Origin of the sequence: Brevibacillus sp. AY1 (genome assembly GCF_029870785.1) — a bacterium.
Lineage (GTDB): Bacteria > Bacillota > Bacilli > Brevibacillales > Brevibacillaceae > Brevibacillus > Brevibacillus invocatus.
Genome location: NZ_JAFLPN010000023.1, coordinates 1 through 57,414 on the forward strand (window position 1 = coordinate 1; position 57,414 = coordinate 57,414).

Here is a 57,414-nt window from a genome sequence, read left to right on the forward strand (position 1 = left end):
GTTCAAAGCTGGCAAATCATTTCATGATAGACTCATCAACGCTTTCGCTGTTCAGTTTTCAAAGAGCATTTTTTATTCACAATCGCTCGTGGGCGACCTTTTTATCTTAACACCATTCACCAGTCGATTGCAAGTGTTTTTTAAACCGCGCCTGACAACTCAGCGGCGACAACAACTAATATATCAATCGACAAGGCAGAAGTCAAGATTGTTTTAACTTTTTTTGCTCGTTTTTTTCAATGAAACTATCTGCAAAGTGCAGAAGTTAAATATACATGAACGTTTAATGGAAGTCAACACGCATACGCATACCATTTCATGCTTTACTTCAAACTATCCAGAACGGCTTCTCCATATCTCAGCAAAAGGCGGTGTACCTGTGACTCCAAAACCAACCTATGAGGAATATGAAAACGGGCAATACAATGAACTTTCTACAGTAGAATCACAAAGAAATGAAATCCTCCAGGAAGAATTCCCGGAAGGACCCTATGGCTCGGCAACGAACGAAGCGAAATTAGGGAAAGCAACAGGCTGGGAACCAGGACAGCATTCCACCACCACCCGCTTTACTTACGAGACGAGACAAATGCACGAAGATTTGCCTCGTCAGTACCCAGGTGCACATCCGACACATGATGAGCCAGATGAAATAGAATAGAAAAGACAGTAAAAAGCCCCTATAACAGGGGCTTTTCTACTTTGACACTTTGACATGTCATATTAGATTATTCTTCTGTTTGAACTCGCGTAGACAACGTACCGATTCCTTCGATGAATACGGAGATTTCATCTCCAACCTGCAGTGGTCCGACACCGGGAGGAGTACCGGTCAAAATCACATCGCCAGGCAGAAGCGTCATTACAGCCGATACAGCTTCCACTAATTGTGGGACCGTAAAGACCATTTGATTCGTGTTGGAATCCTGGCGCACCTCTCCATTTACGCGTGTCACGATCCGCAGATTTTGATAGTCTAACTTGGCAGCAATTGCAGGGCCGAGCGGGCAGAACGTATCAAAGCTTTTCCCACGTGTCCATTGCCCATCCTTCATCTGCAGATCCCTAGCCGTCACATCGATCGCGCAAGTGAAGCCGAGGATGTAATCGTCAGCATCCTTTGCCTTGACCTGCTTGGCCTCCTTCTTGATGATGACAGCCAGTTCACCTTCAAAATGAAGATTTTCCGTCAGCCTCGGATAAACAATAGGCTCTCCTGGTCCTACAACCGTAGTCGATGGCTTCAGGAACATCAATGGTTCGGCCGGCAGCTCAAGTCCCATCTCTTCAGCGTGATCCCGGTAATTGACCCCGATACAGACCACTTTACTGGGGGCAGTCGGCGCTTTCAGTGTCACTTCCTCAAGCGGCAGCTCCAGACCTGTCATAATCGGTTTAGCTGAATGGATCTTGTAAATATCGCCTTCGATGACACGAACCTTGTTCTCTTCTTCGACCATCCAGCCATGCTTGATCTTGCCATTGCGCTCATATCGAATAATCATGCCCTAATCCTCCCCCGGTACCCCTTCTATCTTTAGAATAAATCGTTCACTGCTTCACTCGGTTTCGATGTAATTTCTTCAATGACCGTTCCTTCCACCGCTGCGTTTACAAGAGCTTCTACATCCAGTGCCTCCTCAAAACGCGCTGCCAAATAGGCTTTGGGTCTCGTCACCGGATTTTTAGGCGTAAACACCGTGCAGCAGTCCTCGTAAGGCAGGATGGACAGCTCATAGGTATCAATTTTTCTTGAAATGTCCGTGATTTCGATTTTATCCATCGCAACCAGCGGACGCAGCATCGGGATCGAGATTACTTTATTGATCGTATCCATGCTCTCCAGCGTTTGTGAGGCTACTTGTCCCAAGCTTTCCCCTGAAGCCAAAGCCTTCGCTCCCGTATTTGCAGCTACTCGCTCAGACACGCGCATCATAAAGCGGCGCATGATCGTAATCAGATAATCCTCTGGACACTTTTCCCGAATTTGAGTCTGAATCTCGGTAAAAGGCACCACATGAAGCTTTACCGTACCGCCCCACTTGGTTAATTTGTGGGCGAGATCGCGTACTTTTTGCAACGCGCGTTCACTTGTAAACGGATAGCTGTGAAAATGAATCGCCTCGAGCGTAACTCCGCGCTTCAGCATCATCCAGCCCGCAACCGGACTGTCGATCCCACCGGAAAGCAGGAGCAGTACCTTACCGCTCACCCCTACAGGCAGCCCTCCTGGACCAGCAATGGTTTCGCAGCTGATGTACGTTCCTTCTGTGCGAATCTCGATGTTGACAATTGTTTCAGGCTCATGCACGTCTACCTTGATTTTGGGCAATGCCCGCAGAATATGCGTTCCCACGATACGATTTACTTCCATCGAAGGAATCGGATAGCGCTTGTCTGCACGACGTGTCACTACGCGAAACGTCCGCGGTTCCGGGTCCAGCTGACGGATCAACTCCAGTGCTCTTTCCTTGATGGATTCGATGTCCGCATCTACCTGAATGGTAGGGCTGAACGAGGAGATTCCGAATACGCGCTTGAGTCGGTCCATTACCTCGTAGGCGTCTTCACCGTGCAATTCTACATACATTCTTCCGTAATTCCGTCTTACCTTTACTTTAAAAAAGGAACGCAGCACACTTTTCACGCTTCGTGCGAGTGCTTCCTCGAACTGATCACGGTTGCGTCCTTTCAAAGCCAATTCACCATAACGAATTAAAATGACATCGTAGTTCATGCTTGTCTCCTTATCTAGTTACGCTTTTTGTTTCCGTCTTCATGTAAGCACGCAGGCTTTTCACACACTCTCGCAAGGCTGCAACAAACTGGTTAACCTCGTCTGCCGTATTTTCACGGCCCAGACTAATCCGCAGCGACGACAGCGCACACTCTGCTTCAATGCCGATCGCCATCAGTACTCGACTCGGCTCATTTGCCTTCGACGAGCATGCAGATTTCGTGGAAACGTAAAATCCCCGCTCCTCTAACGCATGCAGCAAGACCTCTGCCTTCACGCCAGGCACCGACAGATTCATGATGTGTGGCGCTACGCCTGACTTTGGCGTGTTCACCTTACAGCCTTCAATTTGGGAAATCCCTTCTCGCAGCTGCTCCAGCAAACGCTGCAATCGTACCGTTTCTACCGAGCCCATTTCCTCCAGGATGCGGATGGCCTTGGCCAATCCTGCGATTGCCGGCAGATTCTCAGTCCCGGAACGAACCCCAGCTTCCTGGCCGCCACCCATCAGAAGAGGCTGGATGATCAATCCTTCTCTTTTAAAGAGAATGCCTACGCCTCGCGGGCCATAAAATTTGTGGGCGGACACACTCAGCAGATCAATCCCAGAATCCTTGAGCTTCAACGGTACTTTTCCAATTCCTTGAACGGCATCGACATGGAAAAGAACCTTTGGAAACTGCTTCAGCCACTTGCCGATCTCCGCAACTGGTTGAATCGTGCCCAGCTCGTTGTTCACATGCATCACCGATACCAAAATCGTATCAGGACGCATCGCCTGCTGAACATCCTCCAGTCTGACCCGACCTTCATGATCGACAGGCACATAGGTCACTGTGAAGCCCATCGATTCGAGCTGCTTGCAAACATCAAAAACAGCCGGATGTTCCACCTGCGTAGTAATGATATGTTTTCCTCTACCTTGATATTGGAAGGCAACGCCTTTTATTGCCGCATTGTTGCTCTCCGTGCCGCCTGAAGTAAAAATGACTTCTCCTGGCTTGCATCCAAGATACTTGGCGGCAACTTCTCTGGCCTGCTTGAGCACGCTTTCTGCTTCCAAGCCTTTGCGGTGCAGGGAAGAGGGATTGCCATAATAGCTTGCCATCGCCCGGCTCATCGTCTCAATGACTTGCGGATGAGGACGGGTAGTCGCACTGTTGTCCAAATAAATCACTAGTCCACACCTTCCTGAGGGCATGTGCCCTAGTCTTCGCTTCATCATAACACGACTTTTCCCCGATCACATATAGCGAAAAAGCAGTCTGTATACTTATTTTCCCCACCTTTCTCCGCACCAATAGCCAATTTTATCCATCGATTGAGCGGTTGTTCACATTTCTTTCACGAAGTAACCGCTTACATCCATAAATAGGCTCTTTACTTCATTGATCGCTTTCTTTAGAATAGTCAATAAATTTAGATAAAAACAACTTAGGAGAGAACAACCATGACAACTCAAGCCATGCAAGAAAAAATCACCAAAATGGAAGCAGAGATAAAAAAACTGCAAGCCGAACTAGCCAAGATGAACAAAAAAAATACGCCCTTATACCATCGATCAGAAGTTGCCTATCTTAACGAAATGTACAACGGGTAATGTTTAAGCGTACACAAATATCAACAGCGTGAAACTCAGCTCAAATTCAGGAGCTGGCATCACGCTGTTTTTGTTTCTCTGTATGCTTGTACATGTCAAGATTTTCGAGGCATCGCGTCCAGATAGACACCGGAAAACACTTCCGTCGCTGGTCCTGTCATGATGACGCGATTGTCGGACTCCCGCCACTCAATAAACAGATCTCCACCAGCAAGATGGACGGTCACTTTTCGATCCGTCTTTCCGCTTAGACAGGCTGCCACTACTGCAGCACATGCACCTGTTCCACACGCAAGGGTTACACCTGTCCCGCGTTCCCAAACCCGAAAATGGATTTCCTGGCGATTTTCGATTTGAATAAACTCGACGTTCGTCCTCTCGGGAAACCATTCGTGAAACTCAATTTTCGGACCATAGAGACGGACTTCCTCTTCATTTACTTCATCCATGAAAATGACTGCATGTGGATTCCCCATCGAAACCGCTGTCATCGTGAACGTCACATCTTCGACCTCAATGACTTCCTCCACAGCCTGTTCTTCCGGAATGCCCGTCATCGGAATCGCAGAACGCTCAAAACGTGGCTCGCCCATGTCAATGCTGATCTGCTCCACTTTTCCATCTTCGCCAGGATACACGATCGGTGTCACGATCCCGCCCAGTGTTTCTACGGTAAATGTCTGTTTGGAGGTCAATCCGTGGTCGTAGACATATTTGCTTACGCAGCGCAGGCCGTTACCGCAGTTTTTCGCTTCACTGCCGTCATTGTTGAACACGCGCATGCGAAAATCCGCCCGCTCCGAGGGAAGAATCAAAATAAGCCCATCGCCGCCAATCCCGAAATGACGATCGCTTACCCGCCGTGCCAGTTCGGGAAGATCTACACTGCATAAATCTTCCTCAAAACAGTTGACGTATACATAGTCGTTGCCCAATCCATGCATTTTCGTAAACTTCATTCCTCTACTCCTCTTTTTTCCCTGTTTAGGTCGCTTATGTTTGTAAGAATTATCTTAACACATTGGTCAACCTTCGTGGGAAATTCGATGTAATGGTATACTACTCCCTAACAAGCAAATAAAGGAGCAAGTTGATATGGATATTTCCCAGTTCCGCTATGCCTTGGGAACGACCAACGCGGCCAAAAAATTAGCTGTCGTACAAGCTACCGGTACAGAGCCTGCCTGTCTATCCGTTCCTTCAGGAGTATCCGATCAGCCTCTTTCCGAGGAAGAGACTGTACAAGGAGCGATCAATCGTGCGAAAGCGGTACTCGCTCAAATGCCTGGCAACGACATCGGGCTCGGTCTGGAAGGCGGACTGATGTACGATGATCGCTTTACACAGCAGTGGTATTTAATCTCCATATGTGCTGCCTGGAATGGCGAGTCGCTGTATGTCGGAAAAGGTCTCAGCTTTCCGATTCCCAGACAGGCTGCAGAACGTATCGTGCGCGAAGGAATTGAACTGCGTACCGTAATCGATGAGTGGGGGAATACGACCGGCAGCAATCAGCAGGGAGGCGCTTATGCCTTGTTGACAGACGGGCGGATCAAGCGTGCTGATGTATTCGAGCAAGCCGTGACGGCTGCGATTACGCCTTTTGTTTCTGCTTTCTATCAATGAAAAAAACCCCTCCAGCTAAGTGGAGAGGCTTTTCCCGGAAACGTGGCTAATGATTATCGCGTCGTAAAGTACGGGTAAATGACCAAGGCACCCAAGATCCCGATAACGCCAATGGCTATTGCCCATCCACCCAACGTTCTCGCATCGCGGCGATACGCAATAATACCAAGCACGATTCCCACGATTCCCAGCAGGTACGGCCACATGAAGAGTGAGAGGATAGACAGCACCAGTCCCGTAACGCCGACACCGCTGGCTCCACTTTGTGGGCTGCCATCGATGTCTTCATCATCCGACTGGCGCGTCCGTCCACGAATCGGTTCAGCGATTTCGGCCGCCGTCTCGACGTCGGCGTCGTGTACCCCACGAGCGGTAAAGTGCTTCGTAGGCCGACTCTCCTCTTCCGTCTGCTCGGAATACGCTACTTCTTCACCATCCAGTTCACCTGTGTAGCGTTCTGTCTGTGTATACGGATCGTACTCGATTTTCCGCTTGGGAGCAGAAGTATCATCCGACAATGCGGCGCGAGTCCACGTATCGGCAGCAATCTCCGTATCGTGCAGATCCACCGTCTCAGAAAAACCGGTATCTTCCTTACGCTTCGCAGTCATACGTTCTTCCTGGTCCGTCATGGCATGCTCAGCCCCTTTAATGGAAAAGGATTTGTTGGTGAAGGAAGTAGCCTTATTCTCTGCTGAGGGTGTACAATTTAAACGGGAGGCGAGAGGATGAAATCAGAGAAAGTCCTAACGATTGGCATTGATATTGACGGTACAGTAACCTCACCAAGCAGTATTGTACCTCTCATGAATGAAAGCTTTGGCAGAAATTTACGATATGAAGACTGTTTCGAGTACAACTTGGCCAATGTTTACAATATTACGGATGAAGAGTTTGCCATCTGGCTCGATCAGTACGGCGAGCGGCTTTACGACGAGGCACCTGTACACGGGACAGCAGATCAGATATTAAGGCTTTGGCATCAGAAGCACAAGCTTGTTTACATCAGTGCACGGGAATACCGGCATCTCGATGTGACATTGAACTGGTTTTCCAGGTACGAAATCCCCTACCATGAAGTGGATTTGATCGGTTCCCACGACAAGCTTTCTTCAGCACGCAAGTGGGATGTAGACCTTTTTCTGGAGGATCGTCTGGAAAATGCCCTGCAATTGTCAGATGCATTGGAGATCCCCGTGTTTCTGTTTGATACGCCCTATAACCAGGGAACCCTGCCCGAGCGAATTCATCGGGTCCATACCTGGGAAGAAGTGAATAGCATGATGCAAAGCCTGTTTCCCAAAGCGTCCTACAGCCTAAGAGGGTAGATACATGGACGTTTTTCACAGTAAAAGACGTATCTCACCCAAATAGGCGGATACGTCTTTTCTTACTACTTCTCCTGAGACTTCGGCTTGAACGTCAGGCAACAGGTTTCGGAGGAATGTTTGGCTGTATCCTGGTGGTTAGTATCAGTGCTGCTGCCTTGACCATACTCACCAGCAAATTCTACTCTGAGGTTTTGTTGTGCATGTGCGTTGATCTCAACCAAAATCTCGTCGGCGCTGCACTTGTTTCCCTGTGCCCAGTATTCACAGTTGGCCACGCTACAGTTTACTTGCGGCATACGATTCACCCCCTAGGGGCTATCCTTCACCTCAATGTGCGAGCTTATACTTGCCAAACCCGTGCCGGCATGAAAGCCAACTGCATAGACGAACGAAGCGATGACGTGTTTAACTATTCCCATCGACCAAAAAAAGGAGACCCTACCACCTATGACTTCTCCCCGAATTGTCGTGATTACAGGAGCCACCGGAGGATTGGGGCGTGCCCTCACCCGTCTTCATCTGGAAAAAGGCGATCTGGTCATTGCCACCGGCCGCCGTCCAGAAGCCTTAGATGCATTGACTCAGCAATTTTCGTCCCACGAGCGGTTGCATGTCCACCCCTTGGACGTAAGCAGCAATGATGCCGTACGCCATTTTGCTGCATGGGTGCAGGTACGCTTTGGGCGATGCGAGGTTTTATACAATAACGCAGGCACTGCTGTCTTCACCCCGCTAACCGACATGCGTCTGGAGGAATTGGAAGAAACTCTCCATACGAATATCGCGGGGGTGATGTATCTGACACGTGCCTTCTTACCCATGATGCTGCAAACCAGATCCGGGCATATCGTCAACGTCGCATCGCTGGCCGGACAGGTGGCCACTGCGAAAGCTGCCGTTTATGCCGCAAGCAAAGCAGCTGTCATTCGCTTTAGTGAAGGCCTCCGCCATGAACTCGCTGACACAGGCGTACACGTCACCTGTGCCATGCCAGGGCCCATTGATACTCCTTTTTTGGATAGAGCTGATCACACGGGTGTTTATCGCAGCAAGATCAGTCGCTACCTGCTGACACCCGAGCAAACAGCAGAGCGCATCCTGCAAGCCGTAGATAAAAGACAGCCTGAGGTAGCGATGCCCCTACGGCTTTCGCTCCTCTCCAAGCTCTATGCCCTTCTGCCCAACTGGATGAAGCGCATCGCTGCTCCCCTGATCAATCGCAAGTGATGCGCGATCCAACCCCCGCAACAACCCAAGAGCAACAATTCCAATCACGACACAGGCGGCCGCTCCTGCACCAAGAAGTCCTTGGACTCCCATTAATGGGATCAGCACACCACAGACGGCCGCTCCTGCCGGCATTCCCGTACCCGTGATCGTGCGAATACTGGTCATGACCCGACCCAACAGCTCGTCAGGCACTTCCCTTTGCAGGTAACTGCGGTAGATGATGTTGTAGGGTGAAAAGCTCATGCCCGCTATCCCCATCGCAAGCATAGCGATCTCCAGCCGAGTAAAAAAAGCTAACGGCAATGTCGCCAAGCCCCAGATCACAATGATTCCGCCTAGCGTCACCCCAGTTGAAACCTTCCAGCGAATTGAGGTAAACAGCAGGGAGCCGAGCAGCGCACCAACAGCCAAAGCAGACCAGAGCATGCCGAGCCCGACAGCTCCTGCCTCCAAATTCTGATTGGCATACAAGGGCAGCGCTACCTCGACAGGGCCGTATCCCATATTGAACAAGAACGTGAAGATGACCAGCATCAGCATCTGCTTGCGTCCAAACAAATAGCGATACCCCGTGCGCATATCCGTCCAGAGGGAGCGTAAAAAGGGCCCCACTTGACCCGCCTTCGTCTCGCCTGTCTCAGATTGCTCCTGTCTGCCAACAAGCTGCCTGGGCAGACGAGAGAAGCAAAAAGCGCAAATGAGGAGGCCGATTGCGTCCAGAATCAGGACATTAGCTGGTCCGATCCAGCCGATCAGGACACCAGCGACAGCCGGGCCAAGCATGTAGACTATCTGCCATTGACTCTCCATCACACCATTCGCTTTAACCAGCAGTTCCTTTTTGGGCACCAATCTGGGCAGCAAGGTCTGGGCACCCGCTGAACTAAGTGGAGATAACATACCCGCTAAGACAACGAGTATGTAGACGAAGTACAACGGAATCTCTTCCATGGCAAGCAGAAGTACAAGCCCTAGAAAAATCAGACTACGTCCGATGTTATCGACGACAATCAGCTTTCTGCGATCATAGCGATCTAGCAAAACACCCGCAACCAAACCGGCGAACACAGCTGGCAGCATATACGCCATGATGATCCCGCCCATCGCTACAGAGGATTGGGTTACCAGCTGTCTCCATCATTATAGAATCATTATCATACTTATTCAACTATTATATATATTAATAGCTTTTGCACAATCTTCTTTAGAAGCCCTCTCCATAAAAAACCCCTTTCTGCATCACCGTAGAAAGGGGTTTTGACGATCAGGATACCTGTGTCTCTTTTCTCTTTTGCAAACGACTGTGACTCCAAAGCCAGACTGCTCCCGCTACGATCCCAAATACCGCCAACCATCCCGAGGTGACAGCACTCCCCGCTTTTTCGGCACCGAAGCCTAGAATCAGACAGCTTACGGAGAAGCTGCCCATCGTCGCCATCTCGCGAATCGAGAAAACACGTGCCAAAAAATCTGGGTCGGTCAATCGTTGAAGCTTCGTAACTGAGAGGATTGAGGAGATAAACGACGCGAATGCACAAAACAGGATGACGACAGCTATCCCGAGCAGTGGTTGGATATGGAAAACGCCATAAATACAGATCCCCATCGCTACCAGAGCCCAGCCCTGGACGATAGAAAGCTTGCTATCCGGATAACGGTCCGCCAGCTTGGCTGCAATGATTCCAGCCAAAACGCCGCCCAGTCCGAGTGGAATATCCAGCAAGCCGAAGACGTACAGCCCTTGTCCTCTCTCCTGCAAGATGTAAAACATCAGCATGATGTAATACGCCGCACAAATCCGCTCTGCCATCTGATACAGAATGACTCTCGTGATTTCTCCCTGCTGGCCGATGTATTGGAATCCTTCTTTTAAACGAACCAGGAAGCTGGTGGATGCTCGTTGAAGCGATTCGTTTAGCATTGACGGCAAACGAAGCAAAATGAGTAACGATATAAAATAGCACGCTGCATCCAACAAAAAATTGTACCGGTAAGAAAAGAGAAAGACGAGTACAGCTGCGATCCCCTGGCAAACAATAATCAGGAAGGAGGTCGTACCTTGCAGTAAGGAATTTACCGATAATCGATCCTTTTCTTCCACCGAATTGACGATAGCCACTTGCATCGCTGGCTGGAAAAATGCACTGCAGATGTTGACCAAAATCAAGAGCAAAAAGGCCACCCACAAATAAGAAGCCGAAGTGATGAAGAAAAAGAGGCTGACAAGAATCCCCCTCAACAGATTAACCACTAGCATGACGCGTTTTTTGTTCCAGTTTTCCAGCAATGGCCCGGAAACAATGCTGGTCAGGACGTAGGGCACCTGCCGAAAAACAGTACCCGCCGCAAAAGAAAGTCCGGAGCCGCTCAGGTCATGAAGAAGTCCGACCACTGCGATAAACGTAAACTCGTTTCCAATGATATGAACGATGTGTGCGAGATATAGACGGAGAAAGACGGGATGCTTTAACAGATGCATAGAAGAACAACCAACCTCTCACCGCATTTTTCCGTATTGTAACACTTGTCGTGAAAAAATCTACATGGAAAACAGAAAAGTGGCTCTTGCTAAACTGCCAATTCAATTGATACAATACGTTCAAATAAATCTGAACGTTTAAAATTTAAAATATCGTTCAGTTCATCCGAAATGAGGTAGGTTCCTTTGAAACGATTTCTTGTTCTCGAGACATTGGATCAATTAAAAGCGATCAGCGATTCCCTCCGTATGGAGATGATCACTCATCTGGTCAAGGAAGAGTATACAGGCAAGCAGTTGGCTACGCTGCTGTCTCTGTCTCCCTCCAAAGTGCATTATCACCTCAAAGAACTGGAGCATTACGGATTCGTCGAAGTGGTGCGGACGGAAGAAAAGAATGGTATCGTGCAAAAGTTTTTCCGTGCCAAAGCCTATGATTTCAAAGTCAGCGACGCTCTGCTCCCCTCCATACAGGAGGATACGATGCTCCTGCAGGAAGTGATGCTGAACCATTTGCGAAGCAGTATCACCCGTTTGTACAATGCACCCGAGGAATCCTTCTTGCAGTTTGCAGATCAGGATAAGCGCCCTCCTGCTATGGCGTGCAGCTCGGAAATCAAGGCTCCACGCCATGAGATCAAGCAATGGCTGAAAAAATTTCAGGCGCTCATGGATGAACTGGGGCAGCTGGAAAGAACGCACCTCGCCCGAATCGAGGCTGGAGAAGTTGAGGATACAGAGGAAAATTTTTACTTGGTTACGGTCGGCTTCATGACGAACGAACGATTCTTTGAAGCCGAAGACGAATCCTTGCCCGAAGAATATGAGCATGCTCCATCCGAATTCAAGTACCTGACGGATAAGGTCGTCATTCACCGCAAGAAGAAAGGGGATCAAGGTAATGACTAGTAGTCAGGGAGACAAACAAGCCCTTTGGAAAAACAGCTCCTTTGTCCGGCTCTGGTGCGGTGCGGTCCTGTCTGCCCTAGCGGATGGCGCTTTTTTCATTCTCCTATCCTGGTTTATCGTCGATGTCACCGGATCGGAAGCGATGCTCGGCACCACCCTGATCTGTATGTCCATCCCACGTCTGCTCTTTATGCTGGCAGGAGGGGTGGCAGCTGACAGGTGGAACCGAAAGTGGATCATGACCATCTCCATGGTGTTACGCGGCCTGCTTTTGGTGGGATTCAGCCTGTTGCTTCTCGGTGAAGGAAGCAGCTGGCTGCCCTACTCCGCTTACGTACTTGCCGCTTTGTTCGGTACCGTGGACGCCTTTTTCTGGCCAGCTCGAAGCTCCATTCTGCCTTTTCTGGTAAAGCGTGAACAATTAGCTCCGGCCAATAGCCTGATGGAAATATCGCAGCAGATCAGCATGGTATGTGGTCCTCTGGCTGCAGCGTTTCTCATCCGATCGCAAAACTATCCGCTGATGTTCACGATTCTCGCTGTTTCTTTTTTTGCCGGCGCTGTATTTCTGCTCACTTTGCGTCTGAACACGTCCAAAGCAGAAACCAACAATCTGGCTGAAACGGAAAAGGCAGCTTCTGGTTCTTATTTGAAGGATATTTGGACCGGGATTCGCTATTCGTTCTCCGTTCCGGTCCTCGCGATCATTCTGGGCACCTCACTCATCATGAACATGATGTTCTCCGGTCCAATCAATATGGGCCTGCCGCTTCTAGTCAAAGATTTGGGCTGGGACGGCAGCGCATACAGTACACTCGGAATGACGATGGGAATCGGAACCATTCTTGGAGGGATCATTACCGGTTTATGCAATGGCTTTCGCGGAAAATTCATGATCCTCCCCGTCTTCCTTGGAGTGATGGGAGCCGCGACCAGCTCCATTTTTTTCATGCAGCAGCTCTCGATGGGAATTGCTTCTATGATCATTGTGGGAATGACCCTCAGCTTGACCAATATTCCGTTGATTACCTATATTCAGAGCATCGTTCCTTCCGATAAGCTGGGGCGAGTGATGTCCTTGCTCTCCCTGATGTCGATTGGATTGGGGCCGGTCAGCTACGCGATCTGCTCGTTTGTACTGGAAAACAAACTCGCTACATCGGGTACGTTGTTGCTTGCAGGCGGAATAGCATTGGCCTTGGTCGGAATGAGCTTGTATCTATTCCGTGCGTTTCGCCAGGCTGAGCAGCATCCTAATTGGGCGACTCCTGTGACGACAATCTCCCAAGAATCTACCCCTCTGTCTTCTTGAGCACATAAAAACGCACAGGCTACCAAGCAAACGGATCGCTTGCAGCCTGTGCGTTTTTCCTTTTCACGATTATGGACGGAAATTGGCGGAGCGTAGTACGTACTTTCCTACAGCCTGTTGATTCAGCTTGTAGCCAATCCCCGGACCATCTGGCACAGCCAATTGTCCAGGCGCGATCAGCTCAATACCCGGCTCGACGATGTCCTCGTCCCAATATCGGCTGGCAGCCGCAGTGTCACCAGGAATCGTAAAGTTCTGCAAGGAGGTAATGGCTACGTTATGGGCACGGCCCACTCCTGACTCGACCATTCCTCCACACCAGACAGGGATGTTTTGTGCCTGGCAAAGATCATGGATTCGCTTGGCTTCTGTCAAGCCACCGACACGGCCAATCTTGATGTTGATGATGCCGCAGCTTTTCAGCTCGATGGCCTTTCTTGCATCCTCTACAGTATGAATGCTTTCGTCCAGACAGATTGGGGTGGAGAGCACCGCTTGAAGCTGGGCATGATCGATAATATCGTCATGGGCGAGAGGTTGTTCGATCATGATCAGGCCGTACTGGTCCAGCTCTTTCATAATATCGATCTGATCCAGTGTATAAGCGGAGTTGGCATCGGCCATCAGCGGAACCTGGTCTCCAAAGCGCTCCCGAATGCCTCGAATCAACTGAACGTCAAAGCCAGGCTTGATCTTCACCTTGATCTTCTTGTACCCCTCGTCCAGATACTGTCCTACTTTTTCCAGCACTTCTTCCACTGTAGGCTCAATCCCGATACTGATGCCCACATCGATCACGGATCGGCTTCCACCCAAGGCTTTGGCGAGAGAAATTCCTTTTTGTTTGCAAGAGAGATCCCAAACCGCTCCTTCAAGCGCGGATTTCGCCATGTTGTTGCGGCGAATTGGAGCAAATAGACGTGCCACCTCTTCAGGAGTTTCCACCGGATTCGCCAAAAGACGCGGAATTAAAAACTTCTCCAGCATGTACCATACCGTCTCCGTTGTTTCCTCGTTATAGAAAGGATCTGGCATGGCTACACTTTCGCCATAGCCTACCTCACCATCACCATATACGCTTACCAGCAAGAAATCCTTCAGGGTCGTACTTCCAAAGCTCGTCTCAAAACGGAACTTCAGCGGCATTTGCAGATGCTGCAGCTCAACGCGCTCGATATTCATCTCTCTCGACTCCTCGTTATCCAATTTGGCGATGCATCATTTTCACGCTGAAACATTCATCCATTTCAGTGTTATCAGAAAATAGTACTTTTATCGTACCTCTAACCCGATGTGAACACAATACGATGGTAAGGAAAGGTCGTGCTGGTGCATCGAGAATGGCTTACGCAAAAAGCCCATCCCTGCGTCTGCAACGAGACGTAGAGATGAGCCCGTGGTACTACCTGATTTCTGGAATTAAGACGTTTTCCATTTGGCCAATTCGGATGGGAATTTGTCGTTGAGGACCTTGATATACGTCCCTTTCATGCCAAGAGAACGGGATTCCAATACACCGGCACTTGCGAGCTTGCGCAGCGCATTTACGATGACGGAACGTGTCAGACCTGCTTGATCGGCCAGTTGGCTGGCTACGAGCAAGCCTTCTTTGGCATCCAGCTGCTCCATGATTTTTTCGATTGCGATCTGTTCACTGTAGGACAGCGAAGAAAGCGCGATTTTGGCAAAGGTTTTATCCCGAACCTCATTTTCAATCTGCTCAGTACGTTGACGGACAATTTTCATGCCGATCACCGTTGCGCCGATTTCACCCAAAATCAGATCTTCTGTTTCAAACAGACCCACCGCGCGCAAAAGAACAAGTGTTCCCAGGCGGCTTCCACCTGCGCTAATCGGAACGACTGTCGTCATCATTTGCGGGAACAATGAGCGAAGTTCTTGCGGAACCAGACTGTATGGGCTCTGAATCGGTTCATTTGCGAGAGTCTGGTTCACTTCCAGCAGTTTAAGATTGGTTTCGTACGGGAGCTGACTGGTTTTACGGTCATCCTCACTCAAGAGAATCTCCTGATGAAGTCCATTCCCCAGCACCGTTCCATCTGCTGTCACGATGTATACATTGGCAGCAATGACCTCGGAGAGCAGACGTGCCAGATCCTGATAGCCGACACCGCTTCCTCCCATCGTTTTTTGCAGCATTAGATTAATCTTTCTCGTTTTTTCCAATAAATTCATCGATCTATTTCCTCCTTGGATTCTTATGCTCACAGTATTGTCAGAAAAATCCAGGTCTATACATGCAAGTCAAAACATTAGAAAGAGACTTCATGCAAAAACGAGCGTAACCGCTAAGTTTTTCACAATAGAAAACCGCCTGATCGAGAAGAATCAGACGGCTTTCTATTGTGTATGCATTTATTTCATTTGCGTGAGCATGGCATTTTCGAGAAGGTGAGCAACTTCACTCATCGATTTCTTCAATTCCTCTTCGGACAGATGAAGACGGATATAGCGCTCGTCCAGATCGAACGCTTCATCTGTTTTACCTAAAAAGCCACGTGCTCGTCTGTCCAATTCCAGGTACAAATCTAGCCCGCCACCCCGAAGGAAGAAGAATACATCCAACTCCTCGACTCGGCTGCGCAGGGGTCCGATCGGTCGGAATTCAAAAGCTTGAACGAAAGGATAGCTTCCACCCAAATAGGGATTGTATTCACAATCTACTTTATAGAGCTGAAAACCGATGGATTGAATGGCATCCAGTACTTTTTCCATATAAGGATGTGGGCGTACGTCGATAAAGTCGGAGTCACCCGGATCAATCGCCAGTTTGATATCCAAGCCAGTCCGCATATAGACAGGCTGACGTCCCATGGTGAGTGGCGTCTGATAAGGTAAAGGAAAGGAAAATGGCAAGACCAGTCTCTCTTCTGGCTGGAGCGAAATTTTCTCCGTCAGTCGATGTTTGGCCAGCGTACACTCCACTTTCATTTTTTTATGATTGTCTTCCCGTTCATAATGTGTAATGACATACATGTAAATCTCATCAATGTCCTGCGCCACTTCTCCCCCTGTCAAATGAATCTCTCCGGTAACATGATCACCGGGAACAAGGGAATCCTGCGTCAAGCGGGCATCGACTCTAGCGGAACCGATCCCGACGCTGGCCAGCAGTTTTTTAAATATCGTCACGCGAAACCTCTCCTTTACGGTGACCCTTGACCATAATGCTCATTTGTTTGTTCTGATTGATAATACGAGTTTATAAAAAGAAAGTTTCGCGCGACCTTTTTCAAGACATCCTCCTTTTTCACTTCTGCCGTCACAAATAAATGAAGGGTGCGACTGATCACGACTGTCTTGATTCGCACTTCGGTCATCGAACCATCCGTCAAGACGTATTCACGCCGGCGCAGCATCTCGTGCAGCACCTGATGCACTTCTGCCACCTGCTCGATTTTTTTTCCTTTCAAGGAGATCAGGTCCTTTTCCATCTGCTCGACTACCTGCACCTCAATCGTCGGGTGTAGTGTAGAATCCATGATGGTCACTCGAATCTCCTCGATTACCGTCTCCTGCTTCTTGCGAGAGACGCGCTGGCTTTGCTTCAAAGACTGGTTTTCTTCATACAGCTTTTTATTTTGCATCTCCAGGCTTTTGGACAAAAGCATCATCTCTTCCATCTCTTTGCCATAGACGAACAAGATCGCTGCACCACCGATCATGCTGCCGATCATGAAAAGCGCAACGTATCGCTTCCAAGGCTTGTCGCTCATGAACGCACCTGCACGAGCCATTGTACGCAGATCGTGCCGATATGCGCTCCCCAAAAGGCGACGACAATCATGACCATCTGCTTGATCACGGGTGAAAAATTGCCCATCAGAATTTTTTCAATCTGCAAGAATGAATCAAAGGTTCCACCCAATGCGCCTACAATCCCCCAGATTTTCAACTGATCGGCCAGTTGAACCATCGACAGCAGTGGCGGCTTGTCTGTCAAGAAAGCACCTAGTCCCCCTGAAAGAGCCCCCCCCACGACAATGCCATATGCCACAAAAAATGTCAGTATGACCTGCGCCATCCCGTATTCATCCCCCCGACAGGCTGCGTATTCTTATCAGTACGCAGCTTGTCTGGCAAATATGATGAAATGCCCAAACGCATTGGCTCGATAGACAAAGAAACGGCATGCCTGTTTGATTTGCATGCCGTTCTCTGCTAGCGTGGTTTTCGCCCCGCTTTGCGCAGTTTTTTTTGAATGCGTGAAGAGTTCATCACCATCAGATCCATAAAAAGATTGATCATATTGGGATTGCTCAAAAGCTGTTGGAATACTTCCGGATTCTCTTTAAACCATTGCTCATTTGCCTTTACCCAAGCCTTGAAGCCCTGATTGGATTTGTAGTGTTCATTCAAGCGACGAACTGGTCGGTTGCCTCTCATCTTAATCTATCCCTTCGTCAAAAAATATGGAGAGGAGAAAGATGATCACGAGAATCCAGATCACCACTTCAAAGCCATCCTGGTTAAAAAAACCAAAACCTTTCACGTTCGTCCCCCCTTCGCAAAATGGCGATCCTCGCACCTGGCTCTCCGCCCACAGCGCCCTTCCTTATAGGTATATGACGCATGGCATCTGTTGGATTGTACCTTTGCCTGTGACGGGTGATTTTCCGCGCTTGCCCAAGTTGAGTGCATAGAGTCGCTCCTGTTCCACTCATACTACCTAGGAGAACGAAGAAAAAAGGAGGCGATTATGGAAGCCTCGAAAAGTGCGCTATGGCGCAACAAACGGTATATGATGCTGCTGATCCTTGTGTTTTTCATGCATCTTGCTGCTTATCTGATCGTTCCAGTCTTCCCTGTATTTCTGCAAAAGGCGCGCTCGCTTTCGCTATCACAGGTAGGCTTGATTCTTGGAGCAGGCAGTATTGCTTATCAGGTGGGGAGTCTTTTAGGAGGACCATTGCCTGACCGCTTTGGTCGACGTTTTGTCATGATGGCAGGAGCCATTCTGCAGGGAAGTGCAATGGCAGGTTACCATTACTCTCATTCATTTGGTTGGTTTCTGCTGTTTTCATCTGTCAATGGACTCGGAGTCGGACTGTTAGCTCCAACCATCAAAACGATGATTACCAACCAAGTGCATGCGGATCATCGGACAGCTGCGTTCTCCTGGCGCGGTATTTTCGCCCACAGCGGCATCATCGTAGCAGGACTGCTCATCACCTGGCTAACCTCCTTGGGGAAGCAGCCTTTTCTGCTCTCCGCCCTCGTGTTTGCAGTACTGGCGATTCTGACCCGCATCAGCTTGCCCGCCGACCGATCCAGGGTCACAGACCGTCCAAACACTCCAATGATGGAGTACAAGCACATCCTCACACACCGGAGCTTTATGCTGTTTTCCGGGATCATGCTCTTGATCTGGGCATTGTACGCGCAATTCACATTAATTTTGCCGCTGCGCGGAGAGGCCGTCTTACATTCGGCCACCATGATCGGGTTGATCTGGACCATTAATTCTGTGAGCGTAGTCCTGTTCCAGGGTGTCGTCTCCCGCTTCGTGCTCCAGCGCGTCAGTCCCTATCTCTCGCTTACGATCGGTACTTTGATGCTTGGAGTCGGATTGACGGTACTCGGGTGGGCCAACCACTTTGTCACCCTGAGTGGAGCAGCGTTACTCTTCATCCTGGGGGAAATGCTGTTCATGCCCGTCCAGGACAGCCTCGTGGGCTATTTCGCCCAGGAAAAGTGGCTAGGCTCCTATTTTGGCTTCTCCAATTTTGTCTCAGGGATTGGTACTGCTCTCGGAACAAGCATTGGCGGGACGCTGGTAGAGCGTCTCGGAGGGATGACGAGTGCCAGTCCTTGGATCGCGTATGGCATCGCCACTCTCTTTTTGGTTGCCATACTCGGTCTGTTCGCGATTTATGCAACGGCACGACATAAAAAAGGAGCACCGCCCTCTCGTCCGAAAGCAGGACCTGGACGTAGAGAAGGTGCCGTATAGGTGAAAGGAGATGGGTATGAGGAAAACGGATCGAAGCAACACATCCTCGCAAAACCGACAACACGAAGAGGCAAATCAGCAGCCAGACTCTGTGCACAATGACGCCCCCGGCTATGGAGATAAAAAACTGGAAGGACCCAATCGACCTTCCACATAATCGCTTTTCAGGAGGGGGTTGTCTGATTCAGCTCCCTCCTATTTTTCGACAAACTTCGGTCTTTTCTTGAAGGTTCTGCCATTATGTCCTATTATGATGAGACGGAATACCTACCAATAAACGGAAGGGACGTAGGACCTTGCCACTAAAATGGACGACCAAATCTAATTTTTTTTCCCTCTTCCTTGTGTTTTTGCCTATCTTGTTTACAGTGGTCGTTTTTCTAGGGTATTCACAATCCAAGATGGTTTACTACCAATCAGGGATCGCTGCAATGGACAGACAATTAAACAATGTCATTCAAATCATGAATATGCATAACGAACAGGTTAAGACAGGAATACATAGTTTTACTGAAGCTGAAAAGCGGATCAGAAAGCTGTTGAGTACTCCAAAACAAACGGATGGCACATTGGACATTTCACAAGCAAATCTAACGCTTGTCGAAGGTAACGAGCTATTTGTCTTTAATTCACAAGGGATACTCGTCATCCACCCTTCCAAAGAGGGACAGAACATATTTAATATAGGCAATTTTCAAGGAAATAACTTCGCAAAAAAAGTACTCTTTGAAGGCAACCGGGTTGTCACCTACACCTGGAGTGAACCCGATACCTCCCAACAGGTTAATAAAATTGCCTCGGTAAAATATTTTCCCCAATGGGACTGGTACATCACCCTTGTATCGGACGAGTCCAGCTTTTATGAACAATTAAGCCAGGTAAAATCGTTTTTAATCATGCTTGTCTCTGTCAGTTATTTGATTACTGCCATCCTGTTTTACCGCACTTATCGAAAAGAGAAAGCATTTGTTTCCTCCAAACTTCGCAGCGTCCAATTGGCCGAAGTAAACCAAAGCATCCTGAAAACCCTGGCAGTTGCTCTGGAAGAACGTGACGCCTACACTTCCGGCCATTCCCAGCGAGTTGCCTACTACATGCGTGTCATCGGCAAAAGCATGGGCCTGGACGAGAATACACTGGATATCATGTACACAGGTGGTCTTTTGCATGATATCGGCAAGATCGGAATCGAAGACAGTATCCTGCTCAAACCGGGGCGACTGACCGAGGATGAGATCGAAGTCATCAAATCCCATCCAGTTCGCGGTGAGGCCTTGCTCCGCAAGCTTTACGCCCATACAGCCAGCAAGGATATCGCACATATCCATCACATTCTGATGATTACACGTCACCACCATGAGCGCTTTGATGGCACGGGCTATCCTGACCAGCTGAAGGAAGAACAAATCCCGATTATGGCACGCGTAGCAGCCGTCGCAGATTCCTTTGACGCCATGACTTCCTCCCGAGCATATCGCAGAGGTCTTTCTTTTTCCACCGCTTGTGACGAGATCATCCAGAACGCTGGAACACAATTTTGTCCCAAGGTTGTCGATGCCTTCTTTCAAAGCGTCTCTGAAGAAACGTATCGCCATGCTCACCATATCTCACGAGCCAATGAGCTTCTACAGCCCATTGTCGATGATACGGAAGTCGTCTACACCCAGCAGCCCATACGTGGTTAGCCCTAAAGAAAAAAAGCCATTTCGCTCCGCAATCTCGAGCAAAATGGCTTTTTTCATTCAATGGCAACCAGCTTGTAAGGCAGGGAAAATGAAGACAGCTTGTTTAAAAACGTAGCTGCTACCTGTTGATCTGGTGCAATCAATTGAAGATAACGCGTGAAGTAGAAAACAATGCGATCTTCGTTTCCTTCTTTTAGGCGGTAATGCGGAAGCTCCGCGATATCTTTCATGTGATAGAAATACTGATACTTCTCTTCTGACATCTCACTGTGAAAGGAACGGCTGACAACAATATCGTTGCTGCGATGTTCACGGGTGTTTTCTTTTGTACTTCCCAGCAATCGAAGCAATTCACCGGCTCGACGCGCACCGAGCTTTTCGACCAGCATGCTGTCGTTGTATTCGATCTCCAGTTGAGTCAGGTAAGGATGAACGGATTCCAGCATCGCCATCATCACTTTGCGCACAGCCAAATTTTCTGTAGCAAACTGGTTGTCAAACACATTAAATTCAAAAGATGTGGCTTCTTCGATTCGCCGTGTATATAAGATGACCGCGTTCATGATGCCACCTCCTTTTTTCATTCAAAGCAGTCTCATGTCCTCTATTATCATGGAGGGAACGGATGGATGCAACTGCCAGATGGCAGGATTTCACGCTTTTTCCACGAATGATCTAGGTAGCAAAATGGAGTGGGAGGTTTACCAGACATGAGCATCACGTTTCGAATTTTGACTACACCAGAGGAATTAGAGCAGCTTGTCCCTTTAGAGGCAGCTGTATGGAGCGAAGACTCGGCGATTCCGCACCATATGACGCTGACGATCGCCAAATTTGGCGGTCTGTTTATCGGCGCCTATGACAATGAGGACATGATCGGCTTCTTGTACAGCTTTCCTGGTTTCACCAACGGCGAGTCCCATCTGTGCTCCCATATGATGGGGTTTTTGCCTGCCTATCGGAAGCAGGGTCTGGGCGTAAAAATGAAATGGCTCCAGCAGGAAGAAGCATTGCGCCGTGGACACACCAAAATAACCTGGACCTATGATCCTCTGGAGACTGTGAACGGATTTCTGAATCTCGTAAAGCTCGGAGGCGTCGTTCGCTCCTATTACCCCAACTGCTATGGGCCGTTGGACGACGATTTCAATCGCGGCCTGCCGACTGACCGTTTTCTCGTCGATTGGTATATTGACAGCAAACGCGTAGACGGGTATCGCACTGGAGAGACAGCAGTCCCCATGACAGAGGGTGCGCCTCACATCCTGCACTTCGCGATGAAAGAAGGCGTGACAAGCCCAGAGCAGATGGAGCTGGATCGGCAGGAGCCTGTCCTGTTGCTGCCTGTTCCCGCCCATTTCCAAGCGGTAAAGCGAGCCGACATGAGTATTGCAGCAGCCTGGCGCGACAAGACTCGCTCGCTGTTTCAAAGCTATTTTGCTCAGGGCTATACTGTCACTCACCTGATCCGATCGGAGGATGTGGTGTACTATGTTTTGGAAAATCGACCACTCTCCGAACTTCTTGGCCAAGCGTAACAGCCCCCAAGCTCGGATCCAGCGTAATGACTCGCCCATTGTGGTACAATGAGCTATGCACTACCTTATACGACAAAGGACGAGTTGACTATGAATCCATCCAAATACGATTACGATGTCATCATCATCGGCGGTGGTCCGTCCGGTCTGATGGCTGCAATGGCGGCATCCCGCGAAGGCGCTCGGGTCTGCCTGGTAGAAAAAGGGGCCAAGCTGGGCCGCAAGCTGATCATCTCCGGTGGTGGGCGGTGCAATGTGACCAATGCCAAGGAGCAGGATGAGCTGATCAAGCAAATGCCCGGCAACGGACGCTTTATGTACAGTGCGCTTTCCCAGTTTGGCAACCGGGAGATCATCCAATTCTTTGAAGACTTGGGCGTTGCCTTAAAGGAAGAGGATCGCGGCCGCATGTTCCCCGTGACGGACAAGGCTGTTACAGTTGCCCAAGCCCTGATCGACCGGATCAAAAGACAGGGCGTTGCCATTCGCCTGCAATCCCCTGTTAAAAACGTTCTGTACGCGGAGGGAAAGACAACCGGAATTGCCCTCCAATCAGGCGAAACACTATCTGCCCCCTGTGTGATCATCGCCGTCGGCGGCTGCTCCGTTCCCCAGACTGGCTCTACGGGTGACGGCTACACCTGGGCCAGGGAGGCTGGGCATACGATTACGGAATTGTACCCGACCGAGGTGCCTTTACTTGCCAACGATTCGTATATTCGCGACAAATCATTGCAGGGACTTTCTTTACGCGACATCGAGATGACCCTTTACGCGCCCAACGGAAAAAAAGTGAACACGCAGGAAGGCGACATGATCTTTACCCATTTCGGGATATCTGGTCCAGCCTCTCTTCGCATGGGGCACTACGTATCCATTTCCCAGCGCAAATTCGGCGGTGTTCCTCTTGCCCTCACCATCGACCTGATGCCAGAAAAAACCGCTGAGGAGATTTCCTCTCAGAGTTGGCGCCTCCTGGAGGAACAGCCCAAAAAGGCAGTCAAAAACGTGCTCAAAGGCTTCTTGCCCGAACGGATCATTCCCTTGCTGCTCTCCCTATCCTCTATTTCGGAAGATACGACATGGAGCCATATGCGAAAGCAGGACTGGGCTTCCTTTGCCAAGAGCGTGAAGGCATTGCCTTTGACCATTACAGGCACTTTGTCCCTCGAAGAAGCCTTCATTACGGGAGGCGGAGTCAGTGTCAAAGAAATCGATCCGCGCACGATGCAATCCAAATGCATGGAAGGATTGTTTTTTGCTGGCGAGGTCATGGACGTACACGCCCACACTGGAGGCTACAATATTACCATCGCTTTTTCATCCGGATATGTAGCGGGAACAAACAGCGCGATGCTGGCTAGAGAGCTGACTGTATAGCCTTCATTTCTCCCGAATGTAAAAAAGAAGTTTATCATCCGGAAAACATGGGAAGTCTAGTAGACAGGTACTCTTTTCCCGAAAAGAGTGATCATACCGTCTGTCATTCGAGCAGGTCTGGGCTGATCGTGACACCTCTACTCCCTTTATCTTTTCTAATCTGGAGCGGCGTCTTATGACGGCGCTTCTTTTTTTTTTGCAAAAGCGCGACGAAAATACAAAAAACACCCGTGAACAGACGAATCGTCACGGATGTTTTGAAAGTCGTCGCGAAAAAACCTGTCTCTGAACGTGGACAAAGCACGGGAGAGGGATTTCCTAAGAAGAAACAGCAAATCGATACAAATACGCCAACCCAGCCATAATGAACGCAAAACCAAGCAAAAAGAACGTGTTTGCCCGTTGTTTGATCCTTTGTTCATTGCCTTTGAAATGAGCGTGCATGCGCGTCTGCCAGCGCTTGGTTCGCGGCTGTATCATCACCAGTATGCCCGCCGCTAGCAGAAAGAGTGGATAAAGCATGTCCAGCTCACCCCTTTTTCTTGCGTCGCAATAACCATCCCGATTCCGGCTCTGGTGGCGCTCCTTCTACCACCAGACGGGCATCCTCCGCCAATTGATACGCTTCTGCAAAAGCAAGCTGCCTAAACGACTGCTCGGCTTTGATCAGCAGTTCGTTTACCTGGCGATTCTGACGGCGGTACCGGTTCGTGTACTGAATGGCTCCCTCCGCTAATTGACAAGTAGAGATGACCCGCTCTGTAACACGTTCCGTCTCTTCCAGCTGATCACTCGCATCCTGTAGCAAAATCGCCACCTCTTCCAGGTCGTAGCGATATTGCTCCATGATCGCTTTGACGTGGGCCAAGGTTTGGACCACCTCTTCAAACATGTACTTCAAATGCTCCGGCAAGCCCGGCAAATAGCTTCGCTTGATCTGCTGACGAAGTCGAATCAGCGTGTTGGAGATGCGCTCCAATTCATCTAAGGCATCATCCTCCGTCTCGATGACAAGCTGGTTTTGCTCCTCCACTTCCTCCTCGTCGAAATCCTGGGGTTGTTTGGGAATCACCAGCTCGTACTCTTCTTCCTCGCCATCCTGCTCTTCCGCAGCATACGCGGTTTCCTGTTCGGTAACTCCGGACGCTTGTGGAGCAGAATTCGGCTTCGCAGCAAAGAGCACTTCACGCTCCGCCTGGCTGATCGACTCCTCGTAGCGTTCTGGCTCCTGAACCGGCTGTGGTTCGGTGAATTCGACTTCACGAAAAGTCTCACGTTCAGGTAAAAGAAGCTCCTCTATCCGTTCCTCAATCTGCTCAGCTGCTGGTGCAATCACGGAAGCAACAGGCGCAACGGTGCCGATCTGTTCCTCTACTACTGGCTGTACAGGGTGCTCCACGGCAGGAACCGGTGTGTACACTTCCTCGATAACGGGTGCGGCTGTCGGGAATGTGATATCTTCTGCCTTTGCAGCAATCTCTTCTTTTGCTTTGGCTTTTTCCTGTTCCTTTACCAAAGCGGCAGAAGCAGCGGCTGCTTGCTTCTTGGCGATAACGGCCTCTTCCAAGCCTTGATATGTGGTTTCGATCAGTACTTCGAATGCCTTAACATGCGTGTTTACTGTTTGCAGATTGCCTTCCTCCAACGCGCTGTTGGCTGCGCTGAGAAGCTGTTTGGCCTGCATCATGGCATTGTCCAAGCCGTCCATATTCACGTCAAAGCCATCCTGAGTCGCCTGGTCGATCCCCTCTTCTAGCTGCTTGAACTCCCTTGGCAATTCCTTTTTGACGCGGTCTACCATCGCCGGGACCTGCTCCAGCGATTGAACCATGCCTTCGAGGATTTTTTGCGCCTTGATGGTCGTCTCGTAAGCATGGACATCATCGCCTGCTGCACGAGCGGTTTTCACCAGGCTGCGCATCGTTTCTACCTCATCGAGGGTAGCTTTTAATTCATGAAAAGAAAGGCCGTAATCCAGACGCATATCAGACAAGCGTCTTTCTACTTGTTCCACGAGTTTGCCAATCTCGGGAACGACGACCTTGGTTTCTTGCTTCGTGACAGCTACCTTGGTGGTGTCTTCCTTCAATTCTGCGAGCTCTTGCTCGATTAGCGTCAGGGCCTCTCGCGCTTCTTCCAGCATGCCCAAAGCGAGCGCAAAGCGGAAGCGATCACACGCTTCCTCCGCATCTAGAATCATCATTTCGATATCCGGAACACGAATGCGCAGGAGGTTTTCTTTTTTGTCAGCAAGCTGATGGTAGCGAACCTCTGTCATGCCGCTGGAACGACGAAGCGGCTTTTCAACTTCGATGACGTGGATTTTTTCAACCAATTCGTCCTTCCAATCCTCTACATCATCCACCTGGGCAAAGATAGAGCGGCGACGAATCATCGCATAGACTAAAGCGATTGACAGCCCAGCAAACACGACGCCGATCAAATAAATCCACCAAGGGATCCCACTGAGAAGCGATGATGACGATGCTTCCTCTTCTTGCGCACCTTCTGGCTGGTCCGTTGCTGCCTGGGCGGGCTGCATCGGTTTGTTTTGCTGCCGCTCCAATTCCATGTTCAATTCGAGAATAAAGGTTTGAATTCCGTTCAGATACTGCTTTTGGTTGCGAAATGGCACAAAATAGGAAGCGATTTTGTCATGAATCAGCTCCATTGTGGCACCTTTTTGCTGAAATTCGAGCCCTGCAAAAACGCCGAGCTCCTCTGTATCCATATTGAGCACAATCATCATGGCATTGTCAGGAAGATTGAAATTGTCGTAGAGCTTTTGAGCATAGACATCCGGACTGTCTGCTTCCGGAGATGTGCTTTCCACTACGACAACCTTGTACTCACCTGGCATATCCTTTAGTGCCTCTATGAAATTCGCTGTATTCTCACTTTTGAGGTATTGGTCTTGATCCTGTACGACTTGATCCGTTTTTTCCGGGAATGGTGTTGCAAATACTGGATTTGTGTATAGTAACATGCCTGCCAGACAGAGCATGAATAGTTTTCGTTTCACTTCACATACAACCCCTTAGCGTATAGATTCATGGGAGAGGGTGCTACTCGGTATCAGATTGGAGATTCACACGCAGATACTCCATGATCGAGCGATGCAGCCATCGGGCAAAATCCTCCGATGCCGGCTCCAATTCGTAAACTTGTCTAACCATTTGCGGGTGCAAAAAAGGATAGACGATGTGACTGGTAATCGCCAAAACGATGCGATCGACCGAAACCGTCTGAAAATCACCCGTATTCATGCCGCTTTCGATCACCTTCGCAAGGCCGTGCTTGTAGCGGCTCATATAAAGGGTCATGACTTCCCTGGCGAGCATCGACTCTACGCTCAATTCACGTTGAATCAGCCGAGTAATAGAAGCATGCTCGCAGTGGAACTGCACGTACAGACCGACTACCTGCTCCAGTCTTTGCCTCGCAGGTACATGCGAATAAGCAGCCTCCTGCTCTTCGACCAAACGAAACAAGGTCTCAAAGTAAGAAGCCATCAGGGTTTCCAAAACGCCCTGCTTCCCCTGAAAATGATAGGAGATCAGGGCGACATTCACTTGTGCCTCTTCGGCAATCTTGCGGACGGAAGTACCTTTATAGCCATATATGTCAAACAGCTTGGCCGCCGCTGACAAAATTCGCATTTTGGTTTGATCCATTGCCGATCTTTCCCTCCTGCTCGGCTCTCTCAAATGTTGAGATGCCTTCAGCATGTCAGGTATCGTTCCCATCTACCTTCATCTATTTTACAAAGCATTCGACGAAAAAAGATAGTCTCGTTCTATGTTCGACAATGTTTTCCAGTATTCCTCCTGCTACTTTCCTTGCTATGATAAAAAAACCAATATCCACGCCTGCTTCAGTGGGTTGTATTTTGACAGAATATTTTTACTCATAAAAAACTAGGGATGTGGAGACCATACGAACCAAATGGATGCGACGACTTACCTTGTGCCTCACCCTGCTCGTCTTCTCTCCTACAGATGTGACGATTTATCATGCGGTTCCTTCCTCTGTTTATTCGCAGAGTAAAGACGATTCTGCCATGACGATCGTTACGTACAACATTCGCGGCTGCAGAGATGATGATGGTATTGCTGACCCATCGCTTGTTGCATCTGTCCTTGCAGAATTGAATGCGGATGTCATTGCACTGCAAGAGGTAGACTACCGTCTTCCCCGCTCCCGGTTTGTCGACCAGGTGGCGTCCATTGCAGGTAGCTTGGAGATGAACTACGTATACGCTCCATCGCTCTCGCTGGTAATCGGCACCTACGGCAACGCCCTGCTGAGCAGGCATCCGATCCTCCATGCCGAAGTTCTATCACTGCCCGGTTCCTGGGAACCCCGCTCCCTGCTTGACGTGACACTGGACTGGAATGGCACGCCCTTACATGTCTATGTGACGCATCTGGGCGTACATAAGTCCGAACATCCCGAACAAATCGCATTTTTGCATTCCCATTTGCAAGAAAACTCAGAGAATACAGGAATCCTGCTTGGGGATTTCAATATACTGCCAAACGATCCCCTGCTAGATTCTCTGCGCACGGTGTACGATGACCCGCTGCATCGGCAGGAGCAGAGGCTCATCACGTTGAAAGGCAAGCATTCCTTCAAAGAAGTGGACCGGATCTTGCTCTCTCCGAATTTACTGTTTGTGGAAGCTGCCGCTCCAGCGATCGGCCCATCCGATCATTTCCCTCTTTGGATGAAGATTAAACCGAATGCGCTGGCTATGCAGGAATAAAACGCAAAAGAGGAGCGCTCTTTCACCCTAGATCCAGGGTAGAGAAGCGCTCCGAGAAGAATTAATGACCTTTTCCTGTTGGTACTGATTTGGGGTCAGGAACGGGCTTTACCTTTCCGTAATTTTGCAGATATGTCTCGACCTGCGAATGCTCTTGAATACGCTGGTCTTTATAATCATATTGGGATCGGATCGACATCGTCATTCTGATTGGCAGCTTGTTCGATTTCTGGTATAGAATCGTGTACTCCGCTTCCAAATCCATCTGGTCTACGATTTCCTGCACGTCTGTCTTTCCATTCGATTGAATACTCACGCCTTCCCCCGGCTGTCTCCAATCTCCCTTTGTGAGAGACATGGCCAGCTTCATACTGGGCTGGTGTCTATTCATGGAGGGGAGGGACTGAATGTGAGTGCCGCTTTGACCTTGCAGCTGACTCGCGAGCCAGCCTTTCAGCTTGGCAGAATCCATCACGACGCGGATCATCGCCTGATCGTCCTTCAGGTTGTTGTCTTGGATGGGATACACATTTTTTCTCATCTCACTCATTTGTTGAAAGGCGAATGCCGGATTCCAGTTTTCCATCTCCTGGCGAAGGGCTGCATCATCCCCTGCACTCTGCACCCACTCTTGGGTTCCATCTTTTTTGGTGTACAAGGTCGTTCCTTGATCCAAAAGCGTCAGCGTCTCAACCCGCTTTTTCTCAGGAACTGACAGCTTCACGTTCATAAAGACCGTGTCTCCATCCTTGCGTCCTGAAAAATTCACCATATTTGCATTCGCACTGTTATCAGTCAAAAGCTTGGTTCGACCGTAAAATTCGTACCCTTGTTGATTGGCAAAATGATCCCTGATCTGCTCAAAATCCGTGCCCGCGTTTTGCTTCACGCCCATTTGGCCACAGCCGCCAAGCGACATGGCAACACATGCCACCAGACAGATGATCCAACCCTTTCTCATTTTCGTCCTCCTTCACAGCTAGTCTCCTATAGCGTTTCCGGGGAGGAAAAGGGTTATTCTACGGGTTCGATCACAGGTGATAGTGGAGCACGCCGTCTCGCTCTTCCACCTCTACCTGATGCAGGATCATCAACAGATCGATGTGCCCGATCGTTTCCGATATCGTGAGCGGCAACTCTTTTTCATACAGGGTGGGAAAGAGCAGTGCCGTCAATTCGTACGCGGTCTTCTCACCAGAGGCCAGCAAGCGTCGCAATGTATCTGTGCGCTCCCAATTTTTTTGCAGTCGCGATAAAATCAATTCCCGATGATGCGTCACACGCTCGCCATGACCGGAAAAAACCTGATCAATCTCCATATCCGCACACATTTGCAACGCTGTGCGGTACTGCACCAGTGTCAATGGCCTGTTGCGGGAACGATCGCGTGGAGGTTCGATAAATGCATTGGAGGAGATGTGCTTGATAATATGATCTCCACCGATCAGGACGCGATCCTTCGCACGGTACAAGGAAAGATGGCTTTGACTGTGTCCTGGTGTATACAGAACCTGCCATTCCGGAAAAAGCGGAAGTACTTGTTCATGTTTGAGCAGCCCATCGATTTGGCTGGGCGCAGAGAAGGTTTTCATCAGCTTTTGAAACTTCGCAATGATGATGAGCTTTTCTTCGGGAACACCGCTTTTTTGGTACAGCTCCTTGAAAAATTGATCATGATAAACCATGAAATCTTCGTCCATCTGCACGTAGGGAGCAGCCTGAGGGTGTGCCAGCGTCCGAGCGCCTGAAGCACGTCTTACTCGTTCCAGTTGACCGACGTGGTCGACATGGTGATGGGTCAGGACAATTTGCGAGATTTGCTCCAAACCGATACCGATTGAAGCAAGCCCTTCATTCAGGGTCTGCCATGCTTCCTCCGTCAACGGCCCCACGTCAACCAAGGTTACCTCTTCTGCCTTTATTAACACGTACAAATTGACTGATCCTACGTGAAAAGGCGTCGGAACTTCAATGCGAAATACACCCGGCGCCATTTCCTCTGCCACATTCCTTTTTCCCAGCACTGTCATATTGGCTCCTCCCTCTATCCTATCCTGATTGAGATTGATTACAGCTCTTTAAAGCGAGGTCTTGCAAAAAAAGAGAAAAGAGCCATTCTCTGGCTCTATGCTAACACAACTTGGTTACGGCCTGAATTCTTGGCTTCGTACAAAGCCAGGTCCGCCTGATGAAATAGCGCTTCTACGCTCAGGTTGCTGTCAAGCTCCTTGCTCCACTTGGCTAAACCTGACGAGATCGTGACGCGCGGGGATGTCTCATTCTCTACACAACGCCGAATTCTCTCAGCGACGGCGTGGGCGGTAGTCTTGTCTACGCGAGGCAGGTAGACCGCCAGCTCTTCTCCTCCCCATCGCGCAGCAATATCACTGTCGCGTATACTGCGCCTTATCAGATTGGAAACTTGAATCAACACTTCGTCACCCACCTGATGGCCGAACGTGTCGTTTACGTTTTTAAAGTAATCGATATCAATCAGGATCAGTGAACCATAGCTATCCTGTTCCAGCGATGCTTTGACGCGCTCGTTCAAGTATCGGCGCGTGTACAGGTTGGTCAGGTTATCTGTGATTACCATCCGTTCCATCTCGTTATGCAGGACAGCATTGGTCATCGCCAGGCTGGCGTGCTGACCAAAAATCTCCAATAATTTGTAATCATCAAAACTGAAAAAATGATAGCGTGAATCAGCAACGAGCAGAATGCCACTTACTTCGCCTTCAACGACTAACGGAACTCCCATCAGGGAACTGCTTGGCATGAGCGAAAAAGGAAGAGTTCCTGAACCTGGCTGAGCCAGCATGAGTGTCTGCTTGTTTTGCAGGATTTGCTGAAATGGCTTTTCACTGGCTGACAATAGCTTACCCGCGTACTCCGGCATGGAGGATGCGAGCACTTGGAAATGCTCTTCATCGGTTTGCTTCCGCATGATCGCACAAAATTCGGCATCGAAGGTCGCCCGCATCATGGTCGTCACAAACTCTAAAATCTCTGACAAATTCAGGCTGCGGTTTAGCTGTCTGGCCATCTCGTTAATCAATCGCAGCTCGCGAATCAGATTGCGAGACTGTTGGTACAACTGCGCATTTTCAAATGCTTTTCCCGCTGTATCAGCCAAAATGGAGATGTAGTCGGTCTCATATCGGGTAGGGGACACAGCTTGATCAGAGGTGACCTGAAGGACTCCGTAAATTCCTTGCTTTCCCAGTAATGGCGCAGCAATAACAGTCTTTCTTTGATCATTTTCTTCTATATTCTCAACAATTAATTTCCCCTCGAGGTAAGCTCGCGTGCTGGTAGAGCCTTCATCCTCCTGCAGAGAAAGCTGCTTGACCGGAGTCGTAGCGTCGGGCTCTACCGTGAGGAACAATTCGACAGAGTAGTTGGGGTACAGACTGGGGATACTGGTCACAATCTCATGCAGGACATCGTTTACATCGATGGATGCCTGTATTTTGGACATAAGCTGGTATAACAGATTTTTCTTGTTCGCCTCACGACGCAGATCCTCAGACATCATGACACGCCACAATGCACTGCTTGCTTTTTCTGCCACTTCCTGCAAAAACGCAACGTCCCTTTCGTCGAATAAACAGTCCGTTTCATCAGGTGAGAGGTGAAGGAACAGAGCGTACAACATTCTTTTGTTCCAGCTGATAGGGACCATAACCAATCGGTTTTCACGCAGAATGGAAGCGACGATCGGTGTCGTTCCCATTTCGGCTACGATCTGCTCAATATGGCTTTGGCCTCTTGGAGCATCCTCTGTAGTCACCATGTCGTGCATCATCACTGTGCCTTCTTCTGACAAGCAGACAGCGGAGCAATAGCCTTTTTGGATGATGTCTTGAATCTGTCGGGTCAGGCTGTTCAACAATTCGCGTGTCGTTTCGTACACGCTCAGTTCCACGATGATATGACTGGTAGCATGCTGGATATACGCGTCATACCCCATGCGAATCAGCGGCTCCAGTCCCCGCAGATAGGAAGCAAGATCAAAAGAGATTTCCACCGTAGGGGCAACGATACCGATCACTGCGCGTACGTGACCGTCCTGCTCCCGGAGTGGAAACGCCGCGTAGACAAGAGCATCTGCGTCAGCCTCTACTACAATTTCACTTGTTTGCAACGCTTTTAAAACCAGCTCGGACGCTTTTCCGGCAGGCATAGCGTGTAGCGAAAGGTCAAGTCCTTGAGGGTTCCAGGGTCGGCCAACCTGCATGTTCATGGTGTTGATTAAACGGCCTGTGGAATCTGTCAAGAAAAGGATGCCCGGTCGCTTTTCCGGCCATGATTGCAGGATAAAGTGGGCCGCATAGGAAAAGACCGTCTCTAACTTCCCCAACATTTTACTTGACACGAGATACTCCCTCTCTCAACATTTTCTCAAGCTTCCAAATGATTCGTATTGTTCACTTGTAGGACTTCCCAACGTCGATCGGCAAAGCGGAAAACACAAATACCTGTATTGTCAATTTTCGTGATTCCCGTACCTTGCAAACCTCCTGTCACATAATGAAGGAAGCTGTTGATCAGCCCGCCGTGCGAGACAACGACAATGGCCTCATTGGTGTGCTTGTTGGCTATTTCCGTTAAAGCTGTGACTGCACGCTCTTGCATGGCTTCGAAGGTCTCAATGCCGTGTGCGGCTTCGTCCTGCTCTGTAAAGGTAGCCCGGATCTCCTCATAAGTGAGCCCTTCCAGTCTGCCGTAGCAACGCTCACGCAGTGCAATGTGTGTCGAGATTTCAAAATCTTTATGCTTTGCAATTTGTGCTGCCGTTACTCTTGCTCTGCTGAGGTCACTGGAATAAATACCATGAAATTCCTCGGCTTTAAATCTCCCAGCTACCAGCTCGGCTTGGTGCAATCCCAGCTCATTCAATTCAATATCGCTGTGTCCTTGGATACGCCGAGATGAGTTCCAGTCCGTTTCTCCGTGTCGAATAAGGTACATGATGGTTTCCAAGGGCTGTGATCTCCTTTTTTGACAGTTTCGGAAAGGACACACTTCTAGGAGCAACACTTTCCGAACCTGCAAGAATAACTCTAAAACGCGGTCGTCGCTTCACTCAACCTCGGGAAGACCCCGTTAGAGGTTTCTTAACAGCTTGATTAGAATAATAATTCTTATTATATAAGATGCCGGTTCTCAATTCTAGATTGATCCCGTAACATTCGGGACAAAATTCCCATTCCTTCACGAAACCTTCCAAAATGTACATCTCTTTTTTTCAACCTCTGAAACGGGAGCGATATATTGTGCGTCACACGTAATAAGTTGACACAAACTACATCGGAGGTCATCACTATGAAACCATTTTTATACCGTTCTAGCGCTATTCTCCTTACCACCAGTCTACTCCTGCCTGTTGCATCGGCACACGCAAATACCATTGCTGCAAATAAAGCGGTTTCCGTTTCGGCTCAAGGAAATCTGGCTGCTCTGGCTGCATCCAAGGACGCCAAGCTGTCTAAAGATGCTGCACTCGCCATCGCCAATCGCATTGTTCCAAGCCAAGGATTGGAGTTGAAATCTGTATCTTTTCGATCACCGGACAGCTGGAGAAACTTCCCTGAATGGTCCTTTAGTTGGGAGAAAAAAGTACCAGATAAAAATGAAGTCCAAACGTATTACAGCGTCAGTATCCACGCGAACACCGGAGAACTAACCTCCTATTCCTACCACGATCAGGAAAACGCCAACCTCCCTTACGCTAAACGGATTTCTTATGATGAAGCACGAAAACAAGCCGAGAGCTTCCTTGCAACCTACAACGCTGGAAAAGCAGCACAAACAAAGCTCTATCTGCGCTCGGCGCCAACTCCCAAAACACCGTTGTACGCCAATTCTACCTATTCCTTCAGTTTTGCCCGAGTCGTGGATGGAATCTGGTTTATTGAAAACAGTGCTGAGGTATCGGTAAATAGCGCAGGTAAGGTAGTTGGCTACTCGTTGATGTGGAACGATGACATTCAATTCCACAAACCGTCTTCACCGATTTCTGAGGATGAGGCCAAGGAATTGCTGAAGGAAGAGACGAAGCCTTCTCTCGCCTACGTCATTCCGTGGGAAGCACAAGGAGAAATGCGCGAAAAGCCTGTGCTCGCGTATACCAATCCGTTTCAATTTGTGATTGACGCAAAAGATGGAACGGCTCTGAACCAATTGCTGGCGCCGCGCAGCGAAGCTAGTGACCCTGAGCCAGTCAGCGCCAAGTCTCTATCCGCTCGTCACAAGGGCAAGGCCCTGTCTCAGGAAGAAGCGATCAGGATGGCTTCGCAAACCTTCAACCTTTCCGGCTACGAACTGCGCTCTGCCCAATACAGCGAAAGTGAATACCGTGGAAATCGTCCTGTCTGGGATCTCTCCTATGAGAAAAAAGGAAGCCAGGATTATGATTACGCCCATGTGTCCATCGATGCTGCAACCGGAGATATCTACTCCTATTCAAAGAGACCGAACAAACCACTGGCGAAAGATGGAACGACACGCAAGCTGGACACTGATGCCCTAAAAGAACAGGCGATGGACAGCATCCGCAAATGGACGCCTACTACCGCACACGAATTCTACTGGAATGAGCACTCCGCAGCGAATGTTCGTCCTGGCGATTCGAGTGAACAGACACTGGTATTCCAGCGTTACGTAGGAGATGTTCTTGCCGCAAGCGGCTCTGCATCCGTCACCTTCGATGCGCAAACGGGCGAGATTGTTTCCTACCACGCCGAGATTGGCAAGGAGAAGTACCCTTCTCAGCCGCCGAAGCACCTCTCTGCTGACAAGGCTGCTGATGCTTGGTGGGATGAGGCTGAAATCGAAGCTGTCTATGTCATGGAGCAGCTCAGCCCGGAAGATCAGAAAAAAATTCAGACACAGCCATCCTACATTCCAAAACGGGAAGCCAAGCTTGTCTATCGCGCCAGTGCCACGCTCTTCGATGAGCCCTACTTCTTCGATGCGGTCTCGGGAGACTGGCGTTCGCAATCGACAGGAAAAACCGTTGCCCTGCATCGCGCTGCTCCAAGCGATCTAGAAGGTCATCCTGCTGCCAAGGAGCTGCTCTTGATGTATGAATACGACGCGCTTTCCCTCATCGACGGCAAGATCGTGCCCGAGAAGACGATCACTCGCGGAGAAATGATCGAAATGCTGATGATCAGCATCAATCAAGGAAGATTCTTCCCGGTCTATTCTGCGGAAAGAAAAGCGTCATTCAGCGATGTTTCCAATCAATCCCGCTACTTTGCCGCCGTCGAAAGCGCAGTAGACAGGGGGCTTCTCGACAAGCAATCGTCTAAACTCAATCCGGACGAAGCGATTACCAGAGAAGAGCTGGCTGATATGATCGTTCGCGCCCTGGGTTATCACAACCTTGCCCAATACTCCGAAATGTTCCAAAGCGATCTAAGCGATATTGGGAATTCCAAAAAACGCGGTTCGATCGTGATTGCAACGACACTCGGCATCATTCCAACCGACAAGCAGAAGTTCCAGCCTGCTGCAAGCGTCAGTCGAGCAGATGCTGCGATCTCCTTTAGTCGCTTCCTGGAAAAGCGCAGTGAACAGGACACCAAACCCATTCTGTATAGATAGGTAAAAACACCGTTTCAAGCATGTCTATCAAGGAGTTCATGGAACGCCATCCCGCTCATGCTGCTGGATGGCGTTTGCTATTCACCTCTTGACTTTGCCTTATCTCGCCTAGTATTATTGAGTGTATGTGTACAGGGTAGCATTGATTGCAGGTAAAAACGAAAGGCTCGACCCTCTTAGTTCCCTCCCTTACAGGCAGCGGCTGAACTATCTGTGAGGAGCACGATGCGGAAACGCTACCGTCTGAAGTTCGTGTAGATAAAGATGGAACTAACCTGTCGGAAGTAAACACCTGCGAATCCACATTAAAGGAGACTGAAAACATGTCACGTTACACAGGCCCACGCCACAAACTTGCTCGTCGTCTGGGAATCTCCCTCGATGGTACTGGCAAGGATATCAAACGCAACTTCCCTCCTGGTCAACACGGTCACAACACCCGTCGTAAAATCAGCGAGTATGGTATCCAGTTGCAAGAAAAACAAAAACTGCGCCATATGTTTGGCCTGAACGAAAAACAATTCCGTCGCACTTTCGACCATGCTAACAAAATGGCTGGCGTAGTGGGCGAAAACTTCATGAAATTGCTGGAATCCCGTCTGGACAACCTGGTATACCGCATGGGCTTTGCTCCATCTCGCCCTGCTGCTCGTCAGCTGGTAAACCATGGTCACTTCCTGGTAAACGGCAAAAAAGTAAACATCCCATCCTACCGTGTACAACCAGGTGATGTGATCTCCGTTCGCGAAAAATCCCGTGGTCTGCAACTGATCAAGGATTCCCTGGAAAGCCGTAACTTCCTGCCTAACTACGTTACATTCAATGATGCAGCGTTGGAAGGAACTTACACTCGTCTGCCAGATCGCGAAGAAATGCCTGCTGAAATCAACGAAGTTCTGATCGTTGAGTTCTACAGCCGTTAATCGATTGATCGTAAAAAGAGTAGCGCCGTTTATCGGTCTACTCTTTTTTATTTGGGAAAAGGAGGGTGATGCATATGCCAAGCTTTCATGAGGAAGAGATACGGGAAGTATTAAGGAAGTCCTGGTCCATCCATTCCAGCACGAAATGGACATCCGCCAATCCGGCAAAAGGGCAATGCGGTGTGACAGCTCTGGTCATCCATGACCTGTTCGGAGGCGAGATCCGCAAAACGCGGCTTTCAGAAGGCTGGCACTACTACAACGAGATTTCCGGCAAGCGAATGGATTTTACAGATTCCCAGTTTGCCGAAGCAATCAGCTATGACGACATTCCGTCCAGTCGCGAGGAAGCCTTGACGGATACGAATGGAGAACAATACCAATATCTGCAACAGGCCGTGCAGCGATATTTCCACCAATCCTAGCAAAAACGGAACAACCACCCATGCGAACAATGGCACAGGTGGTCGTGGGTGATAGCTCAGGGACCAATCGATACGAATTCTCCCTTGATGGCATCGAAATAAACATTGCCCGCGAATCCCTTCAAAGGTTTGTAGACGAGAACAGGCTTGTCGATCTGCTTGGACCAGACATAAACCAGATGAAGCGGCGACTCCTTTAAAATCTTTTCCACAGCAATTTCAGCGGCCACTGCATTTTGGGGATCAGGCAACGCAACCTGCTTCTGGGCAAATCCACCCTGGAAGCCAACGATATCGCCGCTCCCCTCATCAACCATGACTACATAAGGCTGATCGATAACAGGAATCCCTTTGTGAGCAGCAAGAAAATGCAGCTGCAGCGGTGCAGAAGCTTGATTCACTGACTGTAAAGATTTTGTACTTCTTGAGCTTCTCTCCCCTGCCAGCTTCGCAATTTCTATCCTACACGTTCCTCCTATGGTATAATCAGGCTGTATGCTAGGGGGTCGTAGATCTATGTCGAATAACCAAACATCTTCCTCTGAACCGAAAAAGAAAAAACGTCGCCGTGGTCGCAGACGCTTGGTCTGGATCATGGTCCAGCTGATCTTTTTGCTCGGCTTGATGGGTGCGGCGATGGCCGGAGGAATCGTGACAGGTTATGTTGCAGCACTCGTTAAAGACGAGCCCGTTCGCAACAAAGCGGAATTGGAAGAGAAAATTTTCACCAACTATTTGACAGGATTCGCTTATTACAACGACGGCTCGCTCATCGGTCAGCTGCGTGCTGAAGAAGGCGACCGGCGTTTGGTGAAAAAGGCTGACGTTTCTCCCTATTTGATCAATGCTATCATCGCAACAGAAGACAAAGGCTATTACCAGCACAAAGGGATCGCCGTACAGTCTACCTTGCGAGCTACTTACCAGGAGTTGACCAATCAGCCAGTCGTGACAGGCGGCAGTACCATTACCCAACAGCTCGTCAAAAACACGATCCTGACCCATGAAGTGAGCCACGCCAGAAAAGCGCGTGAAATCTTCAATGCCCTGCGGATCGAGCAAATGTTTTCCAAAGATGAGATTTTGGAAGCCTACATGAACGAAATCTACCTGGGCAAGAACGCCAACGGCTCCAATATTTACGGCGTCCAGGCAGCCGCCAAGGGTGTCTTTGGCAAAGAAGTAAAAGAACTCACCCTGAGTGAAGCTTCTTATATGGCCGGGATGATTCAAAATCCGGGTGCCTACTCCCCGTTTGGAAATGAAAGCTACGAACGCGGTAAAGAGCGGCAAAAAATGGTTCTCGACCGCATGATGGAAAATGGCTACATCACGCAATCTCAATACGATACGGCTCTGGCTGTCGATCTAAAAGCGCAATTGGCTAAACCGACACAGCAAGCGTATCGGGAAGTTCCTTTCCTCATGATGGAGATTGAAGAACGGGCAGCACGTCAGCTGGTTGACGCGGAGCTCAAGGAAAAGGGCCGAGACAAATCAACAATCGGTCGCAACGAGTATCGCCTGCTGGTCGAGGAAAAACGCCGCGATATCCTGCGCAGAGGCTACAAGGTTTACACCACGTTTGATAAAAACGTACATAACATCATGCAGTCTGTGGCATCTGACGCAAGCAATTTCGGTAAAAACCGGACCTATACAATCAAACGTTCCAATGGAAAGACAGAGAAGATCGAAGACGCGCTTGAAGAAGTAGGCGCAATGATGATCCACAACCGGACTGGTGCGATCCTAGGCATGATCGGCGGTCGAGACTTTACAGTCGAGCAGACCAACCATGCTACCGCACCCAGACAGCCTGGTTCTGCGATGAAGCCACTGGCCGCTTACGCTCCCGCTTTTGAGCTGGGACTGCTGCAGCCAGCCTCTCCTTTGGACGATTCACCTGTGCTGCTCAGTGACGGACAAAAAGGATCTCACTTACCGAAAAACTGGAACAACAAATGGCAAGGGATCATGAGTACGCGTGAAGCTCTTCGTCAGTCTTGGAACATTCCGGCGATCAAAGCGTATCTGAAGGTGGGCATCCCAACTGCACTGGAATACGTGAAGAAAACGGGTATTACCACACTGGTTGATGCAGACAATTACGCGCAGACTGGGGTAATCGGAGGTTTGACATACGGTACGACGGTCGAGGAAATGACCAATGCCTACGCCACCTTTGCCAACAACGGTTCGTTCGTGGATGCCTATCTGATCGAGCGGATCGAGGACAGCCGGGGACAAGTCATTTACCGCCATCAGACACAGCCAGTACAGGTATATAGCGAACAAACCGCATACCTGATTACCGACATGATGCGCACAGTGGTGAACTCCGGTACCGGAACCCATATCCGCAAATTCGTACCGCGCAAAGTGGACGTCGCAGGGAAAACAGGTACGACGAATAGCAGTAACGACTTGTGGTTTGTCGGCTATACACCTGAGGTATCGATGGGCGTATGGGTAGGCTTTGATGAACCGTACCCGATGCCGGATGCCGACAAGTACGTACCGATGATCGTCTGGGGCAAGGTGATGAAAGAAGTAATTGAAGCACATCCCAACCTCTCACCCCCTGATGCTACATTCAAAAAACCGGAGGGTATCGTCAGCGCTTCTGTCGATTCCAAATCCGGAAAATTGCCGAGCGAGCTTTCCAAGGAAGCCGGCCACGTCATCTCCGACATCTTTAACCGCAAATTTGTTCCGTCAGAGGTGGACGATTCCCATCAGAAGGCTAGAGTGATCACCTACGAAGGAGAGCGTTATCTCGCCAAGGAAGGTACGCCTGACGACTTTGTGACGGAAGGCATCTTCTACCGCTCCCCTGATCCGCTCCCGACAAAAGAGCAAATTCAGGCCAGCAATTCGAAGGTAGCTGTCAGACCGCCGGATTGGGAGCAAAGGCTGCCAGACGCCGAAGATCCGCGCACAGAAGTAGCCGGTGCTCCTTCCTCGCCAACCGGACTTGTTGCCAACCGGACAGGTACGCAAGCCGTGTTGACCTGGCAATCAGCAAAAGAAGCCGATCTGGTCGGCTATCGCATTTATCGCGCAAACGCCTTGCACGGCTTCACGCACATTGGCACCGTCAAGGATCCTGCGGTTCTCACTCTCACGGACGCCAATTCGCAAGGCGATTCCGCTTACTATGTGACCGCAGTAGATCTTACTGGAGTGGAATCACAACCATCGATCATCGCTTCAGTCGGCTCTTCTTCGACAACTTGGGAGCTGCCGCAATCACCGACCGACAATCCGATTGACGGAGGAACGGTACCGGGTACAGATCCAGGCGAGCTGCCAGATCCAATTCTGGGGCAGCCCAATACGGGGAATCCGATAGATTCACCATCTACATTGCCGCCATCTGCACCACAGTCCGTGACGATCGCAGACACAGGTAACGGCTGGAAATTGCAGTGGAGAGCAAACAAAGCATCAGAACAGGTCATTGCCTATAACGTCTACTTCAGTCCTGATCCAAGCAGTGGTTATCTGCTCCTGGGGACCGTATCCACCACGACCTTTACCCATGCTGCTGGAGTAGATAATCCGAATTACTACATCACCGCAGTGAACAGTTACGGGGAGTCACCGCATTCAAACAACGTAACTGGACGACTACCATGAATAGATAGCGCACGAGAATGAGCAGAGATGGCGATAACACCATCTCTCTTTTTCTACATTTTGGGAGGTGAACGGATGGATCACATCAAGCGGTATTATTCTCTACCCTTGGAGGTAAACGGCAGAGAATTGATCATCGAGGGTCCCATCTCTGGTGCAGAATTGGCTGCCTATCGTTTTGATGACGGATTAAAAGCATTTCGAATACCGGAAATGCAACATAAAGCTTTAGTGGAAATTGCCGATCTACCCGAAGGTCGGATCATCGTAGCGCGTGAAGAAGATCTCGTTCTTGGCTACGTAACCTTTCTCCATCCCGATCCTTTGGAGCGATGGTCGCAAGCCAAATTGCCCGACCTTCTGGAGCTGGGAGCTATCGAGATCAGTCCCCTGGTGCGAGCAGGTGGAGTGGCGAAAAAGCTGCTGGAGGTCTCGTTCCTCGACGATGCGATGGAAGACTACATCATTATCACGACAGAGTATTACTGGCACTGGGATTTGAAAGGAACCGGACTGGATGTCTGGCAGTACCGAAAAGTGATGGAAAAAGTGATGGGAAGTGTCGGGATGATCTGGCTGGCTACAGACGACCCGGAGATTTGCAGCCATCCGGCCAACTGTTTGATGGCGAAGATCGGAGGGCGCGTACCTCCAGAAAGTGTTGAAGCCTTTGATGCCATGCGTTTTCAGAATCGCTTTTTATATTAAAAGTAGTCCTCTCCCTATCTGAAATCAATGGAGGAATCTTTCATGCGCATTGAAGATATCATGCGAAAAAATCTGGTTACGGTGAATCCGGCCACTCCCATTGGTGAAGCCCTTCTTTTGCTCAGAATCAACCGAATCCGTCATCTCCCTGTGTTGGATAAAGAGCAGCTCATCGGGATCGTCTCTGATCGAGATTTGCGAGATGCCCTTCCCTCTCGACTAATCGCGCACGATGACGATGATACGATCCTGCACAAGCCCGTCTCGGACATCATGCGCAGACACGTCATCACGGCCCACCCGCTTGATTTCATCGAGGATGCTGCCGTACAGATCTACGAAAACAAAATCGGTTCCCTGCCGGTCGTAGAAGGAACTCGCCTGGTCGGCATGATCACCGAATCCGATCTGTTCAACAGTCTCATCGAGCTGTTCGGCGTCAACAAGCCCAGCTCTCACATTGAGGTGGAAGTGGAGGATCGTGTCGGTATGCTTGCAGAAGTGAGCCAGATCTTTCGGGAAGCGCAGGTGAATGTCAACAGCGTGGTCGTCTATCCTGGGAAAAAGCCCGCTACAAAAAATCTCGTTTTCCGCGTACAAACCTTCGATCCGAGGAGTATTCTTCAATTGCTGGCTGATCGCGGTTTTACGGTGGTCGGGCCTACGGATGGAGGGATTGACTTGTGAGTCGCCAAGCTCGTCTCATCTATTCGCCGAACTACACGGATTACTATTTTCACGATGACCATCCCTTCAATCAGCGCCGCCTGTTGCTCACCCACGAACTGATGCAGGCATACCAGCTTCTCCGTGACGAGGACATCCTCTCTCCCCGTCAAGCGACAGAAGCGGAACTGGAGCTGGTGCACGATCCTCGCTACATCCAGTTCGTACGCGATCAGGGACATCAGAGCGAGGTTCTTCCGCTGGCTGCCAGCTATGGATTGGGAACAGAAGATGTGCCTTGCTTTCTCAACATGCATGAAGCATCCTCGCTCATCGTGGGTGGAACCTTGCAAGCTGTAGATGTCGTCATGAACGGACAAGCCGATCACGCCTTCAATCCAGCTGGTGGCTTGCATCATGCTTTTCGCGGACGGGCTTCCGGCTTCTGCATCTACAACGATTGTTCCGTCGCGATCGCCTATATGCGCAAGCACTGGGATGCGCGAATCTTGTATATCGACACCGATGCGCACCACGGAGATGGGGTGCAATGGGCATTTTACGACGATCCCAACGTCCTGACCGTCTCCCTGCACGAGACAGGCAAATACCTGTTTCCGGGCACTGGCAATACAACCGAACGCGGCGATGGCAATGGATACGGGTTCTCCGTCAACATCCCGCTGGAAGCGTTTACGGAGGATCAGTCTTTCATTGATCTCTATTCGGAGCTGATTCCCAAACTGGTGCGCGGTTTTAAACCGGATGTGATCCTGACGCAAAACGGCTGTGACGCCCATGCCTACGATCCGTTGACACATCTTTCCTGTTCCATGAAAATCTATCAGCAGATTCCCAGGCTGGCTCATCAGCTTGCCCATACCTACTGCAATGGGCGGTGGATTGCCGTCGGCGGCGGTGGCTATGACATCTGGCGCGTCGTTCCGCGAGCCTGGACGTTGCTGTGGAGCGAAATGAGCGATCAGCAGCTGCCGGATGAGACAAAGATTCCAGATGCCTGGCGAGAGAAATGGCAGCCTCAGAGCGAATTGCCACTCCCCGTCCACCTTTTCGATGAGCCATTTCCAGCGATTCCTCGTCGGGAAGAGATTACACAGAAAAATCTCGTGACACTGGAGCGAGCGATGATGCACGCACCAATCGCATAAAAAAAAGAAAAGCCAAAATCCCCCTCTTTGTTCCTTTTCAGGGAGGGGGATTTCCTATTCTTTCTATGCGTTTATCAACCTACACTGACTTCCAGCTTTCTGTCCTTGCGATACTGGAAAAAGCCAACAGCCAGCATGATCACAAGCCCGATCAATGAGACCAGTATTCCCTCTGGATACACCAGCATCAATCCGGCGAGCACCAGCAGGCTCCGTTCAAACACACTAGCGGTTCGGATCAAGTAGCCCATAATGCCCGCACTGATGCTTGCCATGCCGATCAAAGCGGTAATCAAAGGAACGATCAGGAACCAGAGTGATTCACCTTCTAATAGTAGGATTGGATTAAAGACGAAAACATACGGAATGATAAACGCGGCGATCGCAAGCTTTACGGCAATAAACCCTGCCTTCATTGGGTTGGCTTGGGCGATCCCCGCCCCGGCATAGGCAGCCAAGCATACCGGCGGCGTAATATCGGCTACGATACCGAAGTAAAACACAAACATATGGGCCGCGATCATCGGGACGCCAAATTCCATTAGAGCTGGAGCCGCCATGGTAGCAGTCACCACGTAATTCGCTGTGGTTGGGAGTCCCATCCCCAGCACGATACAGGCAATCATCGTGAAAAATAGGATCAAAAAGAAGCTGCCTCCGGCGAGTTCCAGAATCCCTCCGGCAATCTTTCCGCCAAGACCTGTAAGCACGACAATCCCGACAATAATTCCAGCCGTTGCACAAGCGGCAATCACCGACAATGCCGTTCTCGCTCCTTGCTCCAGCGAAGCGAGCAGCTCGCGAATGGATAATCGCGTATCTTTGCGAAATGAGCTTACCAAAAGTGCAGCTGCAATTCCCCAAAGCGCCGCATAGGTTGGCGTGTAGCCTACGAGCAGAAGTCCAATGATGGTCAGAAGCGGGAGCAGGAGATCCATTCTCTTGAACAATCCTTCAAAACGAGGAAGCTTTTCCTTGGGAAGTCCCAAAATGCCATGTTTTTTAGCTTCAAAATGGGTTCCAAAGTAAATGCCGATGAAGTAGAGAAGAGCGGGAATGATGGCGATGATCATGATCTCGTTGTACGGAATCCCCGTATACTCAGCCATGATAAAGGCAGCTGCGCCCATGATCGGCGGCATGATTTGCCCGCCTGTTGAAGCAGAAGCCTCCGTCGCCGCCGCAAATTCGGGCTTAAATCCAGCTCGCTTCATCATCGGGATGGTAAAAGAACCGGAGCCGACCGTATTGGCCACCGAGCTCCCCGTCACCATGCCTTGCAAGGCACTTGCCGTGACCGCTGCTTTCGCTGTCCCTCCTGTCAGTCTTCCAGTCGCCGCAAAAGAGAGGTCGTTGAAAAATTGGCTGATTCCAGTCTTGGCTAACATGACGCCGAAAAATAAGAACAGAAAGATATAGGTAGAAGAAATTTGAATGGGGATGCCAAAGATTGCGTTGGAGTTGAAGAAAAGCTCTGTCGACAGAACCTTCCAGCTAAAGCCTGCATGCCCGAAATACGGAATGCCTTTCCCCCATAATCCATAGGACATGGCCAGCGCAGCAATGATGACGATCGGCATGCCGACAGAACGACGCGTCGCTTCCAGGAGCAAGAGAATCCCGATCGTCGCCACTGCGATGTCCAGCGATGTAAACCCTAGAATAATCGCTTTGGTTGTAATTCGTTCATAATGAAAGACAATATAAAAATTTGCAAAAATGGCAGCCAGTGCGAGTACAAAATCGTATACGGGAACGCCGCCCTTTTTCAGCAGCGATCTTTTCGCTGGGTACAAGATGAAAATCAGGGAAAGCGCCGTTCCTACATGAATGGCTCCTTGAATAATGGAAACGTATGGCCCCCTAAAGGCCGTATACAGGTGAAACAAAGTCAAGGATATGCCAAGCAGCGTAACCACCGCCGCGAATTTTCCCAGCTGTGTGCGATAGGCGCTTTCCGCATCGTATTTCGCAAGCAATTCTTGTTGCAATTCTTCGTGTCGTTTTTCCACCAAATCACCCCTTTTTTACTTGTTCAAACAAAGAGAACCGGATAGCGAGCGATCCGGTCCATTCTTGCAAGCTACTTCAAGATTCCTGCTTCTTTAAAGTATTTTTCAGCACCTGGATGAAAAGGAAGTCCCTCAGAGCCTTTCAGCGCATTTTCTTTTGTCAGATTGCTGCCTTGCTGGTGCGTGATTTGCCCGGCATTCTCAAACATGGCCTTGGTAATCTCATATCCCAGCTCTTCGCTGATCTGGTTGGTGGAACCTACCATAATGGCATATGCGGACACCGTGCTTACCGGCTTATCCAACCAGGTGTATGTATCTGCCGGAATTTCAAATGCGCCGTAATCGCTATGGTCCTCCACGTACTTCAGTGCATCCCCTTCGATCGGCAAGTACTGCACATTTTTCGTCTGGGCTTGCAGCTCGTCGATGCTGGAGGCGGGCAATCCCAGCAATCCGAAAGAAGCATCAATGACCCCATCCTGCAGTTTGCCTTTTGCATCGCCGAAGCCTTCCTGGAATGCCTCGTAATCTCCGTCTTTGATCCCGTAAGCCTCCAACACCAGCTTTGCTGCGAATTGTGTTCCGCTCCCCGCTGGCCCGATTGCCACTTTTTTGCCTTTCAGATCAGCAATCGATTGAATTCCCTTGGATTTCAAGGAAACGACCTGCATAACCTCCGGGTAGATGTGGCCCATAAAACCGAAGTTTTCTACCTTTGTTCCCTCAAAATCATCTTTGCCATTTACTGCTCCCAGCGCAGTTAAATGCACGGTCATTCCCATTTGCATCTCGCCGCGCCCGATTTTCGCCAGATTGTCTACCGAAGCTCCAGAAGCAACAGCACTGGAATTAAACCCATCCACCTTCACATTCGCATTCAGCAAATTGGAGATTTCCTGACCTAAAGGAAAATAGGTACCGCCTGTACTCCCAGTCCCAATCTGAATATCCGTTCGGAAGTCATCCTGCTTGGCCGCTCCTCCACCCGGCACAGCCGAAGAGTCTTGCCCCCCGCTGCAAGCAGTCAAAGCCAAAGTCATAGATAATAGAAGAAATGCCCCAAATCGAAAGCCAGTCTTTTTCATCGTCTACCCCCTTGATTTGCTTTGAAATATTTTTTTCAAATATTTCTTAACCATGAAATTAATTAATCATATTGTATGCGTTCGTTAAGTACTCTGTCAAACTATTAACGAAATTTTTGTGCTATTCAAGCAAAGATGTGCCTCTTCCGCATCCGATCAAAACGCAAAATACACCCCCTGCTGGAACAGCGGATCAACCTCGAAAGGTGATACCCATGTCCTGCTAGGGGGTGCGTAGTGCCTGTCTTACATAAACATATTCGCGATCAAGAGACAAACCAGACCGACAAACCAGGAGATCGTGGTAGGAACAGACCAAACCATGATTTGCTCTTTTACATTTTTAATACCCAGCATACGGTTTACGACCCAGAACAAGCTGTCGTTGAAATAGGAGAAGATCATCGAACCCATCGCAGCCGCTTGAGCTGCCAGTGCCATATTCACTTCCATGTTAGCCAGAATCGGCGCGGAAATAGAAGCTGCTGTCACCATCGCTACGGTTCCGCTACCTTGAACCAGACGGACGAGCGTAGCGACAAAGAATGGGATGAGAATCGCTGGCAGAGGCAATTCCGCAATTTTACCTGCGATGAAATCCCCTGCACCGCTCTCACGCAATACGGCACCAAGAGCGCCACCTGCACCGGTAACGAGAATAATGATCCCGGCTGTTTGGATTCCCTCTTCCATCCGGTCGAGTGTCGCGGAACGGCTCAGATGTCCAGCCAACGCGTAGATAGCTGCGATCAAGCCAATGCTGACGGCGATAATCGGTTTACCCAAGAAGATCAAAATTTCATAGAAACCGGTAGTCAGCTCCATCGCGGAAAGCGTGGTGTTCAGGAAAATAAGAATGATCGGGATGAGAATCGGCAGCAAGGATTTTGACAAAGAAGGCAGCTCAGCCGATTTTTTATCAGCCAAATCCAAAAACTCCTGGTACGCGATTTTGGTATCTGGTCTGGAGAAACCTGCATCTGAATCATCCGGAATTTGATAAATCCTGTTGCCCAGCCATTTCGCATACAAAACGCCCACGATCATGATCGGAATACCGAACAACAGACCCAAAGCGATCATCAGTCCGATGTCGACTCCAAAAATCCCTGCAACACCCAAAGGACCTGGCGTAGGCGGCACCAACGAGTGCGTTATCACAAGACCGACAGCCAACGCTACACCTAAGGAGATGACCGATTTCCCTGTTTTCTTTGAAAGCGCTTTTACCAATGGGTTTAAAATAACAAAGGCAGAGTCCACGAAGATCGGAATGGAAACGATATAACCAGCAATCGCCATCGCCCATTCTTCTTTTTTCTTGCCTACAAATCGAATCAAGGAATAAGCAAGGGTCTCAGCAGCCCCGGACACCTCAAGAATCCGCCCGATCATGACACCCAAACCGATGATGATCCCGATGGATGCAAGGGTACTCCCAAAACCTGCTGAAATGGTGTCCGCTACTTTTACCGGAGCCATTCCTCCTACAATTCCTGCAATGGATGCTGCGGTGATCAGCGCTAGAAAAGCATGAATCTTTGTTCTTAATACGAGAAAAATCAAGATAACGACCGCTAAAACCAAGCCAACCACCATTTGCGTTCCTGAAACGTCCATACCTCTGATCCTCCTTTGTGTGAAAGTGTTTACATTTGAATGGATTTGTAATGAAGGGCGCTATTCGCCCTTCATCACAAGTCTCTCATTCTAGCCAAACAAGCCCGCGGTCCCTGAATTACAGCGTATTGCTTGTAAACTTAGGTGCGTATTGTGCTGCGAGCTTGATGCACTCTTCCATACTGATGCTCTCCGCGATGTTTTTCCCAGCGATGTCAAAAGCGGTACCGTGGTCAACAGAGGTGCGCAGGAAAGGCAATCCGTTGGTAATCGAGATGGTTCTGTGGAAATCTGTCATTTTCGCCGCGATATGTCCCTGGTCATGGTAGAGAGACAAGACGGCATCATATCTTCCATGCAGCGCCTGGAAGAAGACGGAATCCGCTGGTACTGGTCCTACAGCATCAATACCTGCCTGTCTGCCTGCCTCAACACCCGGCTTGATTTCATCCACTTCTTCCCTGCCGAACAATCCGCCCTCACCGCTATGTGGATTCAGGCCGGCCACCGCGATTTTCCTCGATTCGACACCCAGCCGCTTCAGAGCTTGATCGCAGCGAATCAGGTAGTCCTGCACGCGTTCTTTGGTCATCTGCGCAATCGCATCCTTCAAGGATAGATGGCGCGTCAGGAAGAAGATGCGCATGCCGTTCACTTCAAACATGGTCAACGGATCTTTGGTGTTCGTGAGCGATTCGAGCATTTCGGTATGACCGATGAAAGGCACCTTCGCCGCTTGCAGAGACTCCTTGTTGATCGGTGTTGTCGCCAGTGCTTTCACTTCGCCATTCATGGCCAGGTCTACTGATTTTTTGATGTATTCAAATGCGCCTTGGCCGCCCTGTGCCGATACTTGACCGTATTCAAGCTTCTCGATATCGATATTGTCCAGATCGATGACATCGACTGTTCCCAGCTCGTATTTTCCTTCAGCAGGAGAGCTCACTTTGTTGATTTTCAAATCCGCTTGTACGATCTCAATGGCTTTGGCGAGAACCTTGGCATCGCCAATGACCAGCGGCTTGCATACATCGTAGATTTCTTTTTTCGTCAGCGATTTCATCGTGATCTCTGGTCCAATCCCTGCCGGGTCCCCCATCGGAATCGCAATAATCGCTCTCTGTGTTGTCATCATTTTTGTTCCTCCTTAACATTTTGCCAAAAGAAATTGAATGCTTGTGTAGATGGCTTTCTTATCGCCTGCCATACCGCCTTTGGTGACAAGAGGAATGCCATCCAGATACCCTCCGATCAGGTGACCATATGCCACCAAGGGGAGTACCTCTACTTCCAGCTTGATTCCTTCTGCACCGCCAATCGCGCAGAGGGATGCCGTCACATCTCCGCCACTGGTGAAGCAGCCGCCGATTTCATACTCGCTCTTCTGAATCACCAGGCGCGTAATTTTCCCCAGCCCGTCTGCAATGCGCTTCGCCAGACTTTCCTGTGTCGTCTGCTGCTCTTTGGCGATCTCCTTCAGGTTCAGCGGTTCGGCGAAGGGAGAATTCGTCGTGATGATCAGGATAGACTGCTTCTTCATTTCCTCCAAAACGACCTGAATCACACGATTGGTCTCTTCGTCCCACGATTCGTTCATGCTCGCCAGCTTTTTAGCGTCCACGTAGATCGGTTGGGCATTCGTTTTTTCCACCAGATATTGCAATTGACCTGCCGCATTGGAGGTGATGCTCCCCACCGTCACCAGAATCTTTTTGTCGCTTGCATGCTGGCGGGTATACACCTTGGAATAGATAGAGGACAACGGCCCAGGATCAACGGGAATCATCTGGTAATCCTTAATCGCGGCCATCGCTTTGGCAATCGATTCGATCTCCTCATCGGTCACGGCATCCATGACCAAGATCCGTTTGCCCTCTGAGATCAGCGTCCGCATAGCCTGTTCCGTTTCCAGCGCGCCAGCCAAAACCGTCTCCAGCGGAATGTACGAAACTGGATAGCTGCTTTGTTTTTGCACAATGGCCGGCACATACGATTCGGTGAGCGGAGCGACCGGATCTTTTGCTACATCCGTCGCCTGCAGGGGGATGCCATTTACCAGCAGATAGCCCCCAGAGGTAATTCGCCCCGAATCCGGGTAGGACGCTACCACCACTGCAATCGCTTTTTCACCAAGCTCGGACAATACGGTATCGATTTCTACACCAATATTGCCCCGGACTGTACTGTCGATGCGCTTGCAGATGACATCGGCGCCCCATTTTGTGAGATTATCCAAAACGGTCTTGACTCTCAGCTGCGCCACTTCTGCTCTCGCATATCGGCTATCCGTATCCACGCATACCGCGTTGTACGATTCCGATGTAGGAAGATTGTTGAAATGCACCATCGTCGCTGCCTCAAAGCCTTGCCGGGCGAGCCTCACGCCAGTCGCGTTCGCCCCTGTCAGGTCATCTGCAATGACTCCAATTTTCATGTGGCCTCTCCCACCTCTGCTGTCACAACTTTCAGATGTTCTTTTAGCTTTTCCTTGTCTTCTGCTGTTAACCCATCATCTGTAATCAATCCGTCAAGACTTGCAAGATCGCAGACCTTCGTAAACGACTTCTGGTCAAACTTGCTGGAATCCGCTACTAACCAGGTGGTTCCCGCTGCTTCTATCATCATTTTTTTAATGGAAGCCTTTTCAAAGGTAGTTACCGTAATACCCGCGTCCAGATGGACCGCATGAGCACCCAGGAAAAACAGATCAACGTGGATATTTTTCAGGATCTGCTCCGTGAGCGGGCCAAACAACGCGCCTACACCATTTTGCAGCTCCCCGCCTGTCACGATGACCTTTACCTCACTGTCCATCAGCTCGGCAGCGATTTTGATATCATTGGTGATCACAGTCAGGTGTTTTTTATCCTTGAGCAATCTGGCAATCTCCAGGTTGGTTGTTCCAGAATCCAATAGTATCGTCGAGTGATCCGAAACGAGTGTCACAGCCTTTCGGGCGATTTGCCGTTTTTGGCTGCTGTATTTTCCCTCTTTTGTGAGAAAAGGTGTTTCCATGATCAAGGGCTTGTTGAGAATTGCCCCTCCGAATGTACGGATGATCTTCTCTTCTTCTTCCAGGGTAGAGAGATCCCGGCGAATGGTCATGGCTGATACATGGAGCTGTTCAGCAAGTTGATCAATATCGATTTTCTCGTCCTTGCTTAGCTGTTCCAAAATCCATTTTCTTCGCTCTTGTGGTAACAAAGTCATCACCCTTTGTTCATTTCGAACATTTTATAGTGTTAGTATGTTGTTTTTGAACAATTTTGTCAAGGATTAAACACACTATTGTGTACATTTAACATTCCTCGTTTTTTTTTCACAAATAGGAATGTGCTTTTGTAACATCCTTTCTCTTCATAAATCCCTTGTTTCCGATGTACTCTGTAATGCTTTTTTCTAGAGTCAATCTTTGTTACAGGTTCTAATGTACCCACCTCCTCTAATCGCTATATTTGTAAATTAATTACTTAAACTTACTCATTTTTTACATAATATAACATTTTTTGATATTATTGTAGATTTTGGTAATATAATTGGTTAAATATGTTACTATTTTCCTATTTGATGAATAATAGAATGAATGAGTAGCATTAAAAAGTAACGTGCGGAGGAATGATTCATGAGCCAACTAAACATATTATTTCGCAAGAGAATCAACATACCCGAACACGAACATCTCACATTCGAATCGCTGGAAACCGTCCTGACAAGAACCGCACACAGCATCCTTTTTGAAAATTTATGTATACTTGCGAATAATACTAGGCCAATCTCAATAGAAAACTTAATCAACAAAATACTCGTGAATCAAGAAGGCGGGCTTTGCTATGAACTGAATTCGATCCTCTATCTCTTCCTGATCGAGAATGGTTTTGACGCGGTTTTAGCTCGTGGGGTTGTGTACAACGGCGCAATTCAAGATTATTTGCCGATTGGCAGAACGCATGTCACGATACTGGTCACGCACAACGATCAAACGTATGTCATCGATACAGGCTTTGGTGCGAATCTGCCCTTAAAGCCCGTTCCTCTGTCCGGGGATGTGGTCATCTCCAGCAATGGGGAATTTCGGATCAAAAAAGCGGCGAACAGACACGGGGACTATGTGCTTGAGCTGAAGCTAAAGCATAAGGATACGGACTGGAGAATCGGTTATTGCTTTGATTCCACAAAGCCTATTACCGATGTGTCGGAATTGGATGAGGTCCAGACGATTATTGTAGAACACGAGGAGTCTCCCTTTAACAAAAATCGGCTGGTCACGCGACTGACCGCCGATGGAAATGTTACGTTAACCGACACGTCCTTCACACAATGGGCGGATGGAAACGTGACAAAAGAGGAGATTGACTTCGAGCGGTACAAGAATCTGTTGAAGCAGCATTTCGAGATGTAAATCACGGACAATGCCATTGCTACAACAGACCAAAAAGCGCGTAGAACAGGCTGATCAAACCTGTCTACGCGCTTATCTGTTTTCACAAGACTAGACGACTATTCCTTGCTCCCCACCAACGCTTCCAGCTCGGAAGGTTGGAAGCCTTTTACCGCTTTATCTCCCAGGACGGTCACGGGAACACCCATAAAGCCAAAACGCTCGACCTCTTCCTGGTAGGCGCGGCTGGTCATGACATCGCGCACTTCGAAGCTTACACCTTTGGCGGTCAGCCATTGCTTCACCAGGTTGCAATCGATGCAGTTTTTCGTGGAGTAGACGATCACGTCGGCACTGTCTTTGGCATCTGCCAGCATCTTGCTCACAATGGCAAAGGAACGCTGGGAAGCCAGCTTGGTGAATTCTACAAAATTGACGTGCGCGGAGCCGTCTGCCTTGTCGGACATGGAGCGGACGACGACGAACGGAATGCTGTTCATCGCGCAGACCTGTGCGACAGCGGCTCCCTCCATTTCGGTGCAGTGTGCGCCAAACTGTTCGTAGAGTGCGGCCACCTTCTCACGGCTCGCTACGAATTGATCTCCGGACAAAATGCGTCCTGTAACAACCTGGACTCCTGCTTCCAGCTCCTTGCCTGCCTCGACAGCCTTTTCCATAAGCGTTTGGTCCGCTTTCCAGACCCACTGCTCCGTGTAAGGAATCTGTCCAGGCGCAAAACCGAGCGGAGTAACATCCATATCGTGCTGAATACAATCCGTGGAGACGACAATATCGCCAATATTCAATTCAGGATGAACGGCACCTGCAACGCCTGTGAAAATGACATGATCCACCTGAAATTGATCGATCAGGATCTGCGTAGTAACAGCTGCATTGACCTTGCCAACCCCCGACTTGCAGAGTACCACGTCATTTTCTTCCAGCTTGCCGCTGTAGTACGTGATCCCAGCCTTTACGGTCGTGGTTGTTTGACTCATTGCTTCCATATATAAGGCGATTTCCTCGTCCATCGCCCCGATGATTCCGATCCGCATTCGTACACCCTCCTCTAGCTAGCCCATTCCATGTCGTGTGGTTATGCCTGATCCGGTTTGGTACTTTCCCGATACTCGATTCGATGTGGCAGCAAGACGACATGCTCTTCCACATGCTCGTTGTTCATGTATTTAGTCAGCAGGCGCATCGCCACTGCTCCGATATCATACATCGGCTGCACGACAGAGGTGAGACGGGGACGAACCATTTCCGTCAGACGGATGTTGTCATGTCCGATCACTTCGACATCGTTTGGCACGTGAAGTCCGGAGTCTTGTACGGCATGGATAGCACCAATCGCCATCTCGTCATTGGCTGCAAAAATCGCTGTCGGCGGTTCCTTCAGCTGTAGAAATTCCTTGGTATGAGACAAGCCCGATTCATAGAACAGATTGCCCCCCGCCACCAGAGCTTCATCCAGGCTGATTCCTGCATCCTTTAGTGCCTGCTTGTATCCCTCAAAACGCATCAACCCACCGAGTGGATCGTTCATCGGTCCGGTAATCATCCCGATCCGCTTGTGACCTCTCTGGATCAATGCCTCGGTAGCATCATAGGCTGCCTGGTAGTGATCGATGGTGACAGAGGGCAATTTGTTATCAGCATCACGTGTCGCGGCAAGCACCGTCGGCACCTGTGTGCTGGTCAACGCCTGCAGGTGGTCTTCCTTGATCTCCGCCCCCATGAACAGAAGCCCGTCCACCTGCTTTTCCAGAAGCGTATTGATGAGCTGCAGTTCTTTTTCCAGACGCTGGTCGGAGTTGCACAAAATGATGTTGTACTTGTACATCGTCGCGATATCTTCAATTCCCCGCGCTAATTCTGAAAAGAACAAACTGGAGATATCCGGGATGATGACACCGACTGTAGTCGTTTTTTTACTGGCTAGTCCGCGTGCAACAGCATTTGGTCGATAGCCCAAGCGCTCGATAGCCCCCAACACCTTTTTACGGGTCATCGGTTTTACGTTCGGGTTCCCGTTCACTACACGTGAAACTGTAGCCATCGATACTCCCGCTTCTCTTGCCACATCGTAAATGGTAACCGGCATCATACACCCTCGCTTTCCCTATAAAATGGTTTTCATAATTATTTTCAAAAATATATGCACCTATGATACGACAAGCTGTGCCTGGTTGCAATCGTTTTACCAAGCAAACCTGTCGCTTTATTTCATTAATTTGTTCATAGTCTTTAAAAGCTCATCAATCACTTCATTATCCCCTTGCTGGATGCGATCCATGACGCAGCTTTTCATGTGTCCCTCGAGCAAAATCTTGCCTACCGCGTTCAATGCCGACTGTACTGCTGCGATTTGATTGAGAATGTCGTCACAATAGACGTCCTTCTCTACCATTCCACGAATACCGCGAATTTGTCCTTCGACCCGGTTGAGCCGTGAAACCAGATTGGACTTGGTCTTGTCCGTACGCTCCGTCGCCCGGCCCGATGAACAGCAATGGTCTTGCTCACTCATACCTACTCATCCTCCCTCATGCCATTTACGCTATGTACCTCTAGCTTACCTTGGTTTTCCCGGCTGCGTCAAATAAGGAGAGGCCCCTCCTGCACTTCCAGGAAAGGGCCTCCAAGACCAGCCAACGTGTGGCTTCCTTATCCTCTCGCTACCACTACCTCGCCTTTGTACAGGCCAGAAGCGAGCAGTTCATCCACAAAGCTGTTGAAATCCGGGATGTTCAGCTGTTGTTTGGCATCCGACAGCGCTACGTCTGGATCCGGGTGAACCTCTACCATGATTCCATCGGAACCAACGGCAATTCCTGCCTTCGCAGTAGGCAACAGCAGGTCACGACGCCCTGTGGAGTGAGTCACGTCAACGAATACAGGCAAGTGCGTCTCTTGTTTCAGAAGTGGTACAGCCGAGATATCGAGGGTGTTGCGGGTCGCTTTTTCGTAGGTGCGTATACCGCGCTCGCAAAGCATGACTTGCGAGTTGCCTTCTGCCAGGATGTACTCAGCCGCGTAGATGAACTCTTCAATCGTAGCGGAGAGACCGCGTTTCAGCAGAACCGGGTGGTTGAGGCGACCTGCAGCTTTCAGCAGCTCGAAGTTTTGCATGTTGCGCGCACCGATTTGAATCACGTCGATATATTGAGCAGCCAGCTCCAGGTCTGCAGGCGTCACAATTTCACTGATGGTGACGAGATTGTATTCATCCCCGATGCGCTTGAGAATTTTCAGACCTTCTTCACCCAAGCCTTGGAAATCGTATGGAGATGTGCGCGGTTTGTACGCTCCGCCACGCAGGGTGCGCAAGCCGCGTTTTACGTGATTTTCGGCAACAGCTTTTACTTGCTCATAGCTCTCAACCGAGCAAGGTCCAGCGATCAGAATCGGGCTGCTGCCGCCAAATTCTACGCCTTTTACGTTGATGATCGTATCTTCTGCCTTCTTCTTACGGCTGACGAGGAGCACTTTTTTCTTGTCGTCATTTTGCAGGTCAAGCGACACTTGGAAGATTTGTTTGAACAAATGACGTACTGTGCTGTCATTGAAAGGACCTTTGTTGTGTTCGACCAGCTGGTTGAGCATTTGACGCTCGCGCTCCGGGTCAAAGCGGTTGCTGCCCAGCTTTTCCTTAGCCTTGCCCACTTCCTGAACAAGGGCTGCACGCTGATTAATCAGCTCGAGAATCTGAAGGTTGATCTGGTCGATCTGTTTACGCATGGTTTCGATTTGATCGTGTGCCATGTTTCTCCACTCTCCTCTTTTTCTAAGTAGTTAGGTCTCGTCGATAAATTAGGGTTATTATAATCGATTCAAAGTCCCTTGTCAGCAGTTTAGCGCTAAAAAGCGCGAAAGTAAATTGGTAATCGAAAACATCTCAAAATTCGACAGGATTCTTTTCCCATGTAGTCGAATTATACAATAACGTTTTACTAAGGTTTTATGCTTGTATACGAGGAGTGACCTACCCTTGCTAGAGGTTGAACAAACAGCAAAAGATGAGCTGATTTTTGCTTTAGATATCGGAACTCGCAGTGTCGTGGGACTCATCGTTGAGGCGAGCGGTGAGCAATTTCGCGTCATCGATTGTGCGATACGCGAGCATGATGAGCGCTCTATGCTCGATGGACAGATTCACGATGTTATCGCAGTCGCCAAAGTTATTCACCAAATAAAGGAAGAGCTGGAACAAAAAAACGGCCCTCTGACCAAAGTAGCAGTAGCTGCGGCGGGACGATCCCTGCGTACAAAACGGGTCCGGATGGATATGCCGCTCGCCCGGCATGCCTTTATCACCCGAGAGGACGTCCTGACGATGGAATTCGCAGCCGTCCAGGAAGCGCAAACGCAGCTGGCTTTGGAGCTGAATGAGCAGGACGTGACCCGTTATTACTGCGTCGGCTACAGCGTGGTCAACTACCAGCTCGACGGTGAACTGATCGGCAGTCTAATTGACCAGCGCGGAGATGTGGCCAGCGCGGATGTGATCGCTACCTTCCTGCCCCGGGTCGTCGTGGATTCCCTGATCGCAGCCTTGAAGCGTTGCGATCTGGACATGCAAGCCCTGACCCTGGAGCCG

Annotated in this window: 56 protein-coding genes (1 of these 56 only partly in view); 23 read left to right on the forward strand and 33 right to left on the reverse strand. The window is 49.6% G+C overall.

Annotation, left to right across the window (positions count from 1 at the left end):
- Positions 1-217, forward strand: a 217-nt coding sequence (locus tag JZI27_RS16985; RefSeq protein ID WP_280208395.1) for a hypothetical protein, incomplete at its 5' end; no start/stop codon positions are given.
- Between the two features lie 162 nt (positions 218-379).
- Positions 380-661 carry a hypothetical protein gene (locus JZI27_RS16990; protein WP_122910642.1) on the forward strand — a complete coding sequence of 94 codons (282 nt, stop codon included), beginning with the start codon at positions 380-382 and terminating at the stop codon, positions 659-661.
- Between the two features lie 67 nt (positions 662-728).
- Here the strand turns inward: JZI27_RS16990 and JZI27_RS16995 are convergent, their stop codons facing one another.
- From JZI27_RS16995 to JZI27_RS17005, 3 genes are read right to left on the reverse strand one after another with little or no spacing between them, the layout of a single operon-like run.
- Positions 729-1,505 (reverse strand): fumarylacetoacetate hydrolase family protein, encoded by a 777-nt coding sequence (locus JZI27_RS16995; protein WP_251244731.1) that lies wholly within the window; start codon positions 1,503-1,505, stop codon positions 729-731.
- 32 nt (positions 1,506-1,537) lie between these two features.
- Entirely contained in the window at positions 1,538-2,737 is a 1,200-nt protein-coding gene (gene thiI, locus JZI27_RS17000; protein WP_251244730.1) for a tRNA uracil 4-sulfurtransferase ThiI, read from the reverse strand.
- Between the two features lie 10 nt (positions 2,738-2,747).
- Positions 2,748-3,914 carry a cysteine desulfurase family protein gene (locus JZI27_RS17005; protein WP_280208398.1) on the reverse strand — a complete coding sequence of 389 codons (1,167 nt, stop codon included), beginning with the start codon at positions 3,912-3,914 and terminating at the stop codon, positions 2,748-2,750.
- Positions 3,915-4,187: 273 nt separating this feature from the next.
- On the opposite strand from JZI27_RS17005, the gene JZI27_RS17010 reads away from it, so the two are divergent.
- Positions 4,188-4,337: a hypothetical protein gene (locus tag JZI27_RS17010; RefSeq protein WP_183185206.1), complete on the forward strand. Its 150-nt coding sequence runs from the start codon at positions 4,188-4,190 to the stop codon at positions 4,335-4,337.
- A 95-nt stretch (positions 4,338-4,432) separates the two neighbouring features.
- Here JZI27_RS17010 and dapF read toward each other — a convergent pair whose 3' ends face one another.
- The gene (dapF, locus tag JZI27_RS17015) at positions 4,433-5,296 is read right to left on the reverse strand and encodes a diaminopimelate epimerase (protein WP_122910637.1); all 864 of its coding nucleotides are present in this window, start codon (positions 5,294-5,296) and stop codon (positions 4,433-4,435) included.
- Positions 5,297-5,432: 136 nt separating this feature from the next.
- Here dapF and JZI27_RS17020 point away from each other — a divergent pair, with 136 nt between their 5' ends.
- The gene (locus JZI27_RS17020; RefSeq protein ID WP_280208400.1) at positions 5,433-5,963 is read left to right on the forward strand and encodes a DUF84 family protein; all 531 of its coding nucleotides are present in this window, start codon (positions 5,433-5,435) and stop codon (positions 5,961-5,963) included.
- Between the two features lie 53 nt (positions 5,964-6,016).
- Here the strand turns inward: JZI27_RS17020 and JZI27_RS17025 are convergent, their stop codons facing one another.
- The gene (locus JZI27_RS17025; RefSeq protein WP_122910635.1) at positions 6,017-6,595 is read right to left on the reverse strand and encodes a DUF4190 domain-containing protein; all 579 of its coding nucleotides are present in this window, start codon (positions 6,593-6,595) and stop codon (positions 6,017-6,019) included.
- A 96-nt stretch (positions 6,596-6,691) separates the two neighbouring features.
- Between JZI27_RS17025 and JZI27_RS17030 the strand changes: the two genes are divergently transcribed.
- Entirely contained in the window at positions 6,692-7,291 is a 600-nt protein-coding gene (locus tag JZI27_RS17030; protein WP_122910634.1) for a 5' nucleotidase, NT5C type, read from the forward strand.
- A 65-nt stretch (positions 7,292-7,356) separates the two neighbouring features.
- Here JZI27_RS17030 and JZI27_RS17035 read toward each other — a convergent pair whose 3' ends face one another.
- A complete protein-coding gene (locus tag JZI27_RS17035; protein ID WP_280208402.1) occupies positions 7,357-7,590 on the reverse strand; it encodes a DUF1540 domain-containing protein in 234 nt (77 codons plus the stop codon).
- A gap of 151 nt (positions 7,591-7,741) precedes the next feature.
- Between JZI27_RS17035 and JZI27_RS17040 the strand changes: the two genes are divergently transcribed.
- Positions 7,742-8,521: an SDR family NAD(P)-dependent oxidoreductase gene (locus JZI27_RS17040; RefSeq protein WP_251244728.1), complete on the forward strand. Its 780-nt coding sequence runs from the start codon at positions 7,742-7,744 to the stop codon at positions 8,519-8,521.
- Here the strand turns inward: JZI27_RS17040 and JZI27_RS17045 are convergent.
- Both JZI27_RS17045 and JZI27_RS17050 read right to left on the reverse strand, forming a co-directional pair.
- Positions 8,435-9,628, reverse strand: coding sequence for an MFS transporter (locus tag JZI27_RS17045; RefSeq protein WP_280208405.1), 1,194 nt, complete (start codon positions 9,626-9,628; stop codon positions 8,435-8,437). The two genes, JZI27_RS17040 and JZI27_RS17045, sit on opposite strands and share 87 nt — an antisense overlap.
- A 160-nt stretch (positions 9,629-9,788) precedes the next feature.
- The gene (locus JZI27_RS17050) at positions 9,789-11,003 is read right to left on the reverse strand and encodes an MFS transporter (protein WP_280208407.1); all 1,215 of its coding nucleotides are present in this window, start codon (positions 11,001-11,003) and stop codon (positions 9,789-9,791) included.
- 186 nt (positions 11,004-11,189) lie between these two features.
- Between JZI27_RS17050 and JZI27_RS17055 the strand changes: the two genes are divergently transcribed.
- Both JZI27_RS17055 and JZI27_RS17060 read left to right on the forward strand, forming a co-directional pair.
- On the forward strand, positions 11,190-11,912 hold the full coding sequence (locus tag JZI27_RS17055) for an ArsR/SmtB family transcription factor (RefSeq protein ID WP_122910629.1): 723 nt from the start codon (positions 11,190-11,192) through the stop codon (positions 11,910-11,912).
- Positions 11,905-13,224: an MFS transporter gene (locus JZI27_RS17060; RefSeq protein ID WP_122910628.1), complete on the forward strand. Its 1,320-nt coding sequence runs from the start codon at positions 11,905-11,907 to the stop codon at positions 13,222-13,224. Before JZI27_RS17055 ends, JZI27_RS17060 begins: the two co-directional genes overlap by 8 nt.
- 69 nt (positions 13,225-13,293) lie before the next feature.
- On the opposite strand, the gene menC is transcribed toward JZI27_RS17060, so the two are convergent.
- The 6 genes from menC to JZI27_RS17090 form a co-directional block, all read right to left on the reverse strand.
- Positions 13,294-14,406 carry an o-succinylbenzoate synthase gene (menC, locus tag JZI27_RS17065; RefSeq protein WP_251244726.1) on the reverse strand — a complete coding sequence of 371 codons (1,113 nt, stop codon included), beginning with the start codon at positions 14,404-14,406 and terminating at the stop codon, positions 13,294-13,296.
- Between the two features lie 237 nt (positions 14,407-14,643).
- Positions 14,644-15,420, reverse strand: a complete 777-nt coding sequence (gene codY, locus JZI27_RS17070; RefSeq protein WP_122910626.1) for a GTP-sensing pleiotropic transcriptional regulator CodY — start codon at positions 15,418-15,420, stop codon at positions 14,644-14,646.
- A 180-nt stretch (positions 15,421-15,600) separates the two neighbouring features.
- The gene (locus JZI27_RS17075; protein ID WP_122910625.1) at positions 15,601-16,377 is read right to left on the reverse strand and encodes a sporulation protein; all 777 of its coding nucleotides are present in this window, start codon (positions 16,375-16,377) and stop codon (positions 15,601-15,603) included.
- Positions 16,378-16,391: 14 nt separating this feature from the next.
- On the reverse strand, positions 16,392-16,961 hold the full coding sequence (locus JZI27_RS17080) for a sporulation membrane protein YtrI (protein WP_251244724.1): 570 nt from the start codon (positions 16,959-16,961) through the stop codon (positions 16,392-16,394).
- The gene (locus JZI27_RS17085) at positions 16,958-17,269 is read right to left on the reverse strand and encodes a YtrH family sporulation protein (RefSeq protein ID WP_280208412.1); all 312 of its coding nucleotides are present in this window, start codon (positions 17,267-17,269) and stop codon (positions 16,958-16,960) included. The genes JZI27_RS17080 and JZI27_RS17085 overlap by 4 nt, the downstream gene beginning before the upstream one ends.
- 137 nt (positions 17,270-17,406) lie before the next feature.
- Complete coding sequence (locus tag JZI27_RS17090; protein WP_280208413.1) at positions 17,407-17,631, reverse strand: hypothetical protein; 225 nt, start codon at positions 17,629-17,631, stop codon at positions 17,407-17,409.
- A gap of 313 nt (positions 17,632-17,944) precedes the next feature.
- Between JZI27_RS17090 and JZI27_RS17095 the strand changes: the two genes are divergently transcribed.
- The 3 genes from JZI27_RS17095 to JZI27_RS17105 all read left to right on the forward strand — a co-directional run bounded on the left by JZI27_RS17095 (position 17,945) and on the right by JZI27_RS17105 (position 20,883).
- Positions 17,945-19,198, forward strand: a complete 1,254-nt coding sequence (locus tag JZI27_RS17095; RefSeq protein WP_251244722.1) for an MFS transporter — start codon at positions 17,945-17,947, stop codon at positions 19,196-19,198.
- A gap of 16 nt (positions 19,199-19,214) precedes the next feature.
- Positions 19,215-19,355, forward strand: a complete 141-nt coding sequence (locus tag JZI27_RS17100) for a hypothetical protein (RefSeq protein WP_183185204.1) — start codon at positions 19,215-19,217, stop codon at positions 19,353-19,355.
- 274 nt (positions 19,356-19,629) lie between these two features.
- On the forward strand, positions 19,630-20,883 hold the full coding sequence (locus tag JZI27_RS17105) for an HD domain-containing phosphohydrolase (protein ID WP_280208414.1): 1,254 nt from the start codon (positions 19,630-19,632) through the stop codon (positions 20,881-20,883).
- A gap of 53 nt (positions 20,884-20,936) precedes the next feature.
- Here JZI27_RS17105 and JZI27_RS17110 read toward each other — a convergent pair whose 3' ends face one another.
- A complete protein-coding gene (locus tag JZI27_RS17110) occupies positions 20,937-21,446 on the reverse strand; it encodes a hypothetical protein (protein ID WP_122910619.1) in 510 nt (169 codons plus the stop codon).
- Between the two features lie 147 nt (positions 21,447-21,593).
- On the opposite strand from JZI27_RS17110, the gene JZI27_RS17115 reads away from it, so the two are divergent.
- Both JZI27_RS17115 and JZI27_RS17120 read left to right on the forward strand, forming a co-directional pair.
- Entirely contained in the window at positions 21,594-22,421 is an 828-nt protein-coding gene (locus JZI27_RS17115) for a GNAT family N-acetyltransferase (RefSeq protein WP_280208415.1), read from the forward strand.
- Positions 22,422-22,511: 90 nt separating this feature from the next.
- Complete coding sequence (locus tag JZI27_RS17120) at positions 22,512-23,801, forward strand: BaiN/RdsA family NAD(P)/FAD-dependent oxidoreductase (protein WP_280208416.1); 1,290 nt, start codon at positions 22,512-22,514, stop codon at positions 23,799-23,801.
- Positions 23,802-24,119: 318 nt separating this feature from the next.
- On the opposite strand, the gene JZI27_RS17125 is transcribed toward JZI27_RS17120, so the two are convergent.
- The 3 genes from JZI27_RS17125 to refZ are packed head-to-tail and all read right to left on the reverse strand — an operon-like array spanning position 24,120 to position 27,475.
- Positions 24,120-24,323 (reverse strand): hypothetical protein, encoded by a 204-nt coding sequence (locus JZI27_RS17125; RefSeq protein WP_280208419.1) that lies wholly within the window; start codon positions 24,321-24,323, stop codon positions 24,120-24,122.
- Between the two features lie 7 nt (positions 24,324-24,330).
- Complete coding sequence (locus tag JZI27_RS17130; protein WP_122910615.1) at positions 24,331-26,823, reverse strand: septation ring formation regulator EzrA; 2,493 nt, start codon at positions 26,821-26,823, stop codon at positions 24,331-24,333.
- A 43-nt stretch (positions 26,824-26,866) separates the two neighbouring features.
- Positions 26,867-27,475, reverse strand: a complete 609-nt coding sequence (refZ, locus tag JZI27_RS17135; protein WP_122910614.1) for a forespore capture DNA-binding protein RefZ — start codon at positions 27,473-27,475, stop codon at positions 26,867-26,869.
- A 275-nt stretch (positions 27,476-27,750) separates the two neighbouring features.
- Here refZ and JZI27_RS17140 point away from each other — a divergent pair, with 275 nt between their 5' ends.
- Positions 27,751-28,566: an endonuclease/exonuclease/phosphatase family protein gene (locus JZI27_RS17140; RefSeq protein ID WP_251244717.1), complete on the forward strand. Its 816-nt coding sequence runs from the start codon at positions 27,751-27,753 to the stop codon at positions 28,564-28,566.
- 61 nt (positions 28,567-28,627) lie between these two features.
- On the opposite strand, the gene JZI27_RS17145 is transcribed toward JZI27_RS17140, so the two are convergent.
- The 4 genes from JZI27_RS17145 to JZI27_RS17160 all read right to left on the reverse strand — a co-directional run bounded on the left by JZI27_RS17145 (position 28,628) and on the right by JZI27_RS17160 (position 33,552).
- On the reverse strand, positions 28,628-29,527 hold the full coding sequence (locus tag JZI27_RS17145) for a hypothetical protein (RefSeq protein WP_280208421.1): 900 nt from the start codon (positions 29,525-29,527) through the stop codon (positions 28,628-28,630).
- Positions 29,528-29,597: 70 nt separating this feature from the next.
- Entirely contained in the window at positions 29,598-30,596 is a 999-nt protein-coding gene (locus JZI27_RS17150; RefSeq protein ID WP_280208422.1) for an MBL fold metallo-hydrolase, read from the reverse strand.
- A 95-nt stretch (positions 30,597-30,691) separates the two neighbouring features.
- Complete coding sequence (locus JZI27_RS17155; RefSeq protein WP_276531896.1) at positions 30,692-32,932, reverse strand: sensor domain-containing diguanylate cyclase; 2,241 nt, start codon at positions 32,930-32,932, stop codon at positions 30,692-30,694.
- A 38-nt stretch (positions 32,933-32,970) separates the two neighbouring features.
- Positions 32,971-33,552 (reverse strand): histidine phosphatase family protein, encoded by a 582-nt coding sequence (locus JZI27_RS17160; protein ID WP_122910609.1) that lies wholly within the window; start codon positions 33,550-33,552, stop codon positions 32,971-32,973.
- A gap of 342 nt (positions 33,553-33,894) precedes the next feature.
- Between JZI27_RS17160 and JZI27_RS17165 the strand changes: the two genes are divergently transcribed.
- From JZI27_RS17165 to JZI27_RS17175, 3 genes are all read left to right on the forward strand, one after another.
- Complete coding sequence (locus JZI27_RS17165) at positions 33,895-36,180, forward strand: S-layer homology domain-containing protein (protein ID WP_280208423.1); 2,286 nt, start codon at positions 33,895-33,897, stop codon at positions 36,178-36,180.
- Between the two features lie 323 nt (positions 36,181-36,503).
- Complete coding sequence (gene rpsD / locus JZI27_RS17170) at positions 36,504-37,103, forward strand: 30S ribosomal protein S4 (RefSeq protein WP_122910607.1); 600 nt, start codon at positions 36,504-36,506, stop codon at positions 37,101-37,103.
- Between the two features lie 74 nt (positions 37,104-37,177).
- Complete coding sequence (locus JZI27_RS17175; protein WP_280208425.1) at positions 37,178-37,528, forward strand: YunG family protein; 351 nt, start codon at positions 37,178-37,180, stop codon at positions 37,526-37,528.
- A gap of 56 nt (positions 37,529-37,584) precedes the next feature.
- Here the strand turns inward: JZI27_RS17175 and JZI27_RS17180 are convergent, their stop codons facing one another.
- Positions 37,585-37,929, reverse strand: coding sequence for a hypothetical protein (locus JZI27_RS17180; protein ID WP_251244711.1), 345 nt, complete (start codon positions 37,927-37,929; stop codon positions 37,585-37,587).
- Positions 37,930-38,044: 115 nt separating this feature from the next.
- Here JZI27_RS17180 and JZI27_RS17185 point away from each other — a divergent pair, with 115 nt between their 5' ends.
- The 4 genes from JZI27_RS17185 to JZI27_RS17200 all read left to right on the forward strand — a co-directional run bounded on the left by JZI27_RS17185 (position 38,045) and on the right by JZI27_RS17200 (position 43,713).
- Positions 38,045-41,170, forward strand: coding sequence for a penicillin-binding protein 1A (locus JZI27_RS17185; protein ID WP_280208427.1), 3,126 nt, complete (start codon positions 38,045-38,047; stop codon positions 41,168-41,170).
- Between the two features lie 75 nt (positions 41,171-41,245).
- Positions 41,246-41,878, forward strand: coding sequence for an N-acetyltransferase (locus JZI27_RS17190; RefSeq protein ID WP_122910603.1), 633 nt, complete (start codon positions 41,246-41,248; stop codon positions 41,876-41,878).
- A gap of 42 nt (positions 41,879-41,920) precedes the next feature.
- Positions 41,921-42,565, forward strand: a complete 645-nt coding sequence (locus JZI27_RS17195) for a CBS and ACT domain-containing protein (RefSeq protein ID WP_251244708.1) — start codon at positions 41,921-41,923, stop codon at positions 42,563-42,565.
- Positions 42,562-43,713 carry an acetoin utilization protein AcuC gene (locus JZI27_RS17200; RefSeq protein WP_122910601.1) on the forward strand — a complete coding sequence of 384 codons (1,152 nt, stop codon included), beginning with the start codon at positions 42,562-42,564 and terminating at the stop codon, positions 43,711-43,713. The genes JZI27_RS17195 and JZI27_RS17200 overlap by 4 nt, the downstream gene beginning before the upstream one ends.
- Positions 43,714-43,787: 74 nt before the next feature.
- On the opposite strand, the gene JZI27_RS17205 is transcribed toward JZI27_RS17200, so the two are convergent.
- The 6 genes from JZI27_RS17205 to JZI27_RS17230 form a co-directional block, all read right to left on the reverse strand.
- Complete coding sequence (locus JZI27_RS17205; protein WP_481752823.1) at positions 43,788-45,728, reverse strand: TRAP transporter permease; 1,941 nt, start codon at positions 45,726-45,728, stop codon at positions 43,788-43,790.
- Between the two features lie 68 nt (positions 45,729-45,796).
- Complete coding sequence (locus JZI27_RS17210) at positions 45,797-46,813, reverse strand: TAXI family TRAP transporter solute-binding subunit (RefSeq protein ID WP_122910599.1); 1,017 nt, start codon at positions 46,811-46,813, stop codon at positions 45,797-45,799.
- 246 nt (positions 46,814-47,059) lie between these two features.
- Complete coding sequence (locus tag JZI27_RS17215; protein ID WP_280208433.1) at positions 47,060-48,433, reverse strand: GntP family permease; 1,374 nt, start codon at positions 48,431-48,433, stop codon at positions 47,060-47,062.
- A gap of 118 nt (positions 48,434-48,551) precedes the next feature.
- A complete protein-coding gene (pdxA, locus tag JZI27_RS17220) occupies positions 48,552-49,565 on the reverse strand; it encodes a 4-hydroxythreonine-4-phosphate dehydrogenase PdxA (RefSeq protein ID WP_251244732.1) in 1,014 nt (337 codons plus the stop codon).
- Positions 49,566-49,580: 15 nt separating this feature from the next.
- Complete coding sequence (locus JZI27_RS17225) at positions 49,581-50,867, reverse strand: four-carbon acid sugar kinase family protein (RefSeq protein WP_251244705.1); 1,287 nt, start codon at positions 50,865-50,867, stop codon at positions 49,581-49,583.
- Complete coding sequence (locus JZI27_RS17230) at positions 50,864-51,637, reverse strand: DeoR/GlpR family DNA-binding transcription regulator (protein WP_280208435.1); 774 nt, start codon at positions 51,635-51,637, stop codon at positions 50,864-50,866. Before JZI27_RS17230 ends, JZI27_RS17225 begins: the two co-directional genes overlap by 4 nt.
- A 418-nt stretch (positions 51,638-52,055) precedes the next feature.
- Here JZI27_RS17230 and JZI27_RS17235 point away from each other — a divergent pair, with 418 nt between their 5' ends.
- Positions 52,056-52,832: an arylamine N-acetyltransferase family protein gene (locus tag JZI27_RS17235; RefSeq protein WP_280208436.1), complete on the forward strand. Its 777-nt coding sequence runs from the start codon at positions 52,056-52,058 to the stop codon at positions 52,830-52,832.
- A gap of 98 nt (positions 52,833-52,930) precedes the next feature.
- Here JZI27_RS17235 and JZI27_RS17240 read toward each other — a convergent pair whose 3' ends face one another.
- From JZI27_RS17240 to JZI27_RS17255, 4 genes are all read right to left on the reverse strand, one after another.
- Entirely contained in the window at positions 52,931-53,866 is a 936-nt protein-coding gene (locus JZI27_RS17240) for a 5'-methylthioadenosine/adenosylhomocysteine nucleosidase (protein ID WP_280208437.1), read from the reverse strand.
- Positions 53,867-53,907: 41 nt separating this feature from the next.
- The gene (gene ccpA, locus JZI27_RS17245) at positions 53,908-54,918 is read right to left on the reverse strand and encodes a catabolite control protein A (RefSeq protein ID WP_280208438.1); all 1,011 of its coding nucleotides are present in this window, start codon (positions 54,916-54,918) and stop codon (positions 53,908-53,910) included.
- Positions 54,919-55,035: 117 nt separating this feature from the next.
- Positions 55,036-55,344, reverse strand: coding sequence for a metal-sensitive transcriptional regulator (locus tag JZI27_RS17250; RefSeq protein WP_122908583.1), 309 nt, complete (start codon positions 55,342-55,344; stop codon positions 55,036-55,038).
- 137 nt (positions 55,345-55,481) lie between these two features.
- Positions 55,482-56,579, reverse strand: coding sequence for a bifunctional 3-deoxy-7-phosphoheptulonate synthase/chorismate mutase (locus JZI27_RS17255; protein WP_280208440.1), 1,098 nt, complete (start codon positions 56,577-56,579; stop codon positions 55,482-55,484).
- A 226-nt stretch (positions 56,580-56,805) separates the two neighbouring features.
- Between JZI27_RS17255 and JZI27_RS17260 the strand changes: the two genes are divergently transcribed.
- Positions 56,806-57,414 carry the 5' end (the start) of a cell division protein FtsA gene (locus JZI27_RS17260; RefSeq protein ID WP_280208442.1) on the forward strand. It continues 1,569 nt past the right edge of the window, so only the first 609 of its 2,178 coding nucleotides appear in the window; its start codon is at positions 56,806-56,808; its stop codon lies off the right edge, out of view.

What these genes read in the sequence shown, in the direction of transcription:
- JZI27_RS16995 (WP_251244731.1), bottom strand. Translation starts at nt 1,505, where the DNA reads ATGATTATTCGATATGAGCGCAATGGCAAGATCAAGCATGGCTGGATG.
- thiI (WP_251244730.1), bottom strand. Translation starts at nt 2,737, where the DNA reads ATGAACTACGATGTCATTTTAATTCGTTATGGTGAATTGGCTTTGAAA.
- JZI27_RS17010 (WP_183185206.1), top strand. Translation starts at nt 4,188, where the DNA reads ATGACAACTCAAGCCATGCAAGAAAAAATCACCAAAATGGAAGCAGAG.
- dapF (WP_122910637.1), bottom strand. Translation starts at nt 5,296, where the DNA reads ATGAAGTTTACGAAAATGCATGGATTGGGCAACGACTATGTATACGTC.
- JZI27_RS17020 (WP_280208400.1), top strand. Translation starts at nt 5,433, where the DNA reads ATGGATATTTCCCAGTTCCGCTATGCCTTGGGAACGACCAACGCGGCC.
- JZI27_RS17025 (WP_122910635.1), bottom strand. Translation starts at nt 6,595, where the DNA reads ATGACGGACCAGGAAGAACGTATGACTGCGAAGCGTAAGGAAGATACC.
- JZI27_RS17030 (WP_122910634.1), top strand. Translation starts at nt 6,692, where the DNA reads ATGAAATCAGAGAAAGTCCTAACGATTGGCATTGATATTGACGGTACA.
- JZI27_RS17035 (WP_280208402.1), bottom strand. Translation starts at nt 7,590, where the DNA reads ATGCCGCAAGTAAACTGTAGCGTGGCCAACTGTGAATACTGGGCACAG.
- JZI27_RS17040 (WP_251244728.1), top strand. Translation starts at nt 7,742, where the DNA reads ATGACTTCTCCCCGAATTGTCGTGATTACAGGAGCCACCGGAGGATTG.
- JZI27_RS17045 (WP_280208405.1), bottom strand. Translation starts at nt 9,628, where the DNA reads ATGGGCGGGATCATCATGGCGTATATGCTGCCAGCTGTGTTCGCCGGT.
- JZI27_RS17050 (WP_280208407.1), bottom strand. Translation starts at nt 11,003, where the DNA reads ATGCATCTGTTAAAGCATCCCGTCTTTCTCCGTCTATATCTCGCACAC.
- JZI27_RS17060 (WP_122910628.1), top strand. Translation starts at nt 11,905, where the DNA reads ATGACTAGTAGTCAGGGAGACAAACAAGCCCTTTGGAAAAACAGCTCC.
- menC (WP_251244726.1), bottom strand. Translation starts at nt 14,406, where the DNA reads ATGAATATCGAGCGCGTTGAGCTGCAGCATCTGCAAATGCCGCTGAAG.
- codY (WP_122910626.1), bottom strand. Translation starts at nt 15,420, where the DNA reads ATGAATTTATTGGAAAAAACGAGAAAGATTAATCTAATGCTGCAAAAA.
- JZI27_RS17080 (WP_251244724.1), bottom strand. Translation starts at nt 16,961, where the DNA reads ATGAGCGACAAGCCTTGGAAGCGATACGTTGCGCTTTTCATGATCGGC.
- JZI27_RS17085 (WP_280208412.1), bottom strand. Translation starts at nt 17,269, where the DNA reads ATGGCGCAGGTCATACTGACATTTTTTGTGGCATATGGCATTGTCGTG.
- JZI27_RS17090 (WP_280208413.1), bottom strand. Translation starts at nt 17,631, where the DNA reads ATGAGAGGCAACCGACCAGTTCGTCGCTTGAATGAACACTACAAATCC.
- JZI27_RS17095 (WP_251244722.1), top strand. Translation starts at nt 17,945, where the DNA reads ATGGAAGCCTCGAAAAGTGCGCTATGGCGCAACAAACGGTATATGATG.
- JZI27_RS17100 (WP_183185204.1), top strand. Translation starts at nt 19,215, where the DNA reads ATGAGGAAAACGGATCGAAGCAACACATCCTCGCAAAACCGACAACAC.
- JZI27_RS17105 (WP_280208414.1), top strand. Translation starts at nt 19,630, where the DNA reads ATGGACAGACAATTAAACAATGTCATTCAAATCATGAATATGCATAAC.
- JZI27_RS17110 (WP_122910619.1), bottom strand. Translation starts at nt 21,446, where the DNA reads ATGAACGCGGTCATCTTATATACACGGCGAATCGAAGAAGCCACATCT.
- JZI27_RS17115 (WP_280208415.1), top strand. Translation starts at nt 21,594, where the DNA reads ATGAGCATCACGTTTCGAATTTTGACTACACCAGAGGAATTAGAGCAG.
- JZI27_RS17120 (WP_280208416.1), top strand. Translation starts at nt 22,512, where the DNA reads ATGAATCCATCCAAATACGATTACGATGTCATCATCATCGGCGGTGGT.
- JZI27_RS17125 (WP_280208419.1), bottom strand. Translation starts at nt 24,323, where the DNA reads ATGCTTTATCCACTCTTTCTGCTAGCGGCGGGCATACTGGTGATGATA.
- refZ (WP_122910614.1), bottom strand. Translation starts at nt 27,475, where the DNA reads ATGGATCAAACCAAAATGCGAATTTTGTCAGCGGCGGCCAAGCTGTTT.
- JZI27_RS17140 (WP_251244717.1), top strand. Translation starts at nt 27,751, where the DNA reads ATGCGACGACTTACCTTGTGCCTCACCCTGCTCGTCTTCTCTCCTACA.
- JZI27_RS17145 (WP_280208421.1), bottom strand. Translation starts at nt 29,527, where the DNA reads ATGAGAAAGGGTTGGATCATCTGTCTGGTGGCATGTGTTGCCATGTCG.
- JZI27_RS17150 (WP_280208422.1), bottom strand. Translation starts at nt 30,596, where the DNA reads ATGACAGTGCTGGGAAAAAGGAATGTGGCAGAGGAAATGGCGCCGGGT.
- JZI27_RS17155 (WP_276531896.1), bottom strand. Translation starts at nt 32,932, where the DNA reads ATGTTGGGGAAGTTAGAGACGGTCTTTTCCTATGCGGCCCACTTTATC.
- JZI27_RS17165 (WP_280208423.1), top strand. Translation starts at nt 33,895, where the DNA reads ATGAAACCATTTTTATACCGTTCTAGCGCTATTCTCCTTACCACCAGT.
- rpsD (WP_122910607.1), top strand. Translation starts at nt 36,504, where the DNA reads ATGTCACGTTACACAGGCCCACGCCACAAACTTGCTCGTCGTCTGGGA.
- JZI27_RS17175 (WP_280208425.1), top strand. Translation starts at nt 37,178, where the DNA reads ATGCCAAGCTTTCATGAGGAAGAGATACGGGAAGTATTAAGGAAGTCC.
- JZI27_RS17185 (WP_280208427.1), top strand. Translation starts at nt 38,045, where the DNA reads ATGTCGAATAACCAAACATCTTCCTCTGAACCGAAAAAGAAAAAACGT.
- JZI27_RS17190 (WP_122910603.1), top strand. Translation starts at nt 41,246, where the DNA reads ATGGATCACATCAAGCGGTATTATTCTCTACCCTTGGAGGTAAACGGC.
- JZI27_RS17195 (WP_251244708.1), top strand. Translation starts at nt 41,921, where the DNA reads ATGCGCATTGAAGATATCATGCGAAAAAATCTGGTTACGGTGAATCCG.
- JZI27_RS17210 (WP_122910599.1), bottom strand. Translation starts at nt 46,813, where the DNA reads ATGAAAAAGACTGGCTTTCGATTTGGGGCATTTCTTCTATTATCTATG.
- JZI27_RS17215 (WP_280208433.1), bottom strand. Translation starts at nt 48,433, where the DNA reads ATGGACGTTTCAGGAACGCAAATGGTGGTTGGCTTGGTTTTAGCGGTC.
- pdxA (WP_251244732.1), bottom strand. Translation starts at nt 49,565, where the DNA reads ATGACAACACAGAGAGCGATTATTGCGATTCCGATGGGGGACCCGGCA.
- JZI27_RS17225 (WP_251244705.1), bottom strand. Translation starts at nt 50,867, where the DNA reads ATGAAAATTGGAGTCATTGCAGATGACCTGACAGGGGCGAACGCGACT.
- JZI27_RS17235 (WP_280208436.1), top strand. Translation starts at nt 52,056, where the DNA reads ATGAGCCAACTAAACATATTATTTCGCAAGAGAATCAACATACCCGAA.
- JZI27_RS17240 (WP_280208437.1), bottom strand. Translation starts at nt 53,866, where the DNA reads ATGCGGATCGGAATCATCGGGGCGATGGACGAGGAAATCGCCTTATAT.
- ccpA (WP_280208438.1), bottom strand. Translation starts at nt 54,918, where the DNA reads ATGCCGGTTACCATTTACGATGTGGCAAGAGAAGCGGGAGTATCGATG.
- JZI27_RS17250 (WP_122908583.1), bottom strand. Translation starts at nt 55,344, where the DNA reads ATGAGTGAGCAAGACCATTGCTGTTCATCGGGCCGGGCGACGGAGCGT.
- JZI27_RS17255 (WP_280208440.1), bottom strand. Translation starts at nt 56,579, where the DNA reads ATGGCACACGATCAAATCGAAACCATGCGTAAACAGATCGACCAGATC.